This is a genomic window from Bartonella tribocorum (assembly GCF_002777915.1).
Classification (GTDB): Bacteria; Pseudomonadota; Alphaproteobacteria; order Rhizobiales; family Rhizobiaceae; genus Bartonella; species Bartonella tribocorum_A.
This window is the reverse complement of sequence record NZ_NJGE01000009.1, coordinates 1-57,671: the sequence shown is the minus strand read 5'-3', so window position 1 is coordinate 57,671 and position 57,671 is coordinate 1. Positions and strand designations below refer to the sequence as shown.

The following is a 57,671-nucleotide window of genomic DNA, read 5'->3' as shown; positions in this document are numbered from 1 at the left end:
GAAAACGAAAAGCAGCATTAAAGGCATCAGAAACAGGACCAGTTCCTAGCGCTGCTGCCATAAGCATTTCACGGACAAAGCCAAAAATACGACTCATGAGCGTTCCGGAAGCAACTGTTGCAATTTTTTTAATCAATGTCATAAAGATATATCAGGTTTGTGGTAAAGAGAAGGTGACAGGAAAATAGGCCGCTTTAAATCGTAAAAATCTGATCTGTATACCCATACAAGAATACATTTTTGAAAGCGTTTTACGACGGTGTTTGCCTTTCTGTCAACAATTGTGCGTGAAGACTTTATAAAATGCTCCTTGTTTTATTGTTGCATTACAATTTTTATTGTTGCCATAAAATAATTAAAATTTCTTTTTCAAACTCCAATATGGGAGTGGTGTCATAACAGTTTGGGGATATATAATGATCATTTCTCTTTAAGATGTGATGTTCATGAAGAGTGCAACCCAATAGTGTTTTATTTTACGTGAGAGGCGTAGATTATTATTCAAATAACGCAAATAAAATAAAAGCGTGAAGCAATGCGCAATTTTCATGATTTAAAAAACAGTGCTTTAGATGCTTATAAAAGTTGTAAGCCTGAGCTAAAAGGTAATGGCGAAGTTCGTGTTTGGTTTCCATCTTTAAGGCTTTATGTTCTTCCAAAATGAGGCGACTTTCCTGTTTCAAAGTTTCCATAAACAAAGAGGATAGAAAGACGTGATCTTTCAACAGTGTTTTGCCTGTTTTCAGCGACTACAGGCAAGAGCGCCATAGGCAATGAGAGTGATTAATCCTTTTACTGCTTCATTCAAGGCTTCTTTTCATAGTTGATGAAGACAAAATCTGAGAAAATAAAGTTGCACCCTTATGGTTTTCGCGTTTCGTTGATGCACGATTGGTGTGCCAATGAAGGTAGGGGGAAGGCAATCTTTTTACCAGAGAGAGCAAAAAAAATTAAAGCTTATCTGAATTTTTACAGAGTCATAGCCTTTGTGTGCTGCGCTTTGTGTGGTTGAATATTTTTTATCATTTCCTGTGTTTTACTTGCTTCTTTATCAAGCCTATTCGAACATGTTTTTTCAGTGTTGTTTTTAAGCAATTGATGCTGGATAGATTGACGCTGGTTTGGAGCTGCGTGCTCATTAAATTTGCGGTCATAAAAATGCATGGAGTTTATGTTTTGTTCTATCTCTTTTGTCTGCTTGACGATTTCCAAAATCTCTTTTGCTTTGACGGCTGATATCCCAAGACTCTTAGCAAGCTTTTCGGGATTATTTTCCTTTATCGCTTCATGCTCGCTTGAGGATAAGCGTTCATTTATTTTTTTGATATAAGTCTTTATTTCTTCTCTTAATTCAGGAGAGTTTGATAAGGTTTCTTGCTGTTGTTCTTTTGGTAATGACAGGAGATTTTGCATCCACGTTTCAGGCATTTCTACCGCCTGTTCACAGCGGCTTTGTTTTGCTTGATGTTCACGGAGCATGTCTCTTTCTGTTTGTGTAAAAATATTGATATAACACTCAATGGCTCTACAGAGGGGTATGATATTTGCTTCAGCATTAGTGCGTGCATTATTTTTTATGCCAAATATATTGTTTCCAGCAAACTTAGCAATTGATTGAGGAGATGTGGCAATTTGATAGGTGAGCCGTTCTCTCTCTGTGTGATTTTCGTGGATCCTCTCAATTTTTTCCTGCAAAATATGCCGATTGCCATAAATGATTTGGCACAAAGTTTCGATTTCTGTTCTTCTTGCTTGAAGTGATGCGTTGTTTTTTATCCTTGTGGTAATTTCGTTGCTTGTAAGGGGGGCTATTTTTTCTGCGGGGATCAGTACTTTTTGCTGATGTTGAGCGTTTTGTGCTGTAAAGGAGGGGGACTCACTCATTTTAAATGTTTGTCTTTGCTTTGGTTTGCGCTCTTCTTTAGTTTCAGGCGATGAGGATACTTTCTCCGATGAAGGAAGAGGGGCGGTGTGCGTTGTTTTTGTACCAATGCCCCAGTATGCCATTGCTTTTTGGGGGCGATATTTTGCTCTTTCTTGATGATCAGAGTGTGTTTCCTTTGTCATTTGGACAGATATTTGATCATTTGTCGCTGTATGGCTGGTCTGTAAAATGGTTTCTTGCAAGTCTTTTTGCGTTTGCCTCATAGAGGAAGCAGATTGAGCCATTGATCGTGCCATTTGTTTTTTTTCTTGTAGATTTTGGGACATAACTTCAACGTTGTTATAGGAAGTATGAGAGGCAGCCCATGGTGCAAAATGTTTTTTTTCTTTTCAAAATTGGCATAAAGGCAATGCTACCATCTGCAAAGGTAAAAGGCTCTTCGCGGGTTTGTCCTGCCCATTCAAATGCGCGGGAAAAGAGGCGTTGATGAAGATATTTTAGATAGGAGGAATTAAACTGTTCTGGTAGAGGCTCTTGGCGCAATTTGATCATTTCTTTTTTTACATCATCAGAACACCGTTCCTTTAATATTCCTTTATCTTTGATGTGGTATTTATTTTTAAGCACTTTGCTATTGGAGTAGAAAAAATTTTGCGATGCTTCGTTGATTTGTTCAGAAGTATTTGCATTCATTGCAGGGGAGTCTTGTAATTCTGTCTGTGTGGAGGAGGTATTATATTCTGTATTTTCTTTCATGCATATTTCCTTTCGAATTTTCAAAATTTGTTTTTTAAAAAAGCTTCTTTTTTACATTTTTTGCCTTATATTATATTCGTAGCGTTTTGTTCTTCTTCGAAGAAGAATGTCTATTTGAATGATTGAAAAAAATTAACCTTATTTGCGTGGAACCAAGTTGATAATGGAACAACGTTAATGGTCGTGATTTTTATGAAATGTTATCGTGAAATTTTATCAATGCATTTTGTCATATGACAGTTTATCCAAATTTTTCTGTATGTTATACGCCAACCTTGATGCAATCTTGGCAAGATAATTGCATCAAAGTTGTGTATGAAAAGTTAAAGGTGATGAGACCATCACGACAAAGCCATTGCTTTTGATGCTGCGGCTCTGCGCGGTCGAATAGGCGGTTGCTCTTCTTGTTTAGACGCTTCTGCAAGCTCTTGAGGGCGATTTGTTTTTGAGCGTTCAGGGACCTTTGGAGATTGCGATAGGCTTTGCTGCTTTTGCAATTTTTTATCCAGATCCGTAAGCGGTTGGTGATGGCGTTGTGGTTGTTCTGTCTGATGGTTTTGCACAATAGCTTCTCTCAATTGTTTTATCGTTTCAGCATAATCCTTAATGGCGGTACACAGGGTGGAAAGATTTTCTTCAGCAGCTTTGCGTGCTCCATTTTTTATGCCAAGGTTTTTTTTACCAGCAAGTGGAGCAAAAGATGTAGAATCCCTTTCAATTTGGAATACAAGCTCTTCTCCCATCTCTGGAATTTTTTGCATTTCTTCCATTCTATATTGTAAAATAAATGGGTTGCCATAAACAATTTGGCACCAATATTGAACCTCTCTTTGACTATATTGAACCGATGGATCTTGTTGAACTCTGCGGGTAATTTCCTGATTTGAAAGAGGCTTGATTTTCTTTTCTGACTTGAGCGGATTGTGTATGTGTTGACTGATTGTTTCTTTCTGTTGTGCTTGTTGGTGTTGTCGTTGTTCCGTATGACGTTCCTGTGAAATATCCTCAATTTTCGTATATTTTGAAGTATACACATAACCGTTAATGGCAGCACGTAGGCTAGGAAGAGTTTCTTCAGCTTGTTTGCGTGCTCCGTTTTTTATGCCAAGAACTTTTCTACCAGCAAACTTAGAAATAGATTGAGGGTGTTCTGTAACATCCCATAAGAGCTGTTCTCCCATATCGGGATCTTCTTTTATTGCTTCTATTTTTTCGTTTAAAATAAGTCGGTCGCCATAAACCTTTCCGCACAAAAATCGTATTTCTTCTTGATATGCTACGAGCAATAGCTCTCTTTCCATTTTATTTATAGATGTTTTTTGTCTGTGAGACGGTTTTGGTTGTTCACTTGCTGCTTGTGGGGAGTCCGGTTTTTGGACGATAGTATCGCTTTCTTTTCTGTTTCTCATACGGTGCGATTTTTGTGAACGAGGTATTGCATAGGTTTCACTGTCTTGTGATGATGAACTGCTTTGCTGCCTGAGTCTTTTATGTTGTGGTGTTTTGGGTTTAACACTTTGGGCGAGAGTTTCTGCATTTTGCATTTTTGTGCTGGTTTGCACTTTATCTCTCATGCGTGGGGGTTTGGGCGGCGCCGCTTTTGTCTGTAGAGAGGGGGATTCTTGAGCTACTTGTCTGTTTTTTTCTCTATCTTTTGCACGCGGTGGTCTTTGTGGTGGTGCTGATTTTGTGTGCGTTGAGGGGCTTTCTTGGGGTCCTGGATTTTGTTTTTTTGTGTTGGTTTGTGCTTTTTCTCTCAGGCGTGGGAACGTTTGTGAAATAGGTATTGCATAGAGGTGTTCGCCTTCTTGAGCTTCGTGTTTGTTTTTTTCTCTATCTTTTGCACGCGGTGGTCTTTGTGGCGCTGTTTTTATGCGCGTGGAGAGGCTTTCTTGGGTTTCAGGTTTTTTGATTTCGCCACCCGTTGGTGTTTTGCCTCTTATGCGTGGGGGAGGGGGCGGAGCCATTTTTGTCTGTAGAGGAGGAGTCTCTTGGATTTTTGTGCTGGGGATTTTGGCATTGGGAGAGATTGCGCTGGTTTGCACCGGGGCTCTCACGCGTGAGGGGGGCGGTGGCGCAACTTTTGGAGGATATGACAAATTCTCTGAGCGTTTTTGTACAGGTGGTTTGGGCACACTCTGAGAAGCTTGGGAATGAGAGGGGCTGGTGGGGGATTGTTCATCCTGTTGTTGAAATTTTGCCATCATTTCGGCTATCAAAGGGGAGGGATTTCTTTTTTTCATGCATATTTCCTTTCAAGCTCTTCTCATATTGTTTTAAAATACTATTTGAGAATATAGGTTGGTTTTTATCCTGTTTTATGCTTTTTCATTTGCTCTTATGAGAGAGGATATGAAACTGAATGATTTCGCAAAATTTGACTTTCTTAGTGCTTGTGCAAATCATGATCACTCTCTCAATACTGTTTTATCAAGTGTTTAGATTTAAGTGGTGTGAGAATGAATTTTGTTTCAATGCCCTCTTTTTCTTCTTGGCGCAATGCACTTTTGTCATGATTGCGCCAAGATGTTGGGTTCAAAGGAAAAAAATTACTTTTGTTTAGCTAGCAAAAGCCATCACTTTGGGGGCAGCAGTTTTGCGAGAATGAAAATCTGTTTCTCTTTTTTGCGGAGAGAGCGTTTCTCCTTCATGTTTTACCGTTGAAGGTTTAAGGCGTTGAGTAGTTTGTGCGACGCCTTGTTGTTGAGGCAAGTTTTGTGCTCTCTCAGATGTTTCATGGCGTTCTCGTTTTGCTTGCTCGGTTTTTAAAATGCTCTCTCTTACTTGTGTTACAGCCATTGCATAATTGTCAGCAGCGTCAATGAGGTGAGAAAGACCTGCTTCAGCATGTCTGCGTACTTGATTTTTAAATCCACAAAAGTCGCGCCCAGCATATTTGTTAAAAGATTGAGGATTTCCAGCAAGTTGCTGTGCGAGTTGTTCTATTGATTCAGGATTTTTGAAAATCGCCTCTACTTGTGATTGTAAAATGTTTTCGTTGCCAAAAACAACAGTGCACCAATATTTGATTTGGGCATGGTGTCTTTTGACTTTTGAATGTTGGTGAATTTTTGTAGAAATTTCTGTCTCCGAAAGGCTTTCTTTTTCACGATGATCCGGTTTTTTTAGGAGCTCAGCGACAGCTTCCTTCCCCATGAAGTGTTCATAGTTTTTGAGTTCTTGCTCTGGAGATTGTAAGAGGCTCTCTCTTGCATATTTTACAGCCTCTGTATAACCATCAAGGGTGACACATAGAGCGGAAAAACTCTCTTCTGCTTGTCTGCGCGCTTGATTTTTTAAGCCAAACACGCTGGTGCCGGAAAGTTTAGCAAGACTTTCAGGATAAGCTGCCATGCGCCATGAGAGTTCTTCTCCTGCAGCGGGATTTCTTTGAATTTCTCGCATTTTTTCTTGCAAAATATTGGAGTTACCATAGGCATTTTGGGATAAACGTCGGATTTCTTCTTGATATGTTTGAACCAATGAATGGTGTGGAAGCAATAGAGTGATTTCTTCCTCTGAGAGGCTTTTTACTGTCCTTTGTGAAGAAGCTTGTGAGGCAACTGTTGTACGTGTTGTTTCGGGGTCTTGCGACCTTTCGGTCTCGCTGCCTCTTGGGAGAGGCGTTGTTGAATGCGTCATCCTAACGGATGTTTGTGCGTTTTCTTCCGTAACAGTTTCTTTTTCTAAAAGAGACTGTCTTCCTTCGTCTTCTTCCGGTATTGTTGACAGCTTTTTGCTTGTTAAAGGCGCTTCTTTAGAGCGCGGACCTTCTCCTGAGACTTCTGCCGCTGCTCTTTCATAGAGTTTTATAAGTTCCTGTATTGAAGAGGATGGAAAAGGGTGAGGGTGATCTTTTTTCATGCATGTTTCCTTTCAAAAATTGTTTTAGAAAACCTCTTTGGTGCATTCTCGCCCTTTATGCTTGGATAGCTTTGAGATAAAGGAAGATATCGAACTGAATAAGCTCCAAAGATCTGCGCTATTTGCAACCGACCTAAAGGACCTTTGTGTCTTTTATACAGTTTTTTTATGAAATTTTATCAATAAGTTATGGTCAATCACAAAGTCCATTTTTAGGACTATTTTTTGTAACATTCTAAAACAATTTTTGGCGCAATCGCGATAAAACGATTTGCGCCAAAAAACTCTATAAAAAAAGATTATATAAAAACAAAAATTATCTGTTTTTATATTTATGCCCCCTTACATGGCATAAGCCATACCTTTGCCTTGCTCATGTCTGCGTTGGTGCTGGCTTTGCTCCGGACTATTTTGTTCTTGTCCTCTTTCGTGACGATGATGGCGATGATGATGATCATGATGGTGGTGATGGCCCCTTTCAGCTTCCCGAGAATTTTCTTGATGGCGTCGTTGCTCCGCTATAGGAGTTTGTGATAGTCTTGTTGTTGCGTCTTGTACAGCTTTTGTATAATCATCAATGGCGTTAATAAGTGGTCCAAAACCGTTTTCAGCTTCTCTGCGTGTTTGATTTTTTATGCCAAGTGTGGTGCGACCAGCGAGCTTGTGCATAGATTCAGGATCTTCAGCAAGTTTATCTGAAAGCTCTTTTCCTTTACCGGGATTTGTAAGTATGTCTTGCAAATGTTTTTGGAAAATATTGTCTTTCCCATAAACAGTTGTACTCCAATGGATCACTTCTTCTGCGCGTGCTTGGACCTGTGGATTTTTTAAAAGCATGACACTTATTTGCTCAGCTGTGAGGGAGGAGCTTCCTCTTTGTTGTGGAGCAAGCTCTGCGTAATCGGTTTCAGGACCCTCACTCCTTTGACCATGGTGTCTCCCTCTTGAAGGAGAAACGCTGTTCACTGATGCGTATAGAACTTCCTCTTGACGTTTTGAGGGAGCAACCTCCGTGTAATCGGTTTCAGTTTCTTGCAGCCTTTGATTATGGTGTCTCCCTCTTGAAGGAGAGTCAACGCTGCTAACGGTTGCGTATACCAGCTCTTCTTCTTGGTTTGGTCTGCGCTGGTTTCCTCTATTTTGTTTATTAACTTGTGCATAGACAGGCTCTTGGTTTTGTGGGTGACTTTTTTTCATGGCTGTTTCCTTTCAATATTTTTAGAAAACCTCTTTGGTGCATTCCCCACTTTTAGTTTTGATAACCTTTATATAAAGGAAGATATCCAACCGAATGACCTCCAAAGATTTCGCGCTATTCATATTGATATGTAATGGATATTTGTGTCTTTTATACAGTTTTTTTATGAAATCTTATCAATAAGTTATAATAAATTACAGGATTCATTTTTAGGACTATTTTTTGTAACATTCTGAAACAGCTCTTGGTGCAATCACAATAAAACGATTTGCACCAAGAGATTCTGTGAAAAAGAGATTACATAAAGACAAAAATAATCTGTTTTTATGTTTATGCCCCCTTACATGGCAAAAGCCATTCCTCTATTCTCCTCATGTCTTTGTCGTTGAGGGCTGCGTTCTGGACTGTCTGAGTTTCGTCCTCTTGCGTGATGATGATGGTGGTGGTGGCGATGCCTGTGTTCTGTGTCTCTTTCTGGACTTTCTTGTCTTTGATCTCTTTCCTGTTCACGTGTAAACTCTTTATGGAGCTTTTGTACTTTATGGATATGTCTCTCAAGAGCTGAGCAAAGAGGAGAAAAACCATCTTCAGCGGCTTTGCGATCGGAGCTTTTTACGCCAAGGATTTGCCGACCAGCAAGCTTACCAGCGCTTTCAGGATGTTCTGCAAGGCTCCATAAAATTTCCTCTGCATTTTGAGGATCGTCAAGAATCTTAGCAAGTTGTTGATTCAGGGCATGTTGGTTACCATAAACAGTTTTGCACCACGTTTGGACTTCTGTTACACTACCTTGAAAGCCTTCATCTTGTAATAATTTTGTCGTAACGACATCTTTTGGGCTTCTTGGAGGAGGTGTTGTTGCTCTACCAACACCTTCGTAAAGGGGATTTTCCATTTGTTGGATTTCTTGACCGCCTTCAGCGCCCATGCCAACAGTTGCATAGACAGATTCTATCGGTTTATGAGTAGAGCGTCCACCATTTTCACCAAAGTCAAGATCTGCATAGAGATGTTCTTCTGGTTTTTGGGGATGTCGTATATCCTGAGTGCTTCCACCAGGTGAGTCATAGAGGGGGTTTATTCGCTGTTCGGACTCTGTCTCACCCGTTGTCAGATTAAAGACGGCATAGGGATCTGCGAGTCTGCTAGCACGCCGCCCATTACTTGGTGTCCCACCAAGTCTGTCATAAGGATTGCCGATTGGTCTTTGGGGGGCATAGGCAGTCTCTTGTAGTGGATCTTGGGGGGCATAGGTGCTTTCTGCTTGTTGAGGAGGAGGGGGCGTATCATAATCACTAGGGGACAGGCTTCTGTTAGATTCTCTGGGCTTTTTGCTTTGTATTTCTTCTGAACTTAGTATGCGCGGACCTCCTCTTTTGCGTGATTTATCTACTTTTGCGTAGAGATTTTCTGGGTTTTGGGGAGAGCGCCCACCTTCAGCACCCCCACCTTCCACACCCATGCCAACAGTTGCATAGACAGATTCTACAGGTTTATGGGGAGAGCGTCCATTTGGACCGAAGTCAAGCTCTGCATAGAGATGTTGCTCTGAGCTTTGTGGTTGTCTCACATCCTGAGTGCTTCCGCTTGGTGAGTCGTAGAGGGGATTTATGCGCTGTTCGGACTCTGTCTCACCCGTTGCCAGATTAAAGACGGCATAAGGATCTGCGAGTCTTCTAGCACGCCGCCCATTACTTGGCGTCCCACCAAGTCTGTCATAGGGATTTCCAATTGGTCTTTGGGGGGCATAGGCAGTTTCTTGTAGTGGGCCTTGGGGGGTATAGATGCTTTCTGCTTGTTTTTGAGAAGTGGGCGTATCATAGTCACTAGGGGACTGACTTCTAGCATTTGCTTGCATTCCTTCTGGGCTTGGTGTGCGCGGACCTCCTCTATTTTGTTTATTAACTTGAGCGTAGAGAGCCTCTGGATTCTGGGGGGTTGGTTGTGGGTGGTTTTTTTTCATGGCTGTTTCCTTTCAATATTTTAGAAAACCTCTCTGGAACATTCCCCACTTTTTGATATCTTTGTAAGACAAAAGAAGAATATCAAACTGAATGCCCCAAAGATTTCGCGCTATTCATACTGATATGTAATGGAGATTTATGTCTTTTATACAGTTTTTTTATGAAATCTTATCAATAAGTTATAATAAATTACAGGATCCATTTTTAGGACTATTTTTTGTAGCATTCTAAAACAATTTGCTGGTGCAAGCGCGATGAAATGATTGAGCCTAAGAGTTTTGTTGGAAGGCAAAAGGCGGGCACCTTTTTAACCGGTAAGAGCCAGCGATGAGGAACGACTAACTTTCAAGCTGCGGGCTTGACATTGTGCTTCTTTGGTATTCTTCACAGTTTGTGCAATTTCTTTTGCTTTGCTTTCTGATGTACCAAGAAGGCACGCTAATCTTGTATGATCTTTTTCGTGTATGGCTTTACGATCTTCTGAGGAGAGACGATTTTGTAGTTGGCGTGAAAAAGTATGGAGTTTTTGTCGTAGTGCTGGAGAATGTAATAAAGCTTCCCTTTGTTGTTCTTCTGGTAAGGCAAAAAGGTCTTGTAAATTTTTTTCAGGTTTTTCGATCTCGTGGCTCAGGCGATTTTGTTCTCTTTGGTGTTGGTTTAGAATTTCATCTTTTGTTTGTTGGGTTATTTTGCCATAATTTTTAAGGGCTTGGCAGAGTTGTGGAACGGTCTGTTCCGCATGCTTGCGATTTGGACTTTTCATGCCAAGAGTTTTTGTCCCTGCAAATTTAGAAATTGATTGAGGGTTTTCTAAAATTTCATCGGCAAACTGATCTCCTAAGTTTGGAGCTGTCGTTACGATATCCAATTTTGTCTTTAAGGCTTGGGTTTTACCATAAACAATCTTTGATAAATTTTCGATTTCTTTTCGGCTTGCTTCAACATGAGCATCATTTGAAGTTCTTTCAAATAACTGGTCATGGGTGAGAGGTGCTAATGTTTCTTTTGGGATCAATATTTCTTTCACACTTTGAATGTTGGACTTTTGAAAGCAGAAGCGGTCGCCATTCTGTAATGTTTTGATCTGTTCTAGCAAAAGATCATCTTTGTGCCCGACGACGAAAGCTCCATCTACTTCCATAACAAAGCCTTCTGCTGAAAAACCTCTAAAGATGCCTTCATAGGATAAACCTTCTTTTGCTGCAACAACAACATGATTGTTAATTTCATCCAGTCCAGATTCTCTCATTTGGGAGATGAATTCTCTTAAAACAAGGGATTTTTGCGGATGGGTGATATCTTCAAAAAGATCTTTCATCGGTTGGGGATTGCCATATTGCATCGCTTCAATGCTGGCCGTTGTCATGCGTCCTTTTGTGATGAAAGAAAAGTCAATCTTATGGCCAGCTGCTTGTCCAAGTTTTTCCATAAACATCCGGTTGACGCGCCCATTGCCTTTTCTAAAAGGGTGTGCGTGCTCGAGTGCCATAAAAACGTCAGCGGCACTTTCAGCAAATTCTTGGCGCGATAAGCCTTTTAAATTGTTCTTCTCGCTTAGTATTTTTTCAAGTTGTTTAAGTTCTTTTTTAATCTGTGATCCAACAGCAAAAGGAGTTTCATAACCTTTAGGACGCATTGCTGGCATATGAGCAGTGGTGCCATCTTCAAATGTAAAGGTTGTATCGCGGGTTTGTCCTGCCCATTCAAAGGTTTTGTAGAAGAGGCTCCAGTGGATTAAGCTTAGATAGGCGGCATCAAATTTTTGTGGGGGTGGTTCATGGCGAAAATTTTCGGCCTCTTTCGCGGTATCATGGGCACTGCGTTCATACAGTTTTTTTGGGTCTTTGATGCCATATTTATTTTTGAGTGTTGTGGTTCCTTTATATAGATAATTTTGCTCTAACATATAGTCTCTCCTTAAGGAAAATAGGGGGATGGTTGATGTGCGCTTTAAACGCGGTATGTTGAAAATTCCCCTTTGCATATTCTTTTGAGATTTTGGGTGTGATGAAAGGGAGCATTTTTCTCTCAAGTGTGCGGGTGTTAATGGTTGTATCAACCGTTTTGTGAGGTTTTTGAAAGGCTTTTGGTGTGAGAGGTGAAAAATGATCTGTTATGATTGTTTTCATGTCTATTTCTTCTTTTTATTTATTTTAGTTTTTCTGATGTTTCCTTTTGTTTATAATCCTGTTGTGCTGTAAAATACTGATATTTAAGACGGTGATATGAATTAAGGATTCACAAAAGACGGATTTTTGATAAATCGATTCTGGGTAAAATTTTCATCCTTTGAGGTGAGGGGAAGATGTCAAAAAGAAAAATATTGTTTGAGATTTTTGCTGCTTTGCTTTTAGTCAAATTTTTTGCAAGAACGCTTTGATGAAGGGCTTGGATATGGCGGAGGGCATTGCTCTTGGTTGTCGGATGGCTTTTGAACGTTTCATACATAATGTTCAGGGGGTGAAGTCTCTGGATAAAAGCAGTTATCAAGAATTTTTCTCCATTATGTTTTTCTTATTGGTCTATGTGGACATCTTGTTTGTATATTGTTTACACCAAAATGTGTTTTTAATTTATGTTGTTGCTTTCAGCTCCATAAGAGCGATAAGTCTTTCTTTGGTGAGAGAGAAAGGCGTTTTTTCAGCGACTTCTTGTTAAAGTAGAACACGCGATGATATCGTAAAGGGGCAAAACATTGTATAAGAATGATTTATTCATTTTGGTGTCTATCTTGAATGTTTTTTGGGGGGGAGAAAATCGGTGTTTGTCGTGCGTTGGGGTGAGAGCTTCTTATCTTAAAGGCAAATCTTTTGTTGATTGATTATGTTTTTTAATGGAAGCACGCTCTTTACGTAAAATAGAATACCATTGTATTGCATCTTCACAGGTTTGTTTTTAAGAAATATCTTTGAATACACCTATTTGGTGAGGATGATTGTGGATGGTATAACGGTAAAGCCTCCCATGAAGTGTGTAAAATCTATTGAGCATTCCCATTTTTATGCTTTATAAACAAGCCGATATCCTCACACACTTTGAGTGCCCAATGTTTCGGACAAGACCTTAGGCTTTGAGGCGGTTCATGAAAAGATATGTCTTTCTTGTACAGTTTTACTCTATATGAGACTCCGCTTGTAATTTGCAAGCGACAGGATTGTGATTGATTCAACACAACATGGAACAGATTTGAAATGAGAAAATCTTACGCTATTTAAAGTTCTCATTTAACACGAAATATGAATTATTATTATAAATCAATGTATTATATATGAAAAGCTTTGTAGGGATGTGTTTCTTTTCCAAGTGGCAATATTGGTGTTGCTATTGGTTGGGTGTATGGGCGTTTTGTATAAAGACTTTTTAAAGACCATGGGTGCTGATAAAACGATGCACAAAATATAAAAGAGAAAATTACGGATTTTTTGCTTCTGTTTTTTTTGTATGTGGGCGGGAGGATTTTTTGTTCATAGGCTTTTTTAAACAGGAATGTATGTTTTTTGTTGTTATTTTTTGTCAGTATCTCATCATGGGGGGCGTTTTTTTTGTGGGGAAAAGCGGTTTTTTTGCAGCTGTGGCTAACATTTCTTTTCTTCTGAAAAGATGTCCCCTCCACATCGCAAAGGGGGAGTCTTACATCAGAATAATTGGTTCATCTTGACGCATTTCTCGAATAACTTCGTGGGATAAAATGAGCGTTCTTTTAAAATATTCATATAATCACGAAGATCCACTTCATCTAAGACAAACAAAATAGGCTTTTGTCGTTTTCGTTAGTGGTAATTGTGACATTTAAAAAGAATTAATAATTATCCTGTCCAATTGCTCTGGATATGGTGTATATGCCATTTACAAAATTGGTGGTAGGGCGCTTAAGTAATTTGTTCTTTGCATGTATGATAAGAATATTAAAATATTTCTTCTACATGGGGGTAAATCAAAAAACAAAGTTTTATTTTTTTAGCTGGCCATAGCAAGTGCATTTGAGCGATTTTGTGTGCGTGTGTATAATTGGCTATGAGCGTTTCTTGCTTTTTGAACAGTGTCGGTAATTTCTCGTGCTTTCTGTTCTGATATACCAATACTTTGTGCAAGTGTTTCATAATCTTTGTTTGTGATCGCACTCCATTCGTTTGATAAGAGACGGTGCTCTAAGCAGCATATAAAAGTACGGAGTTCTTTGTATAATTGAGGAAATTGAGACAAGATTTCTCTTTGTTGTTCCGGTGATAAAGCAAAAATATTTTGTAAGTTTTGACTGGGTTTTTCTACTGCTTTTCCAAGGTGTTCTTGTTTAATTTTATGGTCTCGAGTGATTAAATGATACGTACGTTCTACAATATCCCCATAATTTGCAACTGCAGTAGAGAGCGCATCAAGATGATTTCGAGCGTTTACACGTGCCGGATTTTGTAGACCGCATATACTAAGACCTGCAAGAGGAAAAATAGAGTGTGGTGTCTGTTTAATCTGATCAGCAAGCTGTTGGCTTAATTCTGGATTTTCAATAATCTCTTCTATCTGTTCGTTTAATGTGTTTGCGTCACCATAAACAGCTTTTGCGCATTGCCGAATTTGCTTTTGAGCTGCGAGGACATGGGCTGTTTGCGTAACCATTTTGGCACATTCACTTTTTGTGAGAGGCGCTAATGTCTCTTTTGGGATGAGTATGTTCTCAAGCTCTTTGCTGTTGGGGGCGGTAAAGGTAATGGTATCACCGAGTTTTAATGATTTTAATCGTTCTGGTGTAAGATCATCTTTATCACCAATGACCAAAGTTCCTTGCATGTCGATTACAAAACATTCTGAATAACAACCTTTATAAGTTCCCATATAGGTTTCTCCTGCCTTTGTTGCCATAACAAGGCGATCATCCACGTTTCCTCCCGTATTGTTTATGTGGTTCATAAATTCTTTTAAAAGACGTATTTTGGGGGGATTGGAGATATCTTCAAAAAGATCTTTCAACGGTTGTGTATTGTTATATTGCATTGCTTCGCTACAGGCAGCCATCATACGTTTTTGTGTGGCAAGCGAAAAGTCAAGCTGATGTCCTGCAGCTTTGGCAAGCCTTTCAAAAAATACTTGTTCTGTGTGTTCATTGCCATCTATGAATGGATGGATTTTGTGAAGAGAATGAAATAGACTTGTTGCTTCCTTGACAAATTCTGTGCGTGTTAAACCTTGCAAATTGTCTTTTTCGACAAGCGTTTGATCTAATTTTTGTAAGAGTTCAGGAATTTTTTCACCGGTTGCAAAATTATTGCCCCATTCCATTCTTTTCATTTCTGGCATGACGGCAATGATATCGTCTGTAAATGCGAAGGGGATATGGCGGAGATGTCCAGCCCATACAAAGGTATTTTTAAACAATTGTTGATGGATATGGCATAGATAAGTTGAATCAAAATATTCTGGCAGGGGTTCTGCACGTAGATTAATCATGGCTTTTTGCCTATCATGTGAGCATTTTTCCAGAAAGTATTTTAAGTCTGTTGCTCCATATATATTTTTGAGAATTTGGGTACCAAGATAGATATAATTATGGGGTGAGGGAATTCCTTTTGTTTTTTCTTTTGCTTTTGGCATTGTTACATTCCTTATAATGTTACGTTGTCCATGAGAGTGTGTTAAACTTTTTGTTTGAAAACCCCCCATGCATATTGTTTTGAGATTTTGAGCTTTGGGTGAGGGAAAAAAATTTCCTCAAATTCATAGTGTTTTTGCTTGTATCAATCCTTACCTGAGTGTTTTTTTTCTTTTACTGAGAGAGAATGGTTCATTTGGGTTGTTTTCATGCATATTGTCTTTTTATTTTTTCGTAGAAAAATTTTATCCAAGCGATTTTTCTATAAAAAAGCTGTTTTCAAAAGTTTCTTAATGGGGGTCTCAAGGTGTAGACATGATTGGTATTCATTGTTTGGTGATGGAGGGGATGTTTCATAAAAAATATTGATATTGGTGAGCAAAGCTATAAAAACACCCTTTAAGGGCTCTTTCCCCCCATATTTTTCTTGTTGTATCATGCGAAAATTCCTTATTTTTGGGCTTTTATGAAATAGAAGCTTTGCTTTTATCCTTTGATGTTGTTGTTTTTGTTGTGATGCATGGTCTCCATTAAAGGATGTTTTTTAGTTTTTCTGTGCTTTTGGAGCAAAACGGTTTTTTGCAGCTGCGGCTAACATTTCTTGTCTTCTGAAATAAATCGCTCGACCACAACGTAAAGGGGGGTGTCCTTGCATCAGAATAATTTGTTCATCTTGACGCATTTCTTGAATAACTTCGTGGGGTAAAATGAGAGCTCTTTGTTGGTAATTGATGTTGTAAGAGCTCTTTCCTAAAGATAAACCTCTTGATTTGCTCATACCGGTGACTTCAACAGTCATTTGACCACAGCGTTCTGAAATATCTTTGGCTGTTTGAAGGTCTTTAATGGCAGCATAGCTGACAAAGGAGCAGCTTTCAAACCATGAACGTGCTCCTGATTCTCCAAAGTGATTGACCAACTGTCCCGTGGATTGATAAAAGAGCATTAGGGATGTTCCGTATTTACGTCCACGATCACGCGCTTCTTCTAAAATATTCATATAGCCTAGAAGGTCCACTTCATCTAAGACAAATAAAACACGCTTTTTATAGTTACCATCTGCTATAACCATGGCATTGAGAAAGGCTCCAATAATGACACGTCCTATCGCTGGATAACTGTTTAAAATGCTGGCAGGGAGATTGAGAAAAACATCTATATTACCATTGGCAATATCTGAAGAGGCAAAATCATCGCCACAGACAAGATCTGCGTAATTGGATAAAGAAAGCCATTGGGTGTCTTTTGAGGCGGTTGTATAGACTCCTGAAAAGGTTTGCTCTGCCATTTCTGTAAAAATACCCACCATTTCGCGAATAAAAGGAGAAGGGGTTGTTTCTTGAATCATGCGTAATTGATTGACAATAGCTGTTTCTGATTGAGAGAGAATTCCACGCAATGTTTTTAAATTGCGCTCATGGTCTTCATATTCATCAGAAAATATGACATGAGCAAGAAGAGCTGTTAAAAGATTATGGGCTTGTGTCGAGAAATATTCCGCTGAAGAATTGTCTGATTTTTTATCTGTGAGAAGCAATTTGGAAAAGCTAACAATATTTGCTTCACGTTGTGTATGGGGTACGCTGTCATCTAAAAGCCAATCGATGACATTAAAACTTTTTGTTAAAAGTGAATTAGGATCGAGAACAATAACATTTCTATTGCCCATTTTTTGACGCGCAAATTTGACTATTGGGGCAACTTCTGTTGATGGATCAAGACAAATAACAGATCCAGGATAGGTTAAACACGTAGGAACCACTGTACTCGTGGTTTTATAACCACCAGAACCAGCAAAAAAAATCATATGGGTCGAACCAAAATCAAGATTAAAGGTTAGCAAAGGTACTGTTCCACCCTTGCCCCATGTTGTTTTATTGCCAGGTGCAAAGGGAATTTTGCACACATTATCTTGATCAACACGGTATCTTTCCCCCACAACAATTTGCCCATTGGCAGGAAAGATTTTTGCTGCCTCTCTTAAATTCATCCATGAGGCTTCACCAAAAACACCTTTTTTGGCACGCTTGACCTTATTTTTAGGTGGGGAGGTTGTTACGAATTGAATGATGGAAAAAAAACCACCAATGATGATACCAAAGACAATCATGGGATCCATAAATTGAAGCGCATAACTCCACGTTATTCCTTGTTGCCCAACATAGGGACTTAAACGTTTTATCTCACCCCAAATATAGTAAAGGGAAATGGTTCCAAAAAAGGCCACGGAGACAAACGTGATTATTTTACGCAGGTGTAGTTTTTGAGAGAGACTATACAACAATGAAATGGCTGCGGTTAGTGCTAAGACTAATAAAGGCTCAGAACGAAGAGTCCAATAAATTTGATTGCTCTTTAGTCCATTTGTTATCAGCAACAAAAAATAAGGGACAAGAAATATTGTTAAAGCACCTAAAGCAATTGGAGTTAAAATAAGGACCATTTGTGTCTTGGTATATTTCATTGTATTTTGCTTTCAATCCTCTTTAGAGTTTTCTGTGAAATGCTCTTTTTTCAGCTGTGTAATACTCTCTTTTTGCAAAGGCGCAGATAACGTTAATCTGTTTTTGTTTATGCGCTCTTTTCATCAAAGAGGAAGGTTTTATCCATTCTTAGCTGGCCATAGCGAGCACATTTGAACGGTTGATTGTGTGTGCGTAGGCTTGCTGGTGCACTTCTTTAGCTTGCTTAACGGTTTGTGCAATTTTTTGGGCTTTATTTTCTGATATACCCATGCTTTGAGCCAATGTTTCATACGCATTATTTTTGACAGCTTTATGTTCAGTTGCTGAGAGACGGCTATTGATGTTTTTTACAAGATTGTTCAGCTCTTTTTGAAGTTCAGGATTTTTTGCTAAAGCTTCTTGCTGTAATTCTTTTGGCAAGGTGAAGAGATCTTGTAAACCTTTACTTGGCATTTCTACTGTTTTTGCACGGCGACTTTGTTCTGTAGCATGTTCTTGTGTAATTTCTTTCTCCGCATGTTTTACAGCATGGGCGAAATTTGCAACAGCACTACAGAGCATCTCAAGATGATTTTTAGCGTTTGCGCGTGCCTGATTTTGGAGTCCACATAAACTGAAACCGGCAAGATGAGCAACAGAATTCGGTGCCTTTTCAATCTGCTCTGCAAGCTGCTGACCTAAGGCTGGATTTTTAATAATCGCGACCATCTGTTTGTCTAATGTTTTTTCGTTGCCATAAACAGTTTTTGATAATTTTTGAATTTGGTCTCGAGTTGTGTGGACACGGGCATCTTCTGCAATGAGTTCGGCTTTTTCATCTTTTGTCAAAGGAGCTAATGTTTCTTTAGGAATGAGCGTTTGTTCAAGCTCTTGGGTTTTGGGAGCTGTAAAGGTAAATCTATCACCAGGTTTTAATGTTTTGAGTTGTTCTGGTGTGAGATGTTCTTTATTGCCGATGATGTAAGCGCCTTTCACATTGAAAGCAAAGCTATTAAGACCCGCACCCCTATAGGTTCCTGTGTACGTTTCACCTTCTTTGGTGACCATAACAGGACGATCATTAATATTGCGTCCGAGATTCTTCATGTTATCCATAAATTCCTGTAAAAGGCATATCTTTTCTGGATTGGAAATATCTTCAAATAGATGTTGCATCGGTTCTAGATTGTCATTTTGTATTGCAGCGACACTAGCAACCAACATGCGTTCTTTTGTAACAAGTGAAAAGTTAAGCTGATGCCCTGCTGCTTGAGCAAGCTTTTCAAAAAAGAAGTGTATTGTATGTTCATTCCCATCTATGAATGGGCGTATATTTTTGAGAGAGACAAAGAGTGGTACGGCTTCTAAAATAAAATCTTCGCGCGTTAAGCTTCTCAAATCGTTTTTTTCTGCAAGTGTTTTATTTAATGTTTGTAAACCTTTTTCAATCTCATCATCATTTGCAAAAACACTGTTCCATTCCGCCCTTTTCATCTTTGGCATGACGGCAACGCTTGAGTCTAAAAATGTAAAGGGGACATTGCGAGTCTGTCCTGCCCATTCAAAGGTATTTTCGAATAGACATTGATGAATAGAGCATAGATAGGAGCTATCAAATTTTTCTGGTAGGGGGGCTTCACGCAGATTAATCATCGCTTTAGCTGAATCATGCGCACATTTTGCAGTAAAAGCCTCGAGGTTTGTTATTCCATATTTATTTTTGAGTGTTGTGCTTTTAGGATACATATAATGTTCAGGGGAAGGCACTGTGGATGTCACATTTGCTTTTTTAAATTTTGCTTTTGGCATTGTTACCTCCTTATAATTTAGCGTTATCCATCAGAGTGTTAAATTCCTCGAGTGAAATATTTCCTCTCGCATATTTTTCTAAAATTTTGAGCGTTGTGGAATGAAGCTTTATTCCCTCTATCGCATGGGTGTTGATGGCAGCATCAACGGTTTGGCGGCGTTTTTTAAATTCTTCTGCTGTCATTGATAAAAGGTTTTCTGTCGTCTTTGTCAGCATTTATTCTTCCTTTCCAGATTTTCAATAATTGCTTTAAACAAGCCTTTTTTAGCAGGCGTGATTTATTTTTAGTTTCCCCCAAAGATGTTTCGTTGTTTGAAGGGATCATAATAAATTTCTGTGACCTTAAATTTTCCTTCAACCCGTTTGCATTGGATGATGATATCAATCATTGAAATCAATAGACCTCGAATGTCATCACGCTCTAAATCACTTCCTCCATCACTTTCTTTGACCAAAAGGGTCATTTGCTCAAAGGCAGCAAGAGCTGTTGAGGCATGAACCGTCGTAATGGAACCTGGATGGCCTGAATTGACATTGCGGATATAATAAAAGGCTGTACCATCTCGAAGTTCTTGCAAAAGAATACGATCAGGGCGCATCCGTAAAGATGATTCAAGCAATTCTTTGGGGCCAACAGAAGCTAAACCTTGTCTATCTTTTGAATAGATCATCGAGACATGGTTAGGGTGCGGTATTACCAATTCTTGTGTGTCTTCAATGGTGATAATACGCTCATCTTGAGGAATTTTGGCAATTAATGCTTTTGATAATGTTGTTTTTCCCGAACCAGTCTTTCCCGCAATCAAAATATTTTTTTGGCATTTTACAGCCTGATTTAAAAAGGAGACAAAGTCTTTATTGCAGTAGGCATTGGCTAAATCATACTCGATGATTTTGAGTTCATTAAAACGCGTATGATAATCATTCAATGGCGTGAAAGATACCTGCTCACATAGCGAGAAGAGACCTTTATTAGCAAGCTCTTCGAGAGAAAAGCTCTGCGATGATGGTTTACGAATTGTCATACTAATTGTGTCTTTTTCAACAGCTGGTGGAATGACAATTTGAATGCGTTCATTGCCTGGGAGAGTAGCCGATAATATTGGATTCTTGTCTGATATATTTTGCTTGGAATAGGATGCGACAACTTTCGCAATCCCCATAAGCTCATTAAAAGAGAGAGCCGGTGCTTCTATTGTTTTCCATCCATCTATCCCTTCCGTCATCACTTGATAGGGACGATTGATAACAATTTCAAAAAGGCTTTCATCTTTCAAAAAAGCACTGATGGGTTCAAGTTTTGTGAGAACAATAGCGACGGTTTCATCGCTCATGGTGTGTAAGGTTTGGTTCATTCTAAAGGTATCGCAGAATTTTTGTAAAAGTTTCTTGAAACAGCTCGATTGATAATCTGTTTTTTGTTTTCGATGACTTTCAATTTATAAACGCCAGAAAAATCTAAATCGCGGGCAACAAAAACATTTACCATTTCTCCTTGGTTTTTGGATAATGTTGGAGGAATATTGGCGTAATTTTCGACAATAATATTTGCAATGTTTTGTCCTGAAGAGATTGTTTCATTCTCTTCTTTGTCTTGTTTTTTCGATAAACGTTTATTGGCATAGCTTGTTGCATCTTTTATCAGGGATACAAGAAGTGCAGATCCAATTCTCTCTAACCAATGATTATCGATATCACCATCAATACCAGAGCGTCCTAAACTATCTGTTGCCGGTGAAGCTAAGGATATAATGATACCATTGGGCGTTTTTGCTCTATTCCATAGCACAAAGAGACGTTTTTGGCCTTTTTTTAATCCGGCGCGATATTCACCAACAATTTGGGTGCCTTTATCAAGAAGCACAACACGACCATTGTCTGATAAAATATCTCTGGAGACGATACAACTGGCAAAACCTTGTTGATCACTGTTGATGGCTGTTTCTAAGATACAAGGGATAGAAGTTCCCATCGTGATGATATAATTTCGATTGCCAAGGGTTGAAGCACGAATACCTTCAAGCATTGTGGGTTTGAGAAGATGATTAAAGCGTTGTGTTGTTTCATCAGGCTTGCTTTCCAGTTGGTGCGGCAAAGTGTTCTTGTTGGTTTGTGAATCTGTTTTGCTTTGTTGTGCATTCGCATAAGCTAATACAGGAGCACGTTGTGCTGCTTCCAACAGAGAATCATCAGAATTTAATTGATTGATCTTGGGTGTTGGTAGCTCGACTTTGGGTAACAGAGCGTTATTGCGGTGCTTTTGTTCAAGGGTGGGAGGCGTTGGCGGTGCAGGGCGGAAAAGTTCTGTTTGTTTGATAACTTTTGCTTCTTTTAAAGATTCAATCGGTTGCTTTTTCTCTATCGGTTGTTTTTTGTCTGTGACAAGCGTTGAATAGGCTAAATAAAGACAAACACTGAAAAGAATAACAAGGGCGATTGCTTTGCCTACATTATTCTGTTGACTTTTCCCTTGAGCATTTTTTATGGTATCGCGATCATTAATGTTTTTTTCATCCACGGCGTTATTCATGGCTGTTTCCTATGTTCACTTTACGTTGTACAGATGGTGATGTCGTTCCCGTTTCAGGATTAATTCCTTCTGGGGTGAACCTTTTATTAAAGATGCACAATACTTCATTCCCACGCCGTAGCGTGAATTGTGCCGCTGTCGCATGAACAATGACTTTGTTGCCTTTAATTGATTTTGGAATAAGGGATTCTTGCCCATCAGGCGTTACAAGGTAAATGGTGGGGATTTCAACATTGCCTAAAAAGGTAAAGGTTGTTGTTTTCCCATTATCATAGACAGAAGCAGGTTCAATAAGGGATGAACCTTGGGCTTCATAAGCCCAATTGCGTGGTCCAAAATCTTCATGGATATTTAAAATATCATTGACAAAGTTTTCTTCACGTTGTTCAGCTTTTGCAGCTTCGGCTAATTTCTTACGCAAGGCTTCATCTTCTGGATAACGAAACTTGACCAAAAAATAGGTCTCATTGCCGGCTGAAACCTCGCCTTCACGGATTTGCAGCTCAAACTGATATGACCGCTTTGTTCCATCTTGGCGGCTTGTGACGATTTGTAAATTGGTTACAGGTTGGACTTCACGCGGTTTGAGAAAAACAAAGTGGCCAGCCGGTGCAACTTGCCAAGCAACGGAATTTCCAATTCCTACATAGGTTACTTCTTCGTCATCAGCAAATTCCAGCTGAACGGAAGAGCGAATGGAGCCAATGATTTGTACGACGTTGTAAGGATCATAATTGACAAATCTGATGCGGTTATCTTTACGTGCACTGACCGGTGCTGTTTCTGCAAATGAGAGGACTGTATGAAAGCTGAAAGTGATCGTAAAAATTAAAAAGATTGTTTGTAAAAGTCTGATCATTTTATCACCTCTGGATCAGATCTGTATTCCGATACTTGAAAACCAAGTGGGTTGATGAGACGATCAGATGTTGAAATGTGTGCGTTTACGTAGGAAAAATTTAAGATTGAAATCCAATGGGAAATACTTTCTTTTTCATTAAAATCTCTGACCGTTTTATAGTAACGAACTTGGATAAGATCTTTGCTTATAAAAGAGATTGATTTGATTGTGATCGTTGCGATCATGTTATGATAAATATTTTGTGGACTTTCTGGATTATTGCCTGCATACCATTTTGCAAAACGGTTTTGTTCTTTTGGAGAAGATAAAAGAGAGACTAAGCGAAAATTGTTTTCTGCTTCTGATGCTTGAAAACCTTCACGAGCACGGACATATTGTCCAGCAAAATAACGCGTTATCGCTTCATCATAGTCATTAGGAGATTCTTTTAGGGCGCTTACAGTATCAATGATGCCTGTTGAATTATCAACGCGGATAACAAAAGGCTCTACCGTTTTCAAAGGTGTTAAAGCTGCGATAGCCAAAGCGAGCGCAATCGTCATCAGTCCAAAAAGCACAGTTAATGCCATGGAAATTTTCATCCGCACGCGCATGCTATGCATGCGGTCAATGTCAAATGAGCGTGCTTCTTTTATATATTCTTCAAGGGCATCACTTTTCACGCGTAACCTCCATAGTTTTATCAGAACGTACTTCATGAATGACCGGCTTTAATAAAGTTGGATTAAGCGCCGAGTTTACGGTTGCTTTTTCACTCTCCAAAGTATTAAGAATGATGGGAGTGGTAACAGGCTTTACGGACTTTTCTGGATGGACAATATTTTTATTTTCCCAATTCCACTTGTCTTTATTTAAAGCACGTGTATGTTTTCCATTACAGCGTGGTGGTTTTGGGGAGCCACTCAAAGAGGCACAGCCGGCAAGCGCGATTGTTAGGATCATAACAAAAGTTATTTTTCGTTTCATTTTTTGAACTCACAAATATCTTGAAATACAATGCATGAGAGCCTTTTATTTTGAATACTTTTACAAGTTTATGTGATGCAAGATTGTGCTTGGTTTTGTTGGAAGGCCCAAGATGTTAAGTTTTTCGTAGAACAAGACCATGACACGTGCGCCAAAGGGCGCACGCAAGGCAAAAATAAAAATACTTATTCTTTTAAAGAGTCGCTTTATCTTAAAACCGACCACGACCACCTCCAGATTTTCCTGCTTTTGCTGCCGCACCTGCCGCACCTTTGCTGGCAGCTCCTGAGATTTGTAAAGTGGCACTTTTTATTGCATTACCACTTGCTCTTGCACTATTGGCAAGCATTGTGAAAATCTGTCCTCCTGAAGAGACACCAGCGCTAAAGTATGGTCCACCAGAGGCCAACGCTGTGGCAATACCGGGAAGTGCACGGAAGATAATAACCCCTATAATAGAAATGACGATGACAGGGGGGAAAAGAATGTAGATTGAGTCATAAGAAACTCTGAGAACCTGTATGATTACTTGACATATAATGGTTCCAAGCATAATCACGAGAACTTGTAAAATGGTAAAATTGACCAAAGTTGTAATCCACGCATCGGTGTATTTTCGCGTTGCATTGAACAAATATAAACTAATAAACAGAGGTCCAAGACCTATAATCATGACCAGTGCAACTTGTGCAAACATTTGCACAATAAAACCACCTATACAAAAGAGGACAACAGCAAGAAGCATGATAGAACCAAGAAGCCCTACAATGATCTTTTCAAAAAACCAAGCATTGTATAGGACTTCTTGATAGCGGTTAGCGGCCTTTAATAAAATATAATCAAAAACATTGGAGTTTGCAGGATTGCTGTTTAATGCATTTCCAATCGCGTTGGACAAATCATTGAAGAAAATATCTTTGACATACGTATTGAACGTCTCTGCATTTGTTGCCATTGTTGTCACAACCACAATTTTAACAACATTATTGAGAAGACTATGCATGGAAAGCGCAACGCGACCTGTCATAACATTATAGCCATAAAGAAAGATAAAAATGATTGCGGCAAGATTTAAGGGCGCTGAAATAGCAGAAGATAATCCACTCACCGTTGTGTCCATCACATTGTCGAGGGGCTTTAAAATATACCCAGAAATGCTTGCAAATGGAGAAAATCTATCAAATATAGGGAAGCTATAGTCTGACATCTGTACTCGTACTTTCAATTTTTTCTTTTAGTTTTTCTTCTTTTTCTTTTAATTGTGCTTGAAGTACTTTATGTTTTTCTTTCTCCTTTTCTTCACGCAGCTCCTCTTTTGTTTTCGTATCTCTTGCCTGAATCATAGACAAAGCCTGAAGCTTTAAAGAACTTGCCTGAAGATCAGCTTGAAGAAGAGAAGCTTCTACTTGAAGTTCTTGCTGAAGGGTTTGAAGTTTCTGCAATCCTTCAAGTTTAGATTTTTTTTCAGTGTTTGTTGTCGCGTCTGTTGTCGTGTCTGTTGCTGCTGTCGCTATTTGTGATTTAACATGTTCAAGTTTACCACTTATTTCTTTGATTTTTTTTGTCGTTTCAATTGCAGTTTGATAAATGGTTTCTGCAGTTTCTGATTTTGCAGCATCTAATTTTTGCGTGTTCTCGAGTGCTTGTTTATAATATTCATCAGCATCGGGGGACATTTGTGAGAGCGCATGAGAAATAAAAGAAAAAGATAACAGTGTTACTAAGCCATATTTTTTCATTGTTTTTTTCTCCTTTGATAAAATATAGGCAGCCATTTTTCAGGATCTGCTCCATATTCGGTTATAATTTCATTCATGAGTTCAATATTTTTGGTTGTGCCGCTTAAAACGGCGATTTCATCGTTCATTCCACGTAAGTTAAGTTCTGCAACGACAGAACTTTGTCCTTGTTTGATAAGAAAACGACGGGATTCTCTGCTTAATTCTGACTGTATTAGTTCAAATTCACGCTCAGAGAGTTTGAAAGCTTCGACATAATCATTGTAATTTGCTTTTTGATTGGGAAAAAATATTTGGGTCGGACATTGCTCAATAATTGTGTGTGCGATTGTGGAGTTTAAAGCGTCTTTGGGGCTTTGTGTTGCAAAGAGCATCATGCCATTTTGTTTACGAATTGTTTTGAGCCGATCTTGCGCAAAAGCTTTGAATGAATCATCCTCCAAAGCTTTCCAGAACTCATCAACGACAATAATAATGCGCCGTCCATCAATCAGATCAAGAATGCGGTGAAAGAGATACATCATCAAGGGGCGCCGAATTTCTTCGTTGTCTAAGAAATCGGTCATGTCATAGCCAATGAATTGTGCATTTAAATTGAGATCATCTTGATCATTGTCAAAAACCCATCCCAAATCATTGCCTCTAATCCAGCGTTGTAGCCGTATGGCAATCCCTTCTTTGGATGTGTTGTCAAAAAACAGTTGAAGGGCACCAAGAGAGCGTTGTGTTGGGGGTAAGTGTTCTAAGGAATCGATGGCTTTGGCGATATCTTGTCGCTCTTCTTCGGTCACGATTTGCCCTTCAGTGGTTACGAGCTTTAAGATCCAATTACGAAGAAAAATTTTATTTTTTTCGTTGTATTCCATGCCCTTTAAGGGAGCAATACCGGTGGGCTGTCCATTTTTTAAAGGTTTATATTTTCCACCTCCAGCGCGTACAAAAATCTCTGCTCCTTGATCTTTGTCAAAAAAAACCATGGTTGGATTGTGTTTTTGTAATTGTGCAAGAAGAAAATTAACAATCACTGTTTTACCAGATCCCGATGGACCGCAAACAAAAGTATTTCCAAGATCACCATAATGAAAATTAAAATAGTAAGGTGAACCAGCCTGTGTTTTTAGCAAAGCGACAGCGGCCCCCCAAACATTATCGTTTAATTTGCCAACGGGGAAAGAATGGAAGGGTGATAAAGCTGCAAAGTTTCTGCTAGTAATGGCGCCTGAACGCGCACGATAGCTAAAGTTGCCGGGTAATTGTGCCCACCATGCAGCTTCCAATCCTAAATCTTCTCTGGCAATTACAGCGCCCCCATTGGTTAAATGGGAACGTGCTTTTGATAAGTTCTCAGTCAATATTTTGGGGTGATCCCCAAAAACAGCTAAAGAAATGTGATGTTCGCCCAAAACAAAACGGTTTGACTCTAAATCATCGAGGGCTTCATCCAGTGCATCAATTTGTGAGCTTGCACGGTCGGCTGCATTGATCATTTGATTTTGCTTGCGGCTCATAATTGCACTGGCGGCTGCTTTACTTTTAAAAACAAAGGATTGTGTTAAGATGAATTCAAATGGTACCGTAAGCAAACCATCGGTCATCCCTGGGCGTGTTTTAGAGGGGTATTCTTTCCATCCAAACATACCGACAAAGCGTTCATTGCTTTCATGGCGAATTTCGATAATTTCTTTCCCAAAAATAACACGATCTGAGTAAATCGTTGAGGCAATGGTGCCAAATGTCAGAGGAATACGTTCACGTCTTCCACCCACCAGCTGGTGGAGAAATTCACTTTGTTCGGAACATAAAAGTCCTTCATGTTCATAGATTGATAGGAGACGAACTTCATATTCTTCCAAACCTTGCATGAGATCTTGGCTTAACTCTTCGAGTTTACGAATAGCTTCCTCATCGGGTTCAGATTGCGTTTTTTTTGCTTTGCTCAAGCGCTGAAAAAATGCTGCCAGTTTTTCTGTTTTATCCGCTGCGGGATTCCAAAGCAGTGAAATAAACAGATCATTTCGATACAGCTCTTGCGAAACCATTTTCTTTTTGTATTTTTCATCTAATATTGTTGCAAAAGATGAAAGAAAATGACCTTCTGGATAAATCGTTTCACGACGGCGAATGATGTGAGAATATAAAGCAACCCGTTCATCTGCAATATTTTTCAAAAGAGTGTTTAATTGGTTGTGTAAAGAATTTAATTGATCAATATCTGCAGTGTCAAAATTTACACCTTCAACAGCCATCACAATCATTAAACAGCGCGAACTTAAAGCAATGACATGCTGGTTGATGTGACGTATATAGGGAATATATTCTTCAGGCAAAGTTTCCCGTTTCATCATTGACATCTGTTTCACCGGTTTTGTTCCTTCAGCTTAGTTCCTTATAAGTGCGGACAAGGCGTAAGGGGGAGGTAGAACCTCCTCCCCATCTGTTGAGGTTTTTTTGTTTTCCTCTTGTATTGAGCCATGCAAATAATACGCGAAATTGGTTGTGATCATGCTTTGTCACTTCACGCAAAATAAAGTGCATCCCAATCCCAAGCCCAATCATGGTAAAACCACTGGTCAAAATAAAGAGAATGGATGTTGCCATGACATTGAGCGCCATCGCTTCCATTGTAACACCGGCAAACATGGTCGGACGTGTACAAGCAAGGAAAAGGGTATCTTCGTTCATTTTATGCTGTACTCGCTAATTTAGTGACAAGAGCGGGAGCACCAAAAACAATCGCAATACCCAGAACACAGTAAGCTGCTTTGCGTAAATCAATAAAGCCGTACATCCAGCCAATACCTACAGCAGCAACACATATAATGGCAATGAGCCTTGCCGTTGGGCCCGTCATCATTGCGACAATGTTGCCTAAAACACCATCAAGAGTTCCAAGACCACCTCCACTAGGAGCAGCATAAGAAACATCGGATACTAACACTGCTGTAAAAAACAGCATGGTCACGATAAAAATGATGTTCTGGAATCTATTATCTGTCATTTTACCTCTCTTTAACAAACAATATTTGTTCATATGTCGACATTCCATTGCCTCTAACAACTGGAGAATTCTGTTATTTTATGACAGTCTAAACTCCTCGTTTTTTTGTTTTAAAAGCCTTGATAGTGGATTTTTTCACTCTCAAATTCTTCTTTTTAAAGAGACAGAAGTCTTTTCAAATTGAGATTGTGTTATATGAAAATGGCAATTTTAAGTTGTGCTTTTGGTCAAGTTAACAATATTAAAAAAAGGCAAGAAAGAATATTATTCTTTACAAAATGTAGTTAATGTGCAACACAGATATTTGAATTTTTTCTTTAAAAACAAGGGGATTACTGATAAATGATGTGAAAGGATAGAAAAATAATGAATTTTTTAAGCGAGTGCGTTAAGAAATGCTATTTAAATTAATTGTTATTATTTACATTATGGGTTCCATAGTGTGGGGATTAAGCCAATATAAAGATAAAATAGATTTTAGCGTTTTTGAAATACTTAAAACGCAAGGTATCCAAGATATTATTGATCTCTATCGAGAAGAAAAAAAATTGAGTCAATCGATCACCCCACAGCCATTAAAAGAAAATGAACCAACATTTGATCTGCAAAAGAGTGTTGCATCAAACGATGTTGTAAATAATATTGTTGTTTTTCATGGTAGGGCATCCGTTACGAGTGGAGTTACATTTAAATTACTAACGCCTTCTGCACAATCTTGGCGATCCCATATTACCCGTGATATTCATCTTTATGGTGTGGATACATGCGCACCACGTCAAAAAGCAAAATTAAAGGATCAAGAATGGCCTTGTGGTGCGGTTACAACGGCTTGGCTTGTCACTAAAACACTTGGTCAGGATTTATCCTGTAAGCAGGCTTTTATGCACAATGGTGTTTATTATGCGCAATGTTTTGTTCAGGGGGTTGATTTAGCCGAGGCAGGTCTTGAAGAGGGTATGTTTGTGCTTTCAAAGGAGGGTAAGAATCCTATTCCAATACAGTATCATCATGCTTCAGCAAAAGCACGTGACAACAGGATTGGTCTTTGGTCAAGCAATTTCATTGAACCTTTAAAATGGCGGCGCGATAATGGATCTTACAACCCCTTTTCTGGCTTTTGATTGACTATAACGAAGATATTTACTGAGACTTTTATGAGAGAAAACTTTATCCATAAAATTGCAACTACCATAGGGTAAAGTGGAATAAATTGTGAGATTATTTTCGTCTTTTTCATAAAAGTGAAAGGATAACATTTTTATTTTCAAAAGAGATTTACTCTTAAAGTGGACTTTCTCTTTATGAGCTTTTCCGAAGAAGAGGAATGCCATTTTGAGTGGCAGAGGGCTTTTCAATATTTGACCTTGAAGGAGAAAGTGAGAAGATAAAAAATGCTCAAGAAACGGCTTTGTAGAGCGAGGTTAATAAAGGAAAAATGAATAGATCCCAAAATAGTGAAGTGTTTGATATTAATTGAATAGAGTGTTTCACAATAGCTTAAAATCATCCCTCCAAATGATGGGTTTCAAATAGGCTCTTACAAAAAAATCTTCGTAAAAATGACTTGTATCGTTGGTATTTCCTCTATACCATAAAACTTCTCATTTAAGCATTAAATAGGGGGCAGAACAGTGAGAAAAATAGAAAGAGGTAAAAAGCGCTCGTATTTTTCTTGTTATAGCTTCGTGGTCCGTTGATCGTGATATTAAGCATTATAATGCTCATAGGCTTTCTAGCGTTGGGAGCAATTCCTATCGCAGTCTCTGTATTTGAAATCAGTTGGACAAAAGCATTCGTGCGTCTTTTGATTTCGTCATTTTTATTGAGTTTTGGCTCTTTTCTTCTCATTGTATTTTATGAAAAACGCATACGATGGCTGTCATGAGCGCTTCTTGCATTATTGTACTTAGATGTTCATTGTGAAAATAAGCAAGGGATAATCACGCTCTATCTTCATAAAATATGAAAATTCAAAATCCATTTTGGGGATAATGTTAACAGATAAGGTATTTAAAGAGGGGTAAAATGAGAAAATTTATTTTATTATGCATGGCTCTATTATTGGTGGCCGGGTGTGAAAAAAACTATAGCGTAGAAGATTTTAAAAAAGATGCAAAATTAAGAGAAGAATGGGGAAAGAAGTGTTTTCTTTCAGGACCAGCTGTTCAGGAATCTACGAATTGTCAAAACGTTCTAAAAGCAGATAATGAACTGTTTTTCTCGAAAGAGACTCCTTCTACGGATCGTGGGCATGGCTTTTGAGAAAAATACATATCTCAATAGTAGATGTATAAGTTTCAAATAAAGAAGTTACTGTGCAATTGATCGTGACTTCTTTTATCTTTATAGAAGCAATCGTTATCATTTGTTATTCTAGATGATCGCCTAAAATTGTATTCACAATTATATCGTTTGTTTCAACTTTATCAGATTGAGGATTATGATTACGAGAGAATTGGAGCGTATTGTTTTATGGTGAAGTTCGTATAGCATTGAGATTTTAGAGGAAAAAACATGACTTTTAAGAATTTATAACAGATACTAAGTCTTTATAGCAGGTATGTTAAATGCACATCGTCTAAAATCAATGGAGCGTTCACAGCCAAGAGGGGATTTCCCTTTTTAAAATACATATGGATGCGTATCCTTTAGTGCTGTAAAACACCATCGTTTGAGAGGTGGTGAGGTAAAAAGTTTATGCATGGGGCCTTTTGATGAGAGAGTACGGTGAATATTCAGGAGAAGGTTTGTTCATATCATTGGGGGAAAGGAATCCTATGAAATGGGAAGCTGAAAAGGAGCTGTTTTGAGAAGGCGGATTGTTTATCAACCGGTTTGAGGAGAGATTTGCATTCTTTGAGGTGTGGGGAGAAAGCCAAGAACAGAACGTGATGCACCCTATATCCATGTTTTAAAACGTTTTAATTCTGATCAGAAATTAATTTTAAAATGGCTTTCTGTTTGACAGAGGTCAGGACTCTAAAGCTTTTTAAAAGCAAAAATTCCTCTTTGCTTGATGCAATTTCTTCATGAGGGTACGAGGTGTTTTCGTTTGTGATGATATCCGTGTAAAAAAAGGAAACCGGAACATTTAGGATATCGGAAATTTCCTTTAATCGCCCAGCGCTCACACGATTTAAGCCTTTTTCATACTTTTGAGTTTGTTGAAAACTTACCCCTAAAGCGTCTCCTAAGTTTTTTTGAGACATCCCTAATATTTTTCGCTTCAAGCGAATTTTTTTGCCAACAAAAAGATCAATATTAAGGTTCTGAGCTTGCATTTGCCCCCTCCGGTTGCGAGCGCCCTCGCATTGGTATTCCGGGAGTCTAAAACTGAAGCTAAATCAGCATTTTGCTTTTAGTGCTTACAGCACTTGGACATAGCAAAATCTCCCGGAATTCCGGGATATCCGCAAAGCGGAGTAAATTTTTATTTTAGCTTTCGGGTTTTAGAGCCCTATTGGTCGCTGCGTATGCGACCAAGACACCTTTTAATTCATAAAGTAATTTTAAGAGCTTGGCAATAAAAATAGTTTTTCTTGAGATAGATAGATTTTTTAAATAACAGGTTGTTTGCTTCTCAATTTTTTATGCTAACCCATTCAAGTTATGTTTTCAGTTTGGCTTTTCACAAAGATAAAGCTTGGTTTTTAAGCTCAAAGTATTCTTATTGTTCTTAGCCAATATCAAAAGGACTCATTTTATTTTTCTTAAGCGATTGAGCAAAATGCTTTGTTTTTATGCGGCTGAGATATTTTGATGATAGGGGAATGTTTTCACGAATGAACGCCTCTCATATCATATAAAAAAATCAAAACATTCTAGATTTTGTTGTTGTACATCTCCATGTTTGTTAAAAAAATATATTTCTCAATACTTAAGCGCATTTATTATAACTCAATGGATTTATACTTGAGGAAGTGATTTTTAAAGGGGGGCGTTGTTCATTTATTTTCTAAATGAAGAATTTGAGTGTTTTAGATGAAAAACGCTATTAACGCAGTTGTTGTTAGAACTGAAATGTTTATGAGAAAAATGAGCATTTGGCAATGATAAGCTTTTGCTATCAAGCATTTTAGAATTTTGCACAACTTAATGATAACTTATTTATTTTATCATTTCTTATGATCTCTATAGACGATAAAAAGTTGGGATATGGTTTGAGAAAGCAGATGACAGGACTCTTATCTTTCGATAAGTAGTTTTGAAGTATAAAGACAGCTTGATCAATGACAAATAGAGATAGGTGCACCATGAATGAACTTACCCATATTGAGACTGTTATAGCGCGTTATGATGCTGTTTTTTGTGATGTGTGGGGTGTTGTGCATAACGGTATCCAAGCATTTGAACCTGCGTTGAAAGCGTTGTATAAAATTCGACAAATGGGGAAAAGTGTCATTTTATTAACCAATTCTCCTCGACTGCGGGAAGACGTTGCGGCCCAATTACAAAGCATGAATATTCATAGTGACTATTATGATGCCATTATCACTTCAGGGGATGTAACGCGTGATCTCATTTGTGCTGCACCGCGTAAAGTTTTTTTCATTGGTCCACAACGTGATTTGGTGTTGTTTGAAGGGTTAGAGTGTGAATTCGTTGAAGAATGGGAAGCTTCTGTTGTCGTTTGTAGTGGCTTTCTTGAAGATTTTGATGAAGAACCCTCTGCTTATGAGGAGATGTTTCGTCGTATACGCGCGCGGAATTTACCTTTTATTTGTGCTAATCCGGATGTGATTGTCCATTATGGCAATAAGGAGTTTTGGTGCGCTGGTGCATTGGCGCGTCTTTACCAACAATTAGGGGGGGAAGTCCGCATTGCTGGAAAACCTCATGGGCCTATTTATGAGTGTGCCTTTGAAAAACTCCAGAAAATACGTGGGACAGTAGAAAAAAGTCAAGTTTTAGCTATTGGTGATGGTCTTTTGACAGATATTAAGGGGGCGGCTCATTTTGGTCTTGATGCCCTTTATATTATGGGAGGGATTCATTGTTATGATTATATGAAAAATGGTGTGGTGGATAAGCAAGCTTTGCATTCTTTTCTAGAACGTCATGGTTATAGGCCACAAGCAATCATGTGGGCACTTCAGTAATGGCTAATTTTTTGCGTCTTCAGGGAACTCATATGTTTCCCTCGGTTTGGCGGGGAGCTGTGTTGGCACTTGGAAATTTTGATGGTGTTCATTGTGGACATCAGGTCGTGTTGCAAAAAGCGCTTGATTTCGCGCGGATAAAAAAGAAACCCGCTGTTGTTTTAACCTTTGAACCTCATCCAAGAAGTTTTTTTCAACGTTCAGCACCTGTCTATCGTTTGACAGAAGCGGCTGAAAAAGCTGAAATTTTTAAAATCCTTGGCTTTGATGGCGTGATTGAGCAGCCGTTTGATGCGCAGTTTGCTGCTCTTTCAGCAGATGAATTTATTCAGTCGATTTTAAAGGATGTTTTTGATGTTTCCGTTGTGGTGACAGGCGAAAACTTTCAATTTGGTCATCAGAAAAGTGGAAACGTAGATCTTCTTTGTCAAAGAGGAAAAGAAGTTGGATTTCAGGTCGTACAAGTGCCTTGCGTTTCTCGTTTTCAAGATTCACAACCATTGATCATTTCCTCTAGTTTTATTCGACAACTTCTTTCACAAGGGGAAGTGGACAAAGCAGCCCATTTGTTAGGGTATCACTATCGGGTATGCTCCAATATTATTCAAGGAGACAAACTTGGACGTCTTTTGGGATTTCCTACTGCTAATCAGATGTTGCCTCCTCAGGTTCGTTTGGCACAGGGTGTTTATGCGGTACGCCTGCGTCGTGCAGACGGTGTTTTGTATGATGGTGTTGCAAGTTTTGGTTGTCGTCCAACAGTTGTTAAAGATGGGGTGCCACTTTTGGAAACCTATTTGTTTGACTTTAACGATGACCTTTATGGGGAAAGCTGTACCGTTTCTTTTTTCCAATTTTTGCGTGGACAAGAAAAATTTGATGGACTTGAACCTTTAATTGCACAAATGCACCATGATGAAAAAAAAGCAAAAGAAATTTTAAAGACAGTACAACCTTTATCAAAGTTGGATAAGCTGCTTACTTTTAAAAATATGCCTTAAGTTTATCTGAAAAAAAGAGAAGCGCTGTAAAAATAGCACTTAAAGTGATGATCATCACAAAGATATATTCCAAAACATCATGGAATATACGTTTTTTCCGTTGTTGAGAAGGAGAATCGAATATCTGAAGATCTGAGTTAGGCATGATCTTTTTCAAAGTTAATTTTATGGCTTTTTCTGTCAATCAAAAAGTTTACTGTTTGTTTCTTTCTAATCCGTTAAAATCCATGATGAAAAGCAAATAAATAAGCACGCAGCCTATTGGCAAGAATAGATGAGAAGAAGGAAAAATGCTGTTTTTAAAATTTCTTGCGCTTTTAGCCTTAGAATTTCACAAAATTTAAAATCGATAATTTTTTTATTTTAAAAGTTTATTACTTCACCAATTTGCATGTATGGGGTAGATGTTTGTTGTCTATTTAAGAGAAAAGCTTGCTTATCGGGTTGTATGAAGTGGTTTCATGAAGGGAAAAGCCTAAGTGGAAGATATAGGGCACCATAACTATTGTTTACAAATCGGTGCAAATTTAAGAACTTTTTTTGCAAGGTGCTTGGGAAGCGCATGCAACCTATGATTAAAGACGTGCTAAACGATAAAGGTGTAGCGAACGCGTTCCACGATGGCAATAGGCGAAAAGAGGCAGAGATGCTGTTTTTAAAATTGTTTGCATGGTTTCAATATCTGATTTTTCTATGGTCGGAGGGGAAATGGGAATATGATAGGCTTTTATGTCATAATTATTTGCGACTGTTTTAATACTTGAAAAATCAGGTTGATGAGGTTCCTCGTGATCGGGGCGGTTACAGATAATTGTTTTAAAACCAGCTTCTGCTAATGTTTTGATATCTTCTGTGCTAATTTGGGCGCCAATAAAAATATCAGGGTCAATTTGTTGTAAATTCATTTTTGTTTATTCCAAATTGCACGATTTTTACGATACTCTTAACTCTATATAAAGGGCATGATGAAGGTAAGATCTTCCAATAGCATCTTAACAAAAATATTCTTTTTGTCGAGGAGACTTGCTTGGAAAAATGCGTTGTCAAGGTGCAAAGTATCTCACACCGCAACATGTTTGTTATTCGATCTTGGGTAACACATTGATTAATAATGATAATATAGTGTTTTCTATTGAATTAGAACTCTGAACCCCGTAAAATTCTCTTGTTCCAATTTATCTTTTTATCCTCAGAAACATCATTTTCACAATATTTTTATGCTAAAAAAATATTATAAAGATAAAATTAGGGGCTGTCATTTTTATCGTAAAAAATTAAGAGGAGTGGTTGTTTTTCAGGTGTTGGACGCTTGCTTCTTTGGTTGTTTTCAGTATAATCGCAAAAACGATAATACTGAAAGACGTAACGAATGATCATTGGGCTTTTGAATCAAAAAGGGGGTGTTGGAAAAACCACATTGAGTGTGAATCTTGCGGCCAGTTTTGCACGGACCGGTGAAAGGGTATTGCTCATTGATGTTGATCCACAGGGGAGCGCATTAGATTGGGCTGCTGCGCGTGAAGAGGCTCCTTTGTTTTCAGTTATTGGTTTACCGCGTGCCACAGTTCATAAAGAGATTACACAGATTGGCCATGGTTATGATCATATTATTATTGATGGTCCTCCGCGTGTGACTGATCTTGCTCGTAGTGCTCTTATGGCTTCGGATTTTGTGCTTATACCTGTTTTGCCTAGTCCCTATGATATTTGGGCAGCTGATGGAATTGTAAAGCTGATTGACGAAGCACGCGTTTATAAAGAAAATCTTCAATCTGCCTTTATTATTAATCGTAAAATAGTCAATACAGCAATAGGGCGTGATGTGAACGAAGCTCTTGGCATATACCCCGTGCGTGTTCTTTCTTCTAGTGTTGCGCAACGTGTGATTTTTGCAGAAGCTGCAGCACAGGGCAGGGCTGTTTACGAAGTGGATAAGCAAGGACCCGCGGCCGCAGAGATTGAAGCTGTTGCAGCGGAAATCAAGGAGTTAGCTTGATGAATAAAAAAATTAAAATTGGCACGAAACCAACCAATAAATCCATTCCTTTAACGGCTGATGCATGGGTAGAAAACAACAAAGAGAACATAAGTGGAGGGATGAAGCGTCTCACGATTGATATACCGGAAACTTTACATCGGTTAATTAAGGTAAGTTGTGCAAGTCGTGGAACCAAAATAGCCGATGAGGTGCGCGAATTACTGTCAAAAAGATACGGAAAATAAAAAATGATATACGATGATAAGTGTGCGTTGGTTTGGATATTGTTAAAAAGATGATATCGGTCGTTTTTCCATAAAGTTAATTGTGATAACAGCACCCTTTTACAAGAGGTGTTTCATTTAAGTTGTTTTCCATAAGATTCATCTCATGAAAGAGTTATGAACCTATGAGAAATTCTTCGTTTTAGCTTTTCTCCTATAGATGTGATCATCTTCTTCCTTGTTATTTGTATCATCGCTGGATAGATAAGTTTATTCTTCCATAGAAATTGTCTTGCTTATAATTTTAAATGTGAAGTTATTTTTTGTTTATTGTAATAAATACTTTGTTTATTGTACTTAATACAGGGATAGATGATGTCAATTAACAGTAGTATTGCTTCTTTTTTTCTGCTACGTAATACTTCTTTTAAAATTACATTCATGTTTATAAGGGGGGATAAAAATCAATAAAATTGATTGATAGGGGGGTGCTATAAGCTTTCCTCATAATCAAAAGAAATCATTGGGGATGATATAAAAGTGTTTCTTTCATTTATATGATTTTTTCGTCTAAGTATTGAATGCCGCTGGATGCTAGGCAAAGGATAATCTTTTCTACCGTTGGGGTATATAAGGTCGCTTTTTTAGAATTTCTGTTGGCATTTAAAAAGTGTAGGGGGAGTTAAGTTTTTTCTTTTTTGGCGGATTAAGAAGTAAGTGAAAGCGCAATCAGATCACTAAAAGATATGTTGTTTCGTTTGCAGAAAATTTGCAATGAATATAGGCATGATGAATTTTTGATAAGATATTTGTGCTGCTTTTCATGATGAAGTGGTTCTTGAAGGAAAATTCTTGAAAAAAAGAAGTAATTAAAAAGCTTTTTGAAAATGTTAAGATATTAAAATTGCTGCTGAAGTTTAAACAGTTCAAATATAAAGAACCGCTATGTCGATAACGTTATAGATGTAAGTCTGATAATAAAGAGGTCCTCATGATTCAATATATTGGCGTTGAAAATGCGCGTATTTGTCAAAGGAAAATTATAGTAAAAGCATGATATAGGGATTTTGTGAAGCCAACGACATCATGATTAAAGTATAACACAAAGAGAGGGGTAAAACCATGAACAAGATCGTTATAACAACACTGTTGCTTTGCACAGGGCTTGTCACTGTTGGTTGTGAGAAAAACTACAGTGTTGAAGAATTTAAGAAAGATAAAAAATTGATGCAAGAATGGGGAAAGAAATGCGATAAAATGGGCCCTTCTGCTTTTGCAAACAAGAACTGTCAAAATGCCATGCAAGCCGATATGGAACTTTTTCAGGAGCATTATAGAAATCTTGCAAAAAAACTTCGTGAAAATAGCAAAAATGGGAATGAAACTGAAAAACAGAAGAATAACAATTAAAGCATAAAAAATGTTGATCGCAATATTTATCTTTGTACGCGATTTATCGTCACAGGTTGCGAAAAATCGCCTACAGAAGTGGGCTTTAAGATTTTTGAAAATGCACACTGAACCGAATGTGCAATTTAATGGGATATTCAATTGTATCTCAAATTTTGTAAATCCGAAAGCAGGGAAATTCATTGATGAACAAAGTCATTATAACAGCATTGCTGCTTTGCACGGGATTTATCACTATCGGTTGCGAAAAAACTTACAGCGTAGAAGAGTTTAAGAAAGATAAAAAATTACGCCTCGAATGGCAAAAGAAATGTTATTTAGGTGGGGCCTCTATGCATAAATCTAAAAATTGTGAGAATGCAATAATAGCGGAGAGGCAACTTTTTTTGGGAGGTTAAAAACTGTTCTCAGATTTTGTAAATCTGAGGAAAAAAGATAGTTGTGAAAGTATAAATAAAAGTAATTGTGACAACAGTGCTTTTTTTTCCCTTCAATAGAGAGAATTTTTTCTTAAATATTAAAGATATTTATTTCAGGAATAGGAAAATTTCCTTAAAGAAGAGGGTCTTTTTCATTTATTGAAACAGCATATCACGATATATGTAAATAGATAGGGATTGGCTTATGTTTCTATAGCTTTCATTCTCGTTTAGCAAATTGGTTAATAGAAACAACCAATATCCTTTGATGCAGTAACACTTAGGATGAAAGAAGCAGAATATTTTTTATCATATAGCTTCTTTAAAGACTATTGTGTTTAGACTGACACAATGATTTTACAGTATTTACGCGTGAAAATAGAATGATATTTATACTATGCGTATAAATATCTGACACGCATGCACTTTGTGAAAAGCCAACAAAGTTTGGAGGTTGTTGCCTTCTACTCATAGAACGTCGAAGAGGGGAAGGTTATTCTAAAAAAGATTATCATGCTTAAAGAGGGAATAAAAACGTTGAGTCTGATTGTAAAAAATGCTGAGATAAAGAGTAAAGAAGAGTTAGATGCAGCGGCTGGAATTGCTCTATGATTAATCTGCAGTGTTCAATTCTTTTGTGGATCTTAAATTTGAGGCGCTTCTATAGGAATTTTACAAAAAGGCTAAGAGATTATGCTTAGTATGTCTCTATGATAAGCATTAAAATGACAACAAAAGCATTGAGGGTGATAATCAAGGATGAATAAAACATCGCGGCTTTTATGAGATCAGCCATAAGAACCTCTTTTCTGTTCTTTGAGAGGTGATTTTATGAATAACGATATGTTACAACCTGTAATATATGCTGATACAATATATTCGGCAAGCTTAAAATCTTTTCTTTATTTATAAAGGCTTGAAGCGTTGGAGTCCCGTGAGTGCATAAAAAAGGAAAGCTTTAAAGTAAATATTGATTGATTTTATAGGTTTTTTATTGTGGAAACATATCCTGTGATGTCATGAAATACCGTTATTTATGGCGGTAATATAAGGTATGTAAGCTTTTTTKAAACGTTTCAGTGTCTTTTGTGTGCGATGAATATTTGTAAGCTTGTTTTTAGAGTTTTTCATTTAAGTGACTTATATAAGAAGAAAGTCAAGAGGGAACCCCGCTTAACAAAATTTCGGATTGTTTACAGAGCAGATCGAGTTAAGCTTTTTGTCCTTTAAGGCGTAGAAGGAGACAAGTCAGACATACTTTCTGATCGATTTCACTCCATAATAAAATTGGTTAGTGCTGGTATATTCTTGTACGAAGAAAGGAATGTTTCAAATGGAATATCCTTATGTTGCATGTTAAAGCGCTTGTCCTTAATGTTTCCTACAGCCCTTTGGAATCTTTGAGAGATTTCATCTGAAGCCTTTTCCTTTCAGGGTATTTTCGATATGTCAGGCTCTGTTTGTGATGCTAAGGAAATGATTTTAAGTAATTCAACCTAGAATAGATTTAAAATGCGATAATTTTACGATTTTTAAGTTTTTCATTAAGCATACAAAATAACAATAAATATTTCAGTATGATTATGAAAGAAAAGGCCTTCATTTAAAGAGGTGATGATGAGAAGAGGGAGGCGTAGAAATTGTGCCTTTATTATAAAATGATTGTTTCTATGTTTTTAGGTTAGGGGTGCATGTAAAACTGCGAGATTAAGAGCGGACCGTGTGTTATGACGTGAAATAATCGATGGGAAGATAAGTAAATTTTGAAAATAGCAAGGGGGAAAAGTTAAACGTTATTCCTTGATAATATTTTATTTATAAGGATAATTTAGCATTATTTAACTTAAATGAGAGCTTTGAGTACCGTAAGATTCTCTTACTTCAAGTCTTTTTATCTTAAATCAACCAAAACCATGTTTTTTGCGTATTACAAGCAGAGAGAGCTGTGCAGTGTGAAACTGTACAAGAAAGGCATACCTAATCGTCTCAAGTGCCAAGGGGGGGTAACATTAGGAGCTGAGTGTGTGATCGTGTCGGCTTGCTCTTTTATGAAACATAAAGATGGGGTGCTTAGAGGATTTTATACATTTCATGGGGGATTTATCATTGTACCCTTCATGGGGACCAGTGCGAAATGAAAATAAATTTGTGCGAAATGGGTTTTGAGGGCACTTAAGAGATTATTTCTTTAAAACAAGCGTGTGAATATATGATTGGGGTTGTGTTGAACGGATGGGTTAAGAAACGCTTGAAAAGGTTCAAAAAATCTTATATGGTTGTTCGTTGCAAAGAAAAGCGAATGATAATTGAAAAAGGGAGATTGATGGCTATTTAGCTATTTTAAGATGTCTTTTTTAATAGTGCTATATGGCTGATCTGTTCAAAAGAGCATTCTTTTTGTGTTTTGTATAAAATACTGCGTGTATGCAGAAAGAGCGTGGCATGAGGGTGTGTCTTTTTGAATGGGTGCAGAACTAATCTTGTAGGGTGCTATCTTATGGCGCTAGAGAGTATGCAGGTTTAGGTGCAGAGAAAGCCATAAAGTTATGGAGGGTAAGATGCTGCTATCGGTGAAATGCTGAAGTTCTTAATGAGCTTAAGTCTTTGTATGCTGCGAAATATGCTGCAAATTTTTTTGAGCAGGTGTTTTTTATTGCCAAGGGTATCGTCAGAGCGTTGTTGTTTTTTTGCTGAAGGCTTGGTGGTGAGGAAATGGGCGGTATAAAATAGGCAAGGCGAAATAGACGGAGAAAATTTGAAAGTTTCGATATTGCTGCGTCGAGATTTAAGTTTGTAGTGTTTTGGTGGATGAGTGTAGTAGCAATAATGGTTTTGGAGCAAAGCAAAAAATATTTCAGAGAATACGTTGAAAGTTGAAGTGGTACGCGCTTTTAAGGATTGTCGTGCTGTTGTTTGAGCGATATTCGCATCACGAGCTCGAGTAAGTGTATCAGCATTGAAGAAAAACTGTTTAATCTCCCTCATTTGAAAGCAAGATTGAACAATATGGTTGAAGGGGAAATAAAAATGTCTGTAGTACAATATGGTGATGATAGTTTTGCAGCAAAAGCAAAAGTTCTTGATAATAATCTTATTGATCGTGATTGGGCGATGACAAAGTTTGTTGCTGCTGTTAAAGGATTAGCCCAAGTAGTGGATTATGAAAGCAATATGCTAGAAAGCAGTGGTGTTCCAGATTACGAAGAGATAAATTTATGTAAAATACGTGGTTTGCGTGATCTTAATAAATCTATGAGCGATGTGAGACGCTACATGAATCAAGATATTGAGCATGAGGTTGAAAGTTTGCTGTCTGATTTACAAGAAAAATTACAGCGTAATAGTGAATTACTTCAAACGCATTTAAATGCAGTCAATAATCTTTCGCAAGCTATGCAACTATCTGGATTTGCAAAAGAATTAGAGGAATAATCTAAATTTGTTCATATCGGTTGTTCTACGTGATGATATGATGAGGTAGAGCATTGATTTGAACAAAGAGTTGTTTGTTGAATCTCTATGTTTTAAGTCCGTTTTTGTATTTAAATGGTCATTCTGCTATGTTGTAAAACAGAGTCTTTAAAACGGTCTCTTTTAAGCTGATGTGGAGTGCATGCGTCTATGGGCAGCCAAGTGGAAATGACTTTAAGAGAAAGCGGATTGTTTACAGGGCATTGTTTAAAGAGTGGGGTGATAGGGTGCTTTGTTTTTTCGTTTAGAGGTGCAAAAGAAGAGCATGGAGAGCTACCCATGATGTGTTATGCAACAGCTTCCTTTAAAGTGTGGTGATATAAAGTTTTACACATAAAGTCTTTTTAGTGTATTTTGTAGATATTGTCTGCTTCATTAAGCACTGTATTTTAAATAGCCAAGATCATTTCTTCATGGTTTTGTTTATTGCGTTTTTTACTGGGATCATATCTCTTATGCAAAACAGAACGATTCAAAAAATACACTTATTCTTCCCAATGTACGCACTTGATTTTAAAGAAATATTTCTCAAGGCTTGTCACATCCATTTTACAACAATGCCCATTTTGCGACAGCGGCTGTAATGTAACTTTTAATGGGGGAATATCCTTTACGCAAAATAGCATATTTCAAACGGAATATACTTGGGTTGTCAATTCATGTGCTTGTTTTAAAGAAAGATTTTCAAGGTAAGCCTGTTTGGCAACAGCGCCTTTAATGCGATGGCATTCGTAAAGGTATAAAGTTCTCATGGGAATAATATAAAATCTATAGAACACTCCTCTCTTTATAAAGGAGCAAATTGGCATTGCCATATTTTTTAGAAATGTCATACACCTTGCCAGTTTTCAATGTTGCGATAGCTTTTGGTCCTTTTTATTTTTTTACTCTGCAGCACTCTTGCTTGTGTGTGAAGACAAGAGATTTTGATTGATTTATCAATATGAGAGAATTTTACACTATTTGGTATTAAAGTTGAAAAAAGATAATTTATCATGATAAATCAATATATTATTTATTTAAGCAAATGATAAGTGAAAATACGTTAGGAGATGCATTTACAGGCGTGGTTATGAGTTAGAATCCGCTAGATGAGGATTTGGACTGTTTATAGATCTAAGAGGGAGTTAAGAAGAAAAAAGAACGCTATTGTCATGGTGCGTTTTAAGACCTTTTCAGGAATATTTATGAAGAGCATAAAACCATATGAAGAGAAAGTGTTGGGCTCCATATCATATAAAATCAGCCAAGTAAGATTTTCTAAAAAACAAGTTGTTTATAGATTGTAGGGCTTTGTTCTTAGAATAGACAAGCAGATTAAAGTATAGAGATCATTTAAAACATTTTAATTTTAATCACAAATTAAATTTAAAATGGCTTTTTGTTTGACAGATGTCAGGATTCTAAAATTTTTTAAAAGCAGAAATTCCTCTTTGTTTGGTGCTATTTCATTCATAATGATACGAGGCATTTTCTTTTGTGATGATATCAGTGTAAAAAAAGGCGATAGGAGCATTCAAAATCTTGGAAATTTCCTTTAAATGTCCTGTGCTTACGCGATTTAAGCCTTTTTCATACTTTTGAATGTGTTGAAAAGTGACACCTAAACGGTGCCCTAATGTTTTTTGAGACATTCCCAAAATTTTTGCCTCAAGCGAATCTTTTTGCCAACAAAAAGATCAATATGAAGATTTTGAGTTTGCATTTTCCCCTCCGGTTGCGAGCGCCCTCTTATGCGTATTCCAGGAGTAACAAGCACTGACCTCGATCAGCTTTTCGCTTTTAGTGCGCAGATGCACTTGGACATAGCAAAAACTCCCGGAATTTCAGGATACTCACAGAGTGGGGTAAATCTACCTATCGAGGTTTCGAGCTTGTTTTCCCTATTGGTCGTTGTGTATAAGACCAAAACACCTCCTTTAATGCGTAAAGTAATTTTAAGAGATTGGCAATAAAAATACTTTTTCTTGAAACAGATAGATTTTTTTAATGAGAAATTGTTTGCCTTTCAAATTTTGAATATTCGCTTACTAAACTTATGTTCTCAGATTTTCTTTTCACACATAAAAAGACTTGGTTGTTAAGCTCAAGGCATCTTTCTTACGGTGCTGTTTTTAATCAATACCAAAATGGCTTGTTTTGCTCTTTTGATGCAACGGAGATATCACAATGATAGGGGAGAGTTTTCATTGAGGGAACACGCCCCATGCAAAACAAAATATTTAAAACAGAATAGATTTGTTGTTGCCAATTTATGGGCTTGTTTTAAAGAGATCTTTCTCTGTGTTAGTGCTTGTTTCACGATGGTGTTTCGTGAATAGGAAAGGCGGCTTTGTGAAGTGTACAAAGCTTCTATGAGTGGTACAAAAGAATCGCACAAAGATTGCTATTTTTTGCATATGAAGAGAGCAATCTGGTATCATTTCATTATTCTATAACAATTTTCAACATTGAGAGGCTTCTTGCGTTATGGTTCATAAGAAGCATTTTTACACCTTTCTTAAATTATTTTTATTCACACACTAACGTTTCCGTTTGTGATGTGCAAGCGAATGTTTTTTTAAGATGAACCGTTTGGAAATGAGAGAATGCGATGGTATTCAGTTTTTTATGCAATAGGTAAAAATATTATAAATCAATATATTATTTGATGAAATAATGACTTTTGAGAATTTTAAAAATATAAGTTTAAATAAAAAAGCAGCACGTTGTGCTGCCCTTTTATTTTATTTAAGCTAAAAGTTTTTTTGCTTTAAAAACGATACTGTATTCCGCCGGATACACTGGTCCCCGATACACCAGCCTTTTGCAGTTTTTGCCGATAGCTAATATCGCCGTTTAGCATGACATTTTCAGAAAGATAGGCACTTACACCCATGCCGCCCTCAATTGAAGAGCCGGTAGGATCAAGAGCAAAGGTATCAGCGATTTTTATTGTTTTACCATCACCAAAAGTTCTGATAACATTCATTTTACCGTAGAAGGAAACTGCCTTGTTTTCTTCAAGAGTGGTTACCCTTTTTGTTAAACGTCCACCAAAACGGACCAGCCATTGATGCGGATTGCCCATGTCTACTCTTAAGCCATTGGCATCTGAGAAAATATCAAACATGAGATTTTGATAAATGAGTTGCACTTGTGGTTCAAAAACCAGTCCTTTTGTATTGGTTGCTAATTTCTGACCAAGGGTTGCTGATAGATTAAGGATTTCAGTTCCATCCAATTTTGCAGCATTTCCAACAAGAGCTGTGGTAATATTTCCTTTTAAAGTTCCGTAAGAAAGAAGGGCGTTGACATATAGACCATTGCTATGCTGGATGCTGCTATAAGCGGTGAGCGACCATTTATCAAGGGCTGTCTTTTCAGAATCTTGCATCTCTTTTGGCGTAAAGGCAAGTTTTCCGTAGGTTCCTAAAAGACCAAAATGTGTGCTTATGTCTTTGCTTTCCAAGGTGGCCAATATGACTCCCAATAGTAAAGCGCTATAGTTTACATCAGCTTCATAACCATAACGCAGTGGGCCGCGCTTGGAAGATAAGGTGACTTTCTCGCCGTATGAAGAGAAAAAGAGATTATTCTTTTTATTATCTCTTACGTCAAATACTGTTGTTCGTATAGTAGCCAACAACGCGTTTTGGTTGTTTACATCAGTAAATCCAGAAGAAAATAAAGTATTAGGCAGAGTTAAATAGTTTGCCACTTGTGGTAAAAGTGCTCGAACTTTTTTATCCTTATCAAGGTAGGCATTCTGTAAACGGAAATCCCAGAAATTATTATTTTTTCCCAAAAGATTTTGGCTCTCATGAGATGTTCCAGGTTTATAGCTTGTGAGCACATATTTATAAGGTCGCCCACCTATTGTCATATAGTTTCCTGCTAACTTGAAGGAATTTTCGTTTGCTTGTCCAGAAACTTGAATGATTGAAATGCCATGTGTCCCTAAAGGGAGTGACGCCATGTGTTTTTCCCAAACAGCAGAGCTATCCGTTATTTTTTCATCTGTTTCTTGGAGATTGATGTGAACAACAGTGCTTCCTACGACATCACCATTAATCACAATACGATCGGTTTGTTGTTCGGTGACAGAAGAATGTTCGCTCCATCGAGTATTTAGATAAATTTCTGCAGCACCTGTTGCACTATAAACTGCTGCTGTGTGAGCTGTTTCGTCTTCTTGCGAAAGATTAGGTCCTATAAACAAAGTTTGGTAATGCCCCCCCATGGGCTTCTCAAACATGATGGCGCTGTTTGTAAGGCGCAATTCAGAAAGATTAGAGAATGATTTTTCATCAAGAACAAACTGTCTATAGTCATCTAAAACAGTATCATCATCTGAGACACTATCATTATTTACAGCGTTTTTATTTGGCTTTAAGAGCCATTTCGTCCCTTCTCTTAGATCAAAAACTGTTCTACTATCTTTAGAAGTTCTTACTCGACCTTCTAAAGAAGAGCGATCTGCAACCAGTGTAAGGATGTTTGATGATCTGCTTTCGTGTTTTATATTTTTTAATAAAACATCGGAATGAATTTTTGAATTTTTAAGGCTGACGATACCGTTTATGTTTGTTCCATAAAGGTTGATACCAACCCCGTGGTCAACGAAAAGCCTTGTATTGTCTAAATTTACTTTACTGGCAATATCTTGTTCTTGAGCGACGTTGGTATTTCTTTCAGCATTGCGTGGATATCGTTTTTGAGGTGTACGATATGAATTATCACGGAAAATAATACCACCCACTTCAGACTCTCCTGTGACATGGATGCTTGAGTTTTTAAGATTGATTGTGCCTCCTATGTTGAGCAAACCAACTGTTTCTGCTGTTACCGTAATATCTGTGGCATCAATTTCCCCACCATTTGATACACCTAGTGCAATAAAACCTGCATCAACGGTTTCTCCACTCATTTGGATTTTTGAATTATTCCCCTCTGCGTATACAGCGCTCCATCTGTTTTGATCTTTTTTGTTATGCAAATTTACAGTTTCACCGTTTTTAGACTCAGCTCTAGCACTTATATCTTCGATTGGTGCAGATTTTTCAGGCTGTGTTACGGGAGATATTGGCTGTGAAAGCTCTGATTTTTCAGCTTCTCCTCTGACAAACATTGACCGTGCAAGCTTTAATTCTCGAGGTATCGGTGATTGCCCTGTTGTTGGTCTTGTAAGTTCCGGACTTGTAGGGACAGAGTTTGCAGATCTTAACCGTAAATCAGATGCTGATTGTGTTGCTTCTGACTGTGAAGATACAGCAGAATCCGCGGGTGTTTTTTCACTGGAAGAGTTTTCGGAAGAAGAAGGGACACCTGAACGTTTTCTCGATTTTACTGTTGTTGAATCCGTCTCTGTTGTTAGAGACACCTCTTTCGTTGGCGGTTGTGTAATAGGAGTGCCTTGTGTGGCGGTAGGTTTAGACTGTACAGTTTTTATCGCTTCAGTCTTTGATGCCTGTGTATCTTCTTGATTAGGTTCAGGCTTTTGTTCTGCGGGAGAAGTCGTATTTTCACTTCTTAAATTTGAGGATAGCGCTTTTCCTTTAGAATTTTGAGAAGAAGCCTCGGACCTTTCTGTGTTTTTAGAGGGCGTTTCAGGTTTTGTAATTGTTTTAGGTTCAGAAGCACCTGTAGGGGTTTTAGGCTTTATAGGCTGTCCAGATGGTTGGGTGCGTGCTAAAGAATGCGCCGTTTCCTCAGTAGAGTTTTTACCGCTTTTTGAATTTTCTCCCTTTTGCGCTTGAGGCTTTATAATACTCGCAGTTGAATCACCATGTGGATTAATAAAAAGACTAAACACATCTTTTACGGGACCACGAAAGGCTTGATATAATTCTCTTCCAACACTTAGTGATTGCTCAGATGTTTGAGGGCGTGCTGAAGAACGCGCCGTTTCCTGAGTAGAGGTTTCACTGCTTCTTGATTTTTTTTCACTTTGCTCTTGGGGCTTTTTTTGCGCTTGGAGCTTCATAGTATTTGCAGTTGAATCACCACGTGGATTAATAAGAAAATCAATTGCACCTTTTAGAGGACTACTCAAGGCTTGATACAATTCTTTTCCAACACTTCCTTCAGTAGAGCTTGTACTGCTGCTCAAATTTTTTCCATTTTGCGCTTGGGGTTGAGAAGGAGACGTTGCAGGTTTAGAAGGTATTTCAGAACTAGATGCTTTAAGTTGCGCAGATACATTAGGTGTTGAAGGCGAAGAGGAGGAGCTAGGTAGAGAAGTTACCTTCTTTCCATTAGTTGAATTACTAGGTGAATCGACAAAGAAGCTCAATGTATTTATTAGGGAAGTACTAAGGGTTTGATACAATTCTTCTCCAATATCTGGTGACGTTCCCGTATGAACAGCATAAGATAAGCTGGTGGAAGAATAAAACAGCACGCTAGAAATTGTATATAGTAAAACATTTTTTTTCATATGGATATACTCCTCAATATTTTTTCTCTCATAGAATATAAAATTTTGACATCATTATGTCATTTTGTTTCTTCTGTAATAAACAAAACGACATAATGATAGCACTTTATATTTCAAAATAGAATACAAGTATTTTTAAAAGTGATAGCGCATTCCAGCGGAAACATTTATTCCAGAGATACCAATTTTTTTGAATTTATGTTGATAGCTGAGATCACTATGAAGCTCGATATTTTGCGATAAATATGCGTGAATACCGAAACCACCTTCAACTAAAGATCCCATAGCAGCAAGCTGAAAATTCTTACTAAAAGTTTTTATCAGGTTCAGTTTGCCGTAGAAGGAAAGGGCATGGCCTTTGTTTTGCGTTAAACGCCCACCAATACGAAGCAACCATTGATCAGGTTTGCTTATGTCTATTTTAGAGGTATCCTCATCTGAGGAAGAACTATCATTGGAAGAAGAGTTGTTATCTGAGGAAGAGCCAAGCATGAGACGCTGATAAACAAGCTGCGCTTGTGGCTCTAGGATGACACCTTCAAAACTGGTTGATAGTTTTTGACCAACAGTTGCAGCGGCCCCTAATGTTTTACTATTATTTATTTGGGGGCTACCTTCGATGAAATTTTTGCTCATATTTTCTTTAAAAATTCCATAAGAGAGAAATGCACTTGCATAGATGCCACTGTCATGCTGAATGTTTCCATATGCGGTAAGTGACCATTTATCAAACATCTTCTTATGAAAGTTTTCTGCATTTTTAGGAGCAAAAAACAATTTCCCATATGTTCCGAAAAAACCAAAATTGGTGCTGATATTCTGGTCTTTTCGCGCGATTAATGTTGCTCCTGCTTGCAATGCAGCATAGCGAATATCTGCACGAATATTTGCGTGGATGCCCTCTTCTTCTGCTTGAACACTTTCTTGTTTTTTTTGAATACTATCTTGTTCTGTTTGAGCGCTCTCTTGTTTTGAATGAATGCGGGAGAAAAACGTGTTTTTATTACCATAAGTGGATAAAAAAATGCTTCTCTCTTGATAGTCTTTGGGTTCAAACATTGTTATTTGCATATTGTCTAACAAGGTGTTTTGATTGTTGACATCAGCAACTCCAACAGCAAACATCGCGATAGGCATAACTAAAGAGTTTTCTATCTGTGGTGTTAGCGTTTTGCTATTTTCTATTCCATCAAGAGAAGAAGTTGCAGTTGCTTTATCATCTGTAAGTTGAGACGTGCTCTTAGCGTTAGTGGTGGAGGTGTTATCAATCTTTGAGGGTGATTTCAAATGAGCTTCTGCAGACGGGTTAAGAGCTGTTTTTGATGCTGAGGAAGCTGGGTTCGCTTTAAGTTTTACATCAGATTGTGTATTTTTATTTATCCCAAGCTGTGTAATTCCACGATCTGTTCTTAAGGATGTATTTTCTTTGTGTTGTGAAATAACATCAGCGGATGGTAATTTATCACTGACGCGTTCTTGTATTGTGTTGGAATCAATAATAGAGTGTTTATTCTTTTCAGATGGAGGAGGGGATGTTTCTTCTTTTCTCTCCACGTTTGTTATTTCATCGTTGTTTAAAGTATCGAGTACTGCTTTACGTAAAGTATTAGAAAGTTCCTTGTTTTGTCCTTGTAAAGCACTATCCATTTTTGCTGCTTTATGTAATATTTCTGCTTTATTTTGCAGTTTATTCCATTCGTGATTGTCTTGTGTTGTCCATTGTTGGCGCGCGGTATTAACACGTTGTTGGTTATCAGCTTCAAGGATTGCTGCTGCCTTTGCAGCATCAGAAACTGCTTTGTCGTAACCCCGTAATAAATTTGCTGCCTGTATCAACCGGTTTTGTCGTAAGTGGTCAAGCTGCGCCTTGGCTTTCATCATGTGTTGCAGGTTTTGATTATATTGGTTTGCCATAGCTTGGGTACGTATATTATCCATTTCACGCGCCAACACTTCCGTATGCGCACCAGATCCATAACGACCTGCACCTGCAAAAGAGCTGTTAATTGTATCTCTCACATTATCCATCGAGTTTTGAAGTGCTTGCTTGAAGTGCGAATTATCTCCCATCATGGCGCCAGAGGCTATTTTCTCAAGATTTTTTTCTGCTTGTGTTGGTGTGTTTATTAAATCAATGGCATGGCGATATTGTTGAGGTAATTTGACAATTTCTTCAAGAGCATGGCGTGCTTCAGAGCTTAGGCTAGAGGCGGTACTGGTAGACGTGAAAGTAAAAGAAGAAAAAAACAAAGCACAAGCGGCTGTACATAACAAAAGATTTCTACGCATAGAAATATTCCCTAAGATACTTTATTTTTTTTGATAAAAAATGAATACTCTTTGATACATTACGTTTTTTTGTAATGTATCAAACATAGGCAGCACTGCTTACATTTCAGTGCTGCTTATATGTCAAAAGAGAAAGCTAAAATTGTTAAAAGCGATAACGCATTCCACCAGAAAAATTAATTCCAGAGAATCCAGCTTTTTGGAGCTTATGTTGATAATTAACATCAGCATGAAGTGCTATATTTTTGGAAAGTTGCGCGTTAATACCAAGCCCACCTTCAAGGGAAGAGCCTATAGAATCGAGATGGAAAGATTCAACAATATCGATCGTGCCTTTCTCAGCAAAAGCTTTGATGACGTTCAGTTTACCATAAACTGAAAGAACACGATCGTTTTCAACAGGGAGCATTGTTTTCGTTAAACGCCCTCCAATACGGACCAACCATTGATGGGGGGATTTTATATCAACCTGGAAGCCATCGATATCTGAAAGTGTGCCAAATGCAATATGTTGATAAATTAATTGCGCCTGCGGTTCAAAAGCCAACCCTTCAACACTGGTTGCGAGTTTTTGTCCAACGGTCGCCGATATATTTAATGTATCCGTATTTTTTAACTCTGCGGTGTTACCGATAAGGGCTGTTGTAATATGTCCGTTAAAAATACCGTAAGAGAACAGTGCATTAACATAAAGACCATTGTCATGATGGAGGTTACCATAAGCTGTAAAGGACCATTTATCCACTATGCTTTTGTCAGAACCCTCCATATCCTTTGGTGTAAAAGCGATCTTTCCATATGTGCCTAAAAGACCAAAGTTCGCGGTAATGTTTTGTTTTTCTAACGTTGCTAATGTCATGCCTGTTTGTAAAGCAGCATAGCGAACATCCGCACCATAACCATATTCTAATGGACTACGGTTGGAAGATAATGTCACCTTATTGCCATAGGTTGATAAAAAGATCCCTCTTTTTTTATGACCTTCTAGTCCAAAAACTGTTGCGTGCATATTATCTAACAGTGCATTCTGATTGCTTACATCAGAAAGTCCAGTGGAGAATAGTGCATTACTCATAACTAAATAGCTTGCCATTTGGGGAACAAGAGCTTTGATCTTTCCCTCTTCATCGAGAGTCGCACTTTGCAAGCGAAAATCCCAGAAATTTTCATTTTCTTCCAAAGAAACTTGTTCGTTATTTTCTTTTTTAGAGGATGATGCATTGGTATTTTGCACATCTTCCACTTTTGATTCTTGTAATGTTCTGCTTAAATGACTTTGTGTCTTATCGGCTTTCCCATGGCTGGAGGTTGGCCCATAGCCTTTGAGTATATATTTATAAGGTAAGCCCTCCATTGTGGTATAGCCATGGGCAAGCTTGAAAGAATCTTCATTGGCTTGTCCAGAAACTTGAATGAGTGAGAGCCCACGCATATTCAAAGAAATTGGATCTTCTGCTTTTTCATTATCGAATGGTTCTGTAGGCTTTGAAAGATTGTTGAAATAGATCGTTGTGGTGCCTGAAACATCACCACGAACGAGAACACGATCCGTTTTTTGTTGTTCTTTTGTAAGACCATTGCTCCATTCTGTATTAAAGTAAATCCTTGCGTCGCCCATTGCATTGTAAACGGCTGTTGTATCAGAGCTTCTGTCTTGTTTTGTTTTTTGTGGATGTCTTCCCACATTTAAGGTTTGATAATGGTTTTCTACTAAATCATGCAGGGCATTAAATATGATAGAGCTATTATTAAGGTTTAAGACTGAAACGAGGGATTGTGCTCGTTGTTTAATGTCAATGAGTTTATACGAATCAGAAGAGCTGTATTCATCTTCTACTTCAAATGGACTAATTTTTAAGTGCCACTTGCTGCCATTGTTCAGCGTAAAAACTGTCGTATTTTCAGTAAAAGTTTTTACTTTTCCTTCCATAATTGAATCGTTCGCAGTTAATACGAGTGTCTTAGGCTTAGGATCCTCCGTTACGCTTTTATTCTTCAACAACATATCAGCACGAATTTCTGAATTTTTAAGAAAAACCTCAGCAACAGATTTTGAGGAGAATGGTCCCGCAATAGCAATACCATCTGTCATTAGGAGTTTTGTATTGGTAAGAATCGCCTTATTGATGACTTTTTCTCCCTCTTTTACGTAAGAATCCGAGATGTAGTCAAAACGAATACCATAATTTTTATGATGTCCTGCGACGGTTATAATTGAATTTTCAACATGGATTGTCCCGTTGGCAATTTCTAAACCATGCGTTCCTGCTTTTCCCACAATATCTTTAGCGTGAATGCGTGCACCCTTTACAGCAGAAAGCAAAACGCTATTGGAATGCATTGTTGAGTTTTTAATGGTAATAAAGGCTTTGTCATCAGCGACCACTGCTGTATAATTACTGCGGATAAAAATATTTTTAAAGGTTTTTTCTTCTCCTGCCTTATCCGCGCGAACCGTGCTCATTATAGAGGGTTGTGTATTTGCATAAGTTGAACCGAAATGAGAAAAAATGAAAGTTCCAGCAATTGTACATAACAAAAGATTTTTCTTATAAATAGATTTCTTACACATAGATATGCCTTTAGTATTGGTATGTCTTTGATGCTTACTTCATTCCCCTAATGGCGCAAGTACTCTAGCAATCTTTATATCATTATGTTTTTTATGTAAAGAACAAAACGAAATATTGTGTGGTTCTCTATAGTTTGAAGATTTGCTTTGGGAACACTTTTGATCTGGTAATGTAAATCAGTGAAAAAAACATTCCCAAAAAACATAGATTGAGTAAATCCATGTTCAAAAAATGCTATGAATTCACATTTATTGAATAGAGCTTATTATCTTGAAAGTTTTGCAGAATTGAGATGAAAGATATGTTATTACGCTTGTAAAAAACTTTGAGTAGATTTTTTCTGTATAAAGAATAAGTAATTTGTTATGCTGTCTAAATGTAACTAAATATTTTCAATATAACTAAAAAAGCCAAAATATTTTTTTGATAAACACTTAATAATTTTCCAGCAGATGGAGCTTTTTGTGATTTACAAAATTAAGCAACGCTGTTTATGTTTCAGCGCTGCTTATATCTTTAAAATAATGATCAGAGATTTTTAAAAGCGGTAACGCATTCCACCAGAAACATTTATTCCAGATATACCTGCGTTTTGAAGCTTTTGTTGATAATTAACATCAGCATAAAAGCCGATATTTTGTGATAATTGTGCGTTCACACCAAGTCCACCTTCAAGGGCGGTCCCCATAGAATCAAGATGGAAAGTATCTCCAATCTGTATAGTGTTATTATTGGAAAAAGCTTTAACAACATTTAATTTACCATAGAAAGAAACAGCATAATCGTTCTCAGCAGGAACTGTTGTTTGCGTTAAACGTCCACCAACACGCACCAACCATTGATGAGGGGTCCCCATATTGACGTTAAAACCATCAGCATCTGAAAGAGTGCCAAACGCAACATGTTGATAAATAAATTGTGCTTGGGGTTCAAAAACCAATCTTTTAGCGCTGGTTGCAAGTTTTTGGCTAATGGTAACAGATGTACTGAATGTATCAGCGTTCGTTAATTCTGCCGTCTTTCCTATAAGAGCTGTGGTAACATTTCCCTTGAGGATTCCATAAGAGAAGAATGTATTGATGTAGAGGCCATTATTATGACGGAAGCTACCATATGCTGCAAGAGACCATTTATCCAATACACTCTTATCAGCGCCTTCCATATCTTTTGGTGTGAAGGACAGCTTCCCATATGTACCAAAAAGACCAAAATTCACGGCGATGTTTTGTTCTTCTAGTGTTGCTAATAGAACGCCTGCTTGTAAGGCAGCATAGTGAATATCAGCACCATAGCCATATTGCAATGGAGTGCGGCTAGAGGATAGTGTCGTCTTATTACCATAAGAAGATAAAGAGAGCCCTTTATTTTTATGGTTTTTTGTTTTCAAGGCTGTTGTCCGCATATTGTCTAACAATGTATTTTGATTGCTTACATCAGCAAGTCCTGTGGAGAATACAGCGTTGGACATTACCAAATAGCTTGCAACTTGAGGAACAAGGGCTCTGATCTTTCCTTCATTATCAAGTGTGGCATTTTGCAAGCGAAAATCCCAAAAATCCTCACTTTGTGCATCTTTTTCATTTTTGGCGACTCCTTCAAGGGCATCCTTCCCGCTAGTATCCTTTTTTATAACGTAGCTTGTGAAGTCTTTAAGGGTGTTTTCTTCAGATTCCTGAGATATCTTTCCTAAGAGGCTTTGTGTGCTCTCTGCTTTTCCACGACTTGAGGTTGGTCCATAAGCGTTGAGTACATATTGATAAGGCAATCCCGCCATTGTGACGTAACCATTTACCAGTTTGAAGGATGTTTCACTTGCTTCTCCAGATACTTGAATGAGTGAAAGTCCCCGTGCATTTAAAGGAAGGGAATCCTCAGTCTCTGTTTTTTTATTGTTTGAAAGAGTATTAAAATAAATTGTAGTGGTGCCTGATACATTTCCGTGAACAAGAAGGCGGTCAGTTTTTTGTTGTTCTGTTTCTAAACCATCACTCCACTCGCTATTGAAATAAATCCTTGCATCACCTGTTGCATGATAGGTCGTTTCTACAGTAGGGACCATATTGTCTCGTGATTTATAAACTTCAGCGGTTTTCCCTACACTCAAAATTTGATACTGCTCCTTTCCCAAAGCAGGTGCTACATTAGCAGATGGTGCGTTAAATATAATAGAGCTATTATTAAGGTTTAGTACTGAAACAGTAGAAAGAGCTCGTTGTTTAAGGTCACTAAGATCAAAATTAAAGGTATTAAAATCAGTGTCTGAGTCCTCTTGACTGACTTTTAAGTACCATTTGCTGTTATTGATCAGAGAGAGAGATGTTGTGTTTATTTTTAAGGTTCTTGCTCTTCCTTCTAGAATCGAATTGTTAGCGGTTAATGTAAGAGAGACAGGAAGAGTATCGTCGTCATAATATTTACGTTTGGTTTTGTTTCTTAATAAAACATCTGCCCGAATTTCCGAATCTTTAAGGGAAATCTCAGCAACAGATTTTGAGTCATAAGGCCCCCGAATACCGACACCATCTTTCACAAGAAGTTTGCTTTTGGTAAGACTAACCTTATTGATAACATTTTCACCCTCTTTTACCTCACGCTTTGGGGGTTCATAAAGAACGATACCACCCCCTCCACTTTTTTGAACAGTTATGACTGAATCTTCAATATTGATTATACCGTTTTTAGTTTCTAAACCTTTGTATATTGAATTCGCATCAATTCCTTTAGCGTGAATTTGACCACCTTTTGATACGGAAAAAGCGGCTGATTCTGTGTGTATTGTTGAGTTTGTAATTGTAGCAATCGCTTTTTCAGCCGCAGACACTCCAGTTTTTTTATTGCGGATAAAAACATTATTAAGAGTCTTTTTCTCTTCTTTTTCTAGCTTAAACTCATCAATAATTTTATGAGGTTGTGTATTTGCATAAATTGAACCGAAATGAGAAAAAATGAAAGTTCCAGCAATTGTACATAACAAAAGATTTTTCTTATAAATAGATTTCTTACACATAGATATGCCTTTAGTCTTGATATGTCTTTGATGCTTACTTCATTCCCCTGATGGCGCAAGTACTCCAGCGATCTTTATATCATTATGTTTTTTATGTAAAGATCAAAACGAAATATTATGTGGTGTTCTATAGTTTGAAGATTTGCTTCAGAAAAGCTTTTTTCATGATCATAAAAAGCAATGAAATAATGAAACAATGGATTTCATAAAACCTAGCTTGGTCAGTTTTTGCTAAAGCCATGATGATGCACGTTATAAAAGAAGCATGATCTTTAAAATTGTCTCTTCAGGATAATCGTTATAAAAGCTGTATAGCGTTGAGATGGATTGTTTTCGGCACTCAGAAAAATTTCTGTCAATTTTCTCTGCTATAGGAGAAAATCTGCTATAAATATAAAAGGGGATATTCATGGGTTTTCTTCAAAGAGATCTTTTTAAGGCACCAAAGCTTATTTTCTTGAAGCAGTACGGCTATTTTGTGACGGCGCTCATAAATAGTATAACGGTAAATCCATCGAGACTTCCATCTTTATGCTTGTGAAGGTGCAATTCGGCACTTTTATACTTTGATATAAAGAGCAAACCCATCATACACTTCGCTAGCCTCAAAAGCTGTGATAGCCTTTGATCTTTGAGACGGTTCATGAAAAGGCAGTTTTAGTCTTTCTTAATAGTCTTTATCCACATGGTCCACCCGCTTGTAACGTAACAAGAGATAGGGGTGATTGATTCAACATGGAACAGGTTTGAAATGAGCGAATCCTACGGTACTCGGGGTACTCATTCAATAGGCAAAATGGTGAATACTCTTTATAAATCAATGAATTGCTTTAGATTTATAATAATCATGCTCTTCAGTAATTCGATGATGCTGTTCTTTTTTTCAGTTTTTACAGCCGTGGAAGCATTTTTAGGGACAGCATTTTGGGGTTCTATTCTCTCTTTATTGTTCAATATTCGTTGATAATTTTTTATCATTCTTTGCATCAGGTGTCTTATAAGTTTCGTTGGATATGTTTTTTGCACCAAAAATTTTAAGGGATTTAGTTTCTGTATTATAGGTCAAAAATAGTAAAATTTTTATAGCTTCTGTGTAGGATAGAATATTTTTTAGCTAGAAATTTTTCTTATTTTCTATTTGTTATTAAAAAATAATAATATATAATTTTATCTATAACTATA

At 37.7% G+C, this 57,671-nt stretch carries 41 protein-coding genes and 3 pseudogenes (1 of these 44 running past the window's edge); 12 read left to right on the top strand and 32 right to left on the bottom strand.

Translation table 11 applies throughout. From position 1 onward, the window contains the following. Positions 1-142, bottom strand: partial view of a murein biosynthesis integral membrane protein MurJ gene (gene murJ / locus CER18_RS04990; RefSeq protein WP_100128976.1) — the beginning only. Its footprint begins 1,430 nt before the window's first position; 142 of the gene's 1,572 nt are visible here — the first part of the coding sequence; it begins with the start codon at positions 140-142; its stop codon lies beyond the left edge, outside the window. A 393-nt stretch (positions 143-535) separates the two neighbouring features. On the opposite strand from murJ, the gene CER18_RS10715 reads away from it, so the two are divergent. Continuing rightward, on the top strand, positions 536-664 hold the full coding sequence (locus CER18_RS10715; RefSeq protein ID WP_280951572.1) for a hypothetical protein: 129 nt from the start codon (positions 536-538) through the stop codon (positions 662-664). A gap of 305 nt (positions 665-969) precedes the next feature. On the opposite strand, the pseudogene CER18_RS04985 reads toward CER18_RS10715, so the two are convergent. The 22 genes and pseudogenes from CER18_RS04985 to CER18_RS04870 form a co-directional block, all read right to left on the bottom strand. Then, positions 970-2,641, bottom strand: a pseudogene (locus CER18_RS04985) (BID domain-containing T4SS effector). A gap of 341 nt (positions 2,642-2,982) precedes the next feature. Further along, positions 2,983-4,884 carry a BID domain-containing T4SS effector gene (locus tag CER18_RS04980; RefSeq protein ID WP_100128975.1) on the bottom strand — a complete coding sequence of 634 codons (1,902 nt, stop codon included), beginning with the start codon at positions 4,882-4,884 and terminating at the stop codon, positions 2,983-2,985. 316 nt (positions 4,885-5,200) lie between these two features. Next, positions 5,201-6,505, bottom strand: a complete 1,305-nt coding sequence (locus tag CER18_RS04970; protein WP_100128973.1) for a BID domain-containing T4SS effector — start codon at positions 6,503-6,505, stop codon at positions 5,201-5,203. Between the two features lie 342 nt (positions 6,506-6,847). Next, the gene (locus tag CER18_RS04965; RefSeq protein ID WP_100128972.1) at positions 6,848-7,702 is read right to left on the bottom strand and encodes a BID domain-containing T4SS effector; all 855 of its coding nucleotides are present in this window, start codon (positions 7,700-7,702) and stop codon (positions 6,848-6,850) included. Positions 7,703-8,043: 341 nt separating this feature from the next. Then, the gene (locus CER18_RS04960) at positions 8,044-9,666 is read right to left on the bottom strand and encodes a BID domain-containing T4SS effector (RefSeq protein ID WP_245410050.1); all 1,623 of its coding nucleotides are present in this window, start codon (positions 9,664-9,666) and stop codon (positions 8,044-8,046) included. A 308-nt stretch (positions 9,667-9,974) separates the two neighbouring features. Then, positions 9,975-11,573: a BID domain-containing T4SS effector gene (locus tag CER18_RS04955; RefSeq protein WP_100128971.1), complete on the bottom strand. Its 1,599-nt coding sequence runs from the start codon at positions 11,571-11,573 to the stop codon at positions 9,975-9,977. 1,618 nt (positions 11,574-13,191) lie between these two features. Further along, positions 13,192-13,375 (bottom strand): annotated as a pseudogene (locus CER18_RS10785) (type IV secretory system conjugative DNA transfer family protein); the annotation flags it as partial. A gap of 249 nt (positions 13,376-13,624) precedes the next feature. Further along, positions 13,625-15,253, bottom strand: coding sequence for a BID domain-containing T4SS effector (locus CER18_RS04935; protein ID WP_100128967.1), 1,629 nt, complete (start codon positions 15,251-15,253; stop codon positions 13,625-13,627). Positions 15,254-15,513: 260 nt separating this feature from the next. After that, on the bottom strand, positions 15,514-15,690 hold the full coding sequence (locus tag CER18_RS10270; RefSeq protein ID WP_210199634.1) for a hypothetical protein: 177 nt from the start codon (positions 15,688-15,690) through the stop codon (positions 15,514-15,516). A gap of 105 nt (positions 15,691-15,795) precedes the next feature. Next, positions 15,796-17,715 (bottom strand): Ti-type conjugative transfer system protein TraG, encoded by a 1,920-nt coding sequence (gene traG / locus CER18_RS04930; protein WP_100128966.1) that lies wholly within the window; start codon positions 17,713-17,715, stop codon positions 15,796-15,798. A gap of 148 nt (positions 17,716-17,863) precedes the next feature. Beyond that, complete coding sequence (locus CER18_RS04925) at positions 17,864-19,504, bottom strand: BID domain-containing T4SS effector (protein WP_100128965.1); 1,641 nt, start codon at positions 19,502-19,504, stop codon at positions 17,864-17,866. A gap of 10 nt (positions 19,505-19,514) precedes the next feature. Further along, a complete protein-coding gene (locus CER18_RS04920) occupies positions 19,515-19,721 on the bottom strand; it encodes an antitoxin VbhA family protein (RefSeq protein WP_100128964.1) in 207 nt (68 codons plus the stop codon). A gap of 68 nt (positions 19,722-19,789) precedes the next feature. Beyond that, positions 19,790-20,860, bottom strand: a complete 1,071-nt coding sequence (virB11, locus tag CER18_RS04915) for a P-type DNA transfer ATPase VirB11 (RefSeq protein ID WP_100128963.1) — start codon at positions 20,858-20,860, stop codon at positions 19,790-19,792. Continuing rightward, complete coding sequence (virB10, locus tag CER18_RS04910) at positions 20,857-22,035, bottom strand: type IV secretion system protein VirB10 (protein ID WP_100128962.1); 1,179 nt, start codon at positions 22,033-22,035, stop codon at positions 20,857-20,859. The genes virB11 and virB10 overlap by 4 nt, the downstream gene beginning before the upstream one ends. Next, entirely contained in the window at positions 22,028-22,894 is an 867-nt protein-coding gene (virB9, locus tag CER18_RS04905; protein ID WP_100128961.1) for a P-type conjugative transfer protein VirB9, read from the bottom strand. Before virB9 ends, virB10 begins: the two co-directional genes overlap by 8 nt. Continuing rightward, positions 22,891-23,595, bottom strand: coding sequence for a virB8 family protein (locus CER18_RS04900; RefSeq protein WP_208439244.1), 705 nt, complete (start codon positions 23,593-23,595; stop codon positions 22,891-22,893). Before CER18_RS04900 ends, virB9 begins: the two co-directional genes overlap by 4 nt. Continuing rightward, positions 23,549-23,863, bottom strand: a complete 315-nt coding sequence (locus CER18_RS04895; protein ID WP_100128959.1) for a type IV secretion system protein VirB7 — start codon at positions 23,861-23,863, stop codon at positions 23,549-23,551. The genes CER18_RS04900 and CER18_RS04895 overlap by 47 nt, the downstream gene beginning before the upstream one ends. 211 nt (positions 23,864-24,074) lie before the next feature. Beyond that, positions 24,075-25,070, bottom strand: a complete 996-nt coding sequence (locus tag CER18_RS04890) for a type IV secretion system protein (protein ID WP_100128958.1) — start codon at positions 25,068-25,070, stop codon at positions 24,075-24,077. After that, a complete protein-coding gene (locus tag CER18_RS04885) occupies positions 25,057-25,602 on the bottom strand; it encodes a type IV secretion system protein VirB5 (RefSeq protein ID WP_100128990.1) in 546 nt (181 codons plus the stop codon). Before CER18_RS04885 ends, CER18_RS04890 begins: the two co-directional genes overlap by 14 nt. Next, positions 25,599-27,953 carry a VirB4 family type IV secretion/conjugal transfer ATPase gene (locus CER18_RS04880; protein ID WP_100128957.1) on the bottom strand — a complete coding sequence of 785 codons (2,355 nt, stop codon included), beginning with the start codon at positions 27,951-27,953 and terminating at the stop codon, positions 25,599-25,601. Before CER18_RS04880 ends, CER18_RS04885 begins: the two co-directional genes overlap by 4 nt. A 22-nt stretch (positions 27,954-27,975) precedes the next feature. After that, positions 27,976-28,284, bottom strand: coding sequence for a type IV secretion system protein VirB3 (locus CER18_RS04875; RefSeq protein ID WP_100128956.1), 309 nt, complete (start codon positions 28,282-28,284; stop codon positions 27,976-27,978). Between the two features lies 1 nt (position 28,285). Next, positions 28,286-28,600 carry a TrbC/VirB2 family protein gene (locus tag CER18_RS04870; RefSeq protein WP_100128955.1) on the bottom strand — a complete coding sequence of 105 codons (315 nt, stop codon included), beginning with the start codon at positions 28,598-28,600 and terminating at the stop codon, positions 28,286-28,288. 428 nt (positions 28,601-29,028) lie between these two features. Between CER18_RS04870 and CER18_RS04865 the strand changes: the two genes are divergently transcribed. Both CER18_RS04865 and CER18_RS04855 read left to right on the top strand, forming a co-directional pair. Next, entirely contained in the window at positions 29,029-29,721 is a 693-nt protein-coding gene (locus tag CER18_RS04865) for a hypothetical protein (RefSeq protein WP_432417134.1), read from the top strand. Between the two features lie 904 nt (positions 29,722-30,625). Further along, on the top strand, positions 30,626-30,862 hold the full coding sequence (locus CER18_RS04855) for an EexN family lipoprotein (protein WP_100128953.1): 237 nt from the start codon (positions 30,626-30,628) through the stop codon (positions 30,860-30,862). A gap of 659 nt (positions 30,863-31,521) precedes the next feature. Here CER18_RS04855 and CER18_RS04850 read toward each other — a convergent pair. Beyond that, positions 31,522-31,881, bottom strand: coding sequence for a helix-turn-helix domain-containing protein (locus tag CER18_RS04850; protein WP_100128952.1), 360 nt, complete (start codon positions 31,879-31,881; stop codon positions 31,522-31,524). 972 nt (positions 31,882-32,853) lie between these two features. Here CER18_RS04850 and CER18_RS04845 point away from each other — a divergent pair. Continuing rightward, positions 32,854-33,699 (top strand): TIGR01459 family HAD-type hydrolase, encoded by an 846-nt coding sequence (locus CER18_RS04845; protein WP_100128951.1) that lies wholly within the window; start codon positions 32,854-32,856, stop codon positions 33,697-33,699. Next, on the top strand, positions 33,699-34,700 hold the full coding sequence (locus CER18_RS04840) for a bifunctional riboflavin kinase/FAD synthetase (RefSeq protein ID WP_100128950.1): 1,002 nt from the start codon (positions 33,699-33,701) through the stop codon (positions 34,698-34,700). Before CER18_RS04845 ends, CER18_RS04840 begins: the two co-directional genes overlap by 1 nt. A 575-nt stretch (positions 34,701-35,275) precedes the next feature. On the opposite strand, the gene CER18_RS04830 is transcribed toward CER18_RS04840, so the two are convergent. Continuing rightward, positions 35,276-35,605, bottom strand: a complete 330-nt coding sequence (locus CER18_RS04830) for a TIGR01244 family sulfur transferase (RefSeq protein ID WP_100128948.1) — start codon at positions 35,603-35,605, stop codon at positions 35,276-35,278. A gap of 464 nt (positions 35,606-36,069) precedes the next feature. Here CER18_RS04830 and parA point away from each other — a divergent pair, with 464 nt between their 5' ends. The 5 genes from parA (at position 36,070) to CER18_RS04805 (ending at position 38,710) form a co-directional block, all read left to right on the top strand. Beyond that, on the top strand, positions 36,070-36,696 hold the full coding sequence (gene parA / locus CER18_RS04825; RefSeq protein WP_100128947.1) for a ParA family partition ATPase: 627 nt from the start codon (positions 36,070-36,072) through the stop codon (positions 36,694-36,696). Further along, positions 36,696-36,923 (top strand): plasmid partition protein ParG, encoded by a 228-nt coding sequence (locus CER18_RS04820; RefSeq protein ID WP_100128946.1) that lies wholly within the window; start codon positions 36,696-36,698, stop codon positions 36,921-36,923. Before parA ends, CER18_RS04820 begins: the two co-directional genes overlap by 1 nt. A 1,101-nt stretch (positions 36,924-38,024) precedes the next feature. Then, positions 38,025-38,312, top strand: coding sequence for an EexN family lipoprotein (locus tag CER18_RS04810; RefSeq protein ID WP_100128945.1), 288 nt, complete (start codon positions 38,025-38,027; stop codon positions 38,310-38,312). Positions 38,313-38,322: 10 nt separating this feature from the next. Further along, positions 38,323-38,586: a hypothetical protein gene (locus tag CER18_RS10265; RefSeq protein ID WP_210199635.1), complete on the top strand. Its 264-nt coding sequence runs from the start codon at positions 38,323-38,325 to the stop codon at positions 38,584-38,586. Beyond that, positions 38,498-38,710: an EexN family lipoprotein gene (locus CER18_RS04805; protein ID WP_100128944.1), complete on the top strand. Its 213-nt coding sequence runs from the start codon at positions 38,498-38,500 to the stop codon at positions 38,708-38,710. Before CER18_RS10265 ends, CER18_RS04805 begins: the two co-directional genes overlap by 89 nt. A gap of 2,565 nt (positions 38,711-41,275) precedes the next feature. Here CER18_RS04805 and CER18_RS10260 read toward each other — a convergent pair. Next, the gene (locus CER18_RS10260; protein ID WP_210199633.1) at positions 41,276-41,716 is read right to left on the bottom strand and encodes a hypothetical protein; all 441 of its coding nucleotides are present in this window, start codon (positions 41,714-41,716) and stop codon (positions 41,276-41,278) included. A gap of 42 nt (positions 41,717-41,758) precedes the next feature. Between CER18_RS10260 and CER18_RS04795 the strand changes: the two genes are divergently transcribed. Further along, positions 41,759-42,163 carry a flagellar protein FlgN gene (locus CER18_RS04795; RefSeq protein WP_100128942.1) on the top strand — a complete coding sequence of 135 codons (405 nt, stop codon included), beginning with the start codon at positions 41,759-41,761 and terminating at the stop codon, positions 42,161-42,163. Between the two features lie 189 nt (positions 42,164-42,352). Beyond that, positions 42,353-42,520: a hypothetical protein gene (locus CER18_RS10035; RefSeq protein WP_180299389.1), complete on the top strand. Its 168-nt coding sequence runs from the start codon at positions 42,353-42,355 to the stop codon at positions 42,518-42,520. A 311-nt stretch (positions 42,521-42,831) separates the two neighbouring features. Here the strand turns inward: CER18_RS10035 and CER18_RS10710 are convergent, their stop codons facing one another. The 6 genes and pseudogenes from CER18_RS10710 to CER18_RS04770 all read right to left on the bottom strand — a co-directional run bounded on the left by CER18_RS10710 (position 42,832) and on the right by CER18_RS04770 (position 56,489). Beyond that, positions 42,832-42,954 (bottom strand): hypothetical protein, encoded by a 123-nt coding sequence (locus CER18_RS10710; protein WP_280951571.1) that lies wholly within the window; start codon positions 42,952-42,954, stop codon positions 42,832-42,834. Between the two features lie 599 nt (positions 42,955-43,553). Beyond that, positions 43,554-43,907, bottom strand: a pseudogene (locus tag CER18_RS04790) (helix-turn-helix domain-containing protein). Positions 43,908-44,954: 1,047 nt separating this feature from the next. Then, positions 44,955-47,804: an autotransporter outer membrane beta-barrel domain-containing protein gene (locus tag CER18_RS04785; protein ID WP_432417135.1), complete on the bottom strand. Its 2,850-nt coding sequence runs from the start codon at positions 47,802-47,804 to the stop codon at positions 44,955-44,957. Positions 47,805-48,755: 951 nt separating this feature from the next. Further along, positions 48,756-50,909 (bottom strand): autotransporter outer membrane beta-barrel domain-containing protein, encoded by a 2,154-nt coding sequence (locus tag CER18_RS04780; RefSeq protein WP_100128940.1) that lies wholly within the window; start codon positions 50,907-50,909, stop codon positions 48,756-48,758. A gap of 145 nt (positions 50,910-51,054) precedes the next feature. After that, entirely contained in the window at positions 51,055-53,481 is a 2,427-nt protein-coding gene (locus CER18_RS04775; RefSeq protein ID WP_100128939.1) for an autotransporter outer membrane beta-barrel domain-containing protein, read from the bottom strand. A gap of 539 nt (positions 53,482-54,020) precedes the next feature. After that, positions 54,021-56,489, bottom strand: coding sequence for an autotransporter outer membrane beta-barrel domain-containing protein (locus CER18_RS04770; RefSeq protein ID WP_100128938.1), 2,469 nt, complete (start codon positions 56,487-56,489; stop codon positions 54,021-54,023). Positions 56,490-57,671 lie beyond the last annotated feature (1,182 nt).

Coding starts and splice junctions, on each gene's coding strand:
- CER18_RS04865 (WP_432417134.1), top strand. CDS start 29,029: ATGGGTTCCATAGTGTGGGGATTAAGCCAATATAAAGATAAAATAGAT.
- CER18_RS04960 (WP_245410050.1), bottom strand. CDS start 9,666: ATGAAAAAAAACCACCCACAACCAACCCCCCAGAATCCAGAGGCTCTC.
- CER18_RS04850 (WP_100128952.1), bottom strand. CDS start 31,881: ATGCAAGCTCAGAACCTTAATATTGATCTTTTTGTTGGCAAAAAAATT.
- CER18_RS04875 (WP_100128956.1), bottom strand. CDS start 28,284: ATGAACGAAGATACCCTTTTCCTTGCTTGTACACGTCCGACCATGTTT.
- CER18_RS10260 (WP_210199633.1), bottom strand. CDS start 41,716: ATGAGGGAGATTAAACAGTTTTTCTTCAATGCTGATACACTTACTCGA.
- CER18_RS10710 (WP_280951571.1), bottom strand. CDS start 42,954: ATGAGAACTTTATACCTTTACGAATGCCATCGCATTAAAGGCGCTGTT.
- CER18_RS10270 (WP_210199634.1), bottom strand. CDS start 15,690: ATGATACAACAAGAAAAATATGGGGGGAAAGAGCCCTTAAAGGGTGTT.
- CER18_RS04895 (WP_100128959.1), bottom strand. CDS start 23,863: ATGAAACGAAAAATAACTTTTGTTATGATCCTAACAATCGCGCTTGCC.
- CER18_RS04900 (WP_208439244.1), bottom strand. CDS start 23,595: ATGAAGTACGTTCTGATAAAACTATGGAGGTTACGCGTGAAAAGTGAT.
- CER18_RS04830 (WP_100128948.1), bottom strand. CDS start 35,605: ATGAATTTACAACAAATTGACCCTGATATTTTTATTGGCGCCCAAATT.
- CER18_RS04810 (WP_100128945.1), top strand. CDS start 38,025: ATGAACAAGATCGTTATAACAACACTGTTGCTTTGCACAGGGCTTGTC.
- CER18_RS04935 (WP_100128967.1), bottom strand. CDS start 15,253: ATGCCAAAAGCAAAAGAAAAAACAAAAGGAATTCCCTCACCCCATAAT.
- CER18_RS04925 (WP_100128965.1), bottom strand. CDS start 19,504: ATGCCAAAAGCAAAATTTAAAAAAGCAAATGTGACATCCACAGTGCCT.
- CER18_RS04775 (WP_100128939.1), bottom strand. CDS start 53,481: ATGTGTAAGAAATCTATTTATAAGAAAAATCTTTTGTTATGTACAATT.
- CER18_RS04980 (WP_100128975.1), bottom strand. CDS start 4,884: ATGAAAAAAAGAAATCCCTCCCCTTTGATAGCCGAAATGATGGCAAAA.
- virB9 (WP_100128961.1), bottom strand. CDS start 22,894: ATGATCAGACTTTTACAAACAATCTTTTTAATTTTTACGATCACTTTC.
- CER18_RS04890 (WP_100128958.1), bottom strand. CDS start 25,070: ATGTCAGACTATAGCTTCCCTATATTTGATAGATTTTCTCCATTTGCA.
- CER18_RS10035 (WP_180299389.1), top strand. CDS start 42,353: ATGGGCAGCCAAGTGGAAATGACTTTAAGAGAAAGCGGATTGTTTACA.
- CER18_RS04955 (WP_100128971.1), bottom strand. CDS start 11,573: ATGTTAGAGCAAAATTATCTATATAAAGGAACCACAACACTCAAAAAT.
- CER18_RS04880 (WP_100128957.1), bottom strand. CDS start 27,953: ATGTCAATGATGAAACGGGAAACTTTGCCTGAAGAATATATTCCCTAT.
- CER18_RS04770 (WP_100128938.1), bottom strand. CDS start 56,489: ATGTGTAAGAAATCTATTTATAAGAAAAATCTTTTGTTATGTACAATT.
- CER18_RS04870 (WP_100128955.1), bottom strand. CDS start 28,600: ATGACAGATAATAGATTCCAGAACATCATTTTTATCGTGACCATGCTG.
- CER18_RS04780 (WP_100128940.1), bottom strand. CDS start 50,909: ATGCGTAGAAATCTTTTGTTATGTACAGCCGCTTGTGCTTTGTTTTTT.
- CER18_RS10265 (WP_210199635.1), top strand. CDS start 38,323: ATGTTGATCGCAATATTTATCTTTGTACGCGATTTATCGTCACAGGTT.
- traG (WP_100128966.1), bottom strand. CDS start 17,715: ATGAAATATACCAAGACACAAATGGTCCTTATTTTAACTCCAATTGCT.
- CER18_RS04805 (WP_100128944.1), top strand. CDS start 38,498: ATGAACAAAGTCATTATAACAGCATTGCTGCTTTGCACGGGATTTATC.
- CER18_RS04795 (WP_100128942.1), top strand. CDS start 41,759: ATGTCTGTAGTACAATATGGTGATGATAGTTTTGCAGCAAAAGCAAAA.
- CER18_RS04855 (WP_100128953.1), top strand. CDS start 30,626: ATGAGAAAATTTATTTTATTATGCATGGCTCTATTATTGGTGGCCGGG.
- CER18_RS04965 (WP_100128972.1), bottom strand. CDS start 7,702: ATGAAAAAAAGTCACCCACAAAACCAAGAGCCTGTCTATGCACAAGTT.
- CER18_RS04840 (WP_100128950.1), top strand. CDS start 33,699: ATGGCTAATTTTTTGCGTCTTCAGGGAACTCATATGTTTCCCTCGGTT.
- CER18_RS04845 (WP_100128951.1), top strand. CDS start 32,854: ATGAATGAACTTACCCATATTGAGACTGTTATAGCGCGTTATGATGCT.
- CER18_RS04885 (WP_100128990.1), bottom strand. CDS start 25,602: ATGAAAAAATATGGCTTAGTAACACTGTTATCTTTTTCTTTTATTTCT.
- parA (WP_100128947.1), top strand. CDS start 36,070: ATGATCATTGGGCTTTTGAATCAAAAAGGGGGTGTTGGAAAAACCACA.
- CER18_RS04970 (WP_100128973.1), bottom strand. CDS start 6,505: ATGAAAAAAGATCACCCTCACCCTTTTCCATCCTCTTCAATACAGGAA.
- virB10 (WP_100128962.1), bottom strand. CDS start 22,035: ATGAATAACGCCGTGGATGAAAAAAACATTAATGATCGCGATACCATA.
- virB11 (WP_100128963.1), bottom strand. CDS start 20,860: ATGAACCAAACCTTACACACCATGAGCGATGAAACCGTCGCTATTGTT.
- CER18_RS04820 (WP_100128946.1), top strand. CDS start 36,696: ATGAATAAAAAAATTAAAATTGGCACGAAACCAACCAATAAATCCATT.
- CER18_RS04920 (WP_100128964.1), bottom strand. CDS start 19,721: ATGCTGACAAAGACGACAGAAAACCTTTTATCAATGACAGCAGAAGAA.
- CER18_RS10715 (WP_280951572.1), top strand. CDS start 536: ATGCGCAATTTTCATGATTTAAAAAACAGTGCTTTAGATGCTTATAAA.